This window comes from Deinococcus depolymerans (genome assembly GCF_039522025.1).
Taxonomy (GTDB): Bacteria; Deinococcota; Deinococci; order Deinococcales; family Deinococcaceae; genus Deinococcus; species Deinococcus depolymerans.
The window spans coordinates 1-40,823 of sequence record NZ_BAAADB010000013.1 but is presented as its reverse complement, the minus strand read 5'-3'; the positions used below and the strand labels follow the sequence as shown (position 1 = coordinate 40,823).

General features: G+C 68.6%; 46 protein-coding genes, 3 tRNA genes and 1 rRNA gene. 21 read left to right on the top strand and 29 right to left on the bottom strand.

Going from position 1 to position 40,823, the window contains the following annotated elements; genetic code table 11:
• The first annotated feature begins 151 nt into the window (after nt 1-151).
• Nucleotides 152-268 (top strand): 5S ribosomal RNA (gene rrf / locus ABDZ66_RS08765).
• 40 nt (nt 269-308) lie between these two features.
• A tRNA-Gly gene (locus tag ABDZ66_RS08760) sits at nt 309-384 on the top strand.
• Between the two features lie 155 nt (nt 385-539).
• Here ABDZ66_RS08760 and ABDZ66_RS08755 read toward each other — a convergent pair.
• The 5 genes from ABDZ66_RS08755 to ABDZ66_RS08735 form a co-directional block, all read right to left on the bottom strand.
• Nucleotides 540-623, bottom strand: a tRNA-Leu gene (locus tag ABDZ66_RS08755).
• A 93-nt stretch (nt 624-716) separates the two neighbouring features.
• Entirely contained in the window at nt 717-1,409 is a 693-nt protein-coding gene (locus tag ABDZ66_RS08750; protein ID WP_343757878.1) for a PHP-associated domain-containing protein, read from the bottom strand.
• A gap of 47 nt (nt 1,410-1,456) precedes the next feature.
• Complete coding sequence (locus ABDZ66_RS08745; RefSeq protein ID WP_343757876.1) at nt 1,457-2,395, bottom strand: diacylglycerol/lipid kinase family protein; 939 nt, start codon at nt 2,393-2,395, stop codon at nt 1,457-1,459.
• 87 nt (nt 2,396-2,482) lie between these two features.
• Nucleotides 2,483-2,821, bottom strand: coding sequence for a hypothetical protein (locus ABDZ66_RS08740; RefSeq protein WP_343757874.1), 339 nt, complete (start codon nt 2,819-2,821; stop codon nt 2,483-2,485).
• A gap of 61 nt (nt 2,822-2,882) precedes the next feature.
• Nucleotides 2,883-3,593 carry a hypothetical protein gene (locus ABDZ66_RS08735; RefSeq protein ID WP_343757872.1) on the bottom strand — a complete coding sequence of 237 codons (711 nt, stop codon included), beginning with the start codon at nt 3,591-3,593 and terminating at the stop codon, nt 2,883-2,885.
• A 388-nt stretch (nt 3,594-3,981) separates the two neighbouring features.
• Here ABDZ66_RS08735 and ABDZ66_RS08730 point away from each other — a divergent pair, with 388 nt between their 5' ends.
• The gene (locus ABDZ66_RS08730) at nt 3,982-4,398 is read left to right on the top strand and encodes a hypothetical protein (protein ID WP_343757870.1); all 417 of its coding nucleotides are present in this window, start codon (nt 3,982-3,984) and stop codon (nt 4,396-4,398) included.
• A gap of 38 nt (nt 4,399-4,436) precedes the next feature.
• Here the strand turns inward: ABDZ66_RS08730 and ABDZ66_RS08725 are convergent, their stop codons facing one another.
• The 4 genes from ABDZ66_RS08725 to ABDZ66_RS08710 form a co-directional block, all read right to left on the bottom strand.
• Entirely contained in the window at nt 4,437-5,120 is a 684-nt protein-coding gene (locus ABDZ66_RS08725) for a hypothetical protein (RefSeq protein WP_343757868.1), read from the bottom strand.
• 5 nt (nt 5,121-5,125) lie between these two features.
• Nucleotides 5,126-8,149: an adenosylcobalamin-dependent ribonucleoside-diphosphate reductase gene (locus ABDZ66_RS08720; protein WP_343757866.1), complete on the bottom strand. Its 3,024-nt coding sequence runs from the start codon at nt 8,147-8,149 to the stop codon at nt 5,126-5,128.
• A gap of 327 nt (nt 8,150-8,476) precedes the next feature.
• Nucleotides 8,477-9,463, bottom strand: a complete 987-nt coding sequence (locus ABDZ66_RS08715) for an NAD(P)H-dependent glycerol-3-phosphate dehydrogenase (protein ID WP_343757864.1) — start codon at nt 9,461-9,463, stop codon at nt 8,477-8,479.
• Complete coding sequence (locus ABDZ66_RS08710) at nt 9,460-10,212, bottom strand: class I SAM-dependent DNA methyltransferase (RefSeq protein WP_343757862.1); 753 nt, start codon at nt 10,210-10,212, stop codon at nt 9,460-9,462. Before ABDZ66_RS08710 ends, ABDZ66_RS08715 begins: the two co-directional genes overlap by 4 nt.
• 141 nt (nt 10,213-10,353) lie before the next feature.
• On the opposite strand from ABDZ66_RS08710, the gene ABDZ66_RS08705 reads away from it, so the two are divergent.
• A complete protein-coding gene (locus ABDZ66_RS08705; RefSeq protein WP_343757857.1) occupies nt 10,354-10,815 on the top strand; it encodes a hypothetical protein in 462 nt (153 codons plus the stop codon).
• 52 nt (nt 10,816-10,867) lie between these two features.
• Here ABDZ66_RS08705 and ABDZ66_RS08700 read toward each other — a convergent pair whose 3' ends face one another.
• The 4 genes from ABDZ66_RS08700 to ABDZ66_RS08685 form a co-directional block, all read right to left on the bottom strand.
• Complete coding sequence (locus ABDZ66_RS08700; RefSeq protein ID WP_343757855.1) at nt 10,868-11,413, bottom strand: DUF1802 family protein; 546 nt, start codon at nt 11,411-11,413, stop codon at nt 10,868-10,870.
• The gene (locus ABDZ66_RS08695) at nt 11,410-12,744 is read right to left on the bottom strand and encodes an O-antigen ligase family protein (protein WP_343757853.1); all 1,335 of its coding nucleotides are present in this window, start codon (nt 12,742-12,744) and stop codon (nt 11,410-11,412) included. Before ABDZ66_RS08695 ends, ABDZ66_RS08700 begins: the two co-directional genes overlap by 4 nt.
• Nucleotides 12,745-12,785: 41 nt before the next feature.
• On the bottom strand, nt 12,786-13,109 hold the full coding sequence (locus tag ABDZ66_RS08690; protein ID WP_425544414.1) for a type IV pilin protein: 324 nt from the start codon (nt 13,107-13,109) through the stop codon (nt 12,786-12,788).
• Nucleotides 13,110-13,193: 84 nt separating this feature from the next.
• Nucleotides 13,194-13,559, bottom strand: a complete 366-nt coding sequence (locus tag ABDZ66_RS08685; RefSeq protein ID WP_343757849.1) for a type IV pilin protein — start codon at nt 13,557-13,559, stop codon at nt 13,194-13,196.
• A gap of 701 nt (nt 13,560-14,260) precedes the next feature.
• Between ABDZ66_RS08685 and dnaB the strand changes: the two genes are divergently transcribed.
• From dnaB to nrdR, 5 genes are all read left to right on the top strand, one after another.
• On the top strand, nt 14,261-15,607 hold the full coding sequence (dnaB, locus tag ABDZ66_RS08680; protein WP_343757847.1) for a replicative DNA helicase: 1,347 nt from the start codon (nt 14,261-14,263) through the stop codon (nt 15,605-15,607).
• Nucleotides 15,607-16,284 carry an NUDIX hydrolase gene (locus tag ABDZ66_RS08675; protein WP_343757845.1) on the top strand — a complete coding sequence of 226 codons (678 nt, stop codon included), beginning with the start codon at nt 15,607-15,609 and terminating at the stop codon, nt 16,282-16,284. Before dnaB ends, ABDZ66_RS08675 begins: the two co-directional genes overlap by 1 nt.
• Nucleotides 16,285-16,685: 401 nt before the next feature.
• Complete coding sequence (locus tag ABDZ66_RS08670; protein WP_343757843.1) at nt 16,686-16,892, top strand: hypothetical protein; 207 nt, start codon at nt 16,686-16,688, stop codon at nt 16,890-16,892.
• Between the two features lie 44 nt (nt 16,893-16,936).
• Nucleotides 16,937-17,662 carry an SDR family NAD(P)-dependent oxidoreductase gene (locus ABDZ66_RS08665; RefSeq protein WP_343757841.1) on the top strand — a complete coding sequence of 242 codons (726 nt, stop codon included), beginning with the start codon at nt 16,937-16,939 and terminating at the stop codon, nt 17,660-17,662.
• The gene (gene nrdR / locus ABDZ66_RS08660) at nt 17,659-18,144 is read left to right on the top strand and encodes a transcriptional regulator NrdR (protein WP_343757839.1); all 486 of its coding nucleotides are present in this window, start codon (nt 17,659-17,661) and stop codon (nt 18,142-18,144) included. Before ABDZ66_RS08665 ends, nrdR begins: the two co-directional genes overlap by 4 nt.
• 3 nt (nt 18,145-18,147) lie before the next feature.
• Here the strand turns inward: nrdR and ABDZ66_RS08655 are convergent, their stop codons facing one another.
• The 4 genes from ABDZ66_RS08655 to ABDZ66_RS08640 all read right to left on the bottom strand — a co-directional run bounded on the left by ABDZ66_RS08655 (nt 18,148) and on the right by ABDZ66_RS08640 (nt 21,076).
• The gene (locus ABDZ66_RS08655; protein WP_343757837.1) at nt 18,148-18,768 is read right to left on the bottom strand and encodes a 1-acyl-sn-glycerol-3-phosphate acyltransferase; all 621 of its coding nucleotides are present in this window, start codon (nt 18,766-18,768) and stop codon (nt 18,148-18,150) included.
• A 350-nt stretch (nt 18,769-19,118) separates the two neighbouring features.
• Nucleotides 19,119-19,604 (bottom strand): EVE domain-containing protein, encoded by a 486-nt coding sequence (locus ABDZ66_RS08650; RefSeq protein WP_343757835.1) that lies wholly within the window; start codon nt 19,602-19,604, stop codon nt 19,119-19,121.
• 18 nt (nt 19,605-19,622) lie between these two features.
• Nucleotides 19,623-20,723, bottom strand: coding sequence for a permease prefix domain 1-containing protein (locus ABDZ66_RS08645; RefSeq protein ID WP_343757833.1), 1,101 nt, complete (start codon nt 20,721-20,723; stop codon nt 19,623-19,625).
• Complete coding sequence (locus ABDZ66_RS08640; protein WP_343757831.1) at nt 20,720-21,076, bottom strand: PadR family transcriptional regulator; 357 nt, start codon at nt 21,074-21,076, stop codon at nt 20,720-20,722. Before ABDZ66_RS08640 ends, ABDZ66_RS08645 begins: the two co-directional genes overlap by 4 nt.
• Nucleotides 21,077-21,222: 146 nt before the next feature.
• Here ABDZ66_RS08640 and ABDZ66_RS08635 point away from each other — a divergent pair, with 146 nt between their 5' ends.
• Both ABDZ66_RS08635 and ABDZ66_RS08630 read left to right on the top strand, forming a co-directional pair.
• Nucleotides 21,223-22,302, top strand: coding sequence for a S1C family serine protease (locus tag ABDZ66_RS08635; protein WP_343757829.1), 1,080 nt, complete (start codon nt 21,223-21,225; stop codon nt 22,300-22,302).
• An 82-nt stretch (nt 22,303-22,384) separates the two neighbouring features.
• The gene (locus ABDZ66_RS08630) at nt 22,385-22,597 is read left to right on the top strand and encodes a hypothetical protein (RefSeq protein WP_343757827.1); all 213 of its coding nucleotides are present in this window, start codon (nt 22,385-22,387) and stop codon (nt 22,595-22,597) included.
• 10 nt (nt 22,598-22,607) lie between these two features.
• Here ABDZ66_RS08630 and ABDZ66_RS08625 read toward each other — a convergent pair whose 3' ends face one another.
• From ABDZ66_RS08625 to ABDZ66_RS08605, 5 genes are all read right to left on the bottom strand, one after another.
• Complete coding sequence (locus ABDZ66_RS08625) at nt 22,608-23,504, bottom strand: aldose 1-epimerase (protein ID WP_343757825.1); 897 nt, start codon at nt 23,502-23,504, stop codon at nt 22,608-22,610.
• Nucleotides 23,501-24,211, bottom strand: a complete 711-nt coding sequence (rlmB, locus tag ABDZ66_RS08620) for a 23S rRNA (guanosine(2251)-2'-O)-methyltransferase RlmB (protein ID WP_343757821.1) — start codon at nt 24,209-24,211, stop codon at nt 23,501-23,503. Before rlmB ends, ABDZ66_RS08625 begins: the two co-directional genes overlap by 4 nt.
• Before the next feature lie 55 nt (nt 24,212-24,266).
• Nucleotides 24,267-24,665, bottom strand: coding sequence for a nuclear transport factor 2 family protein (locus tag ABDZ66_RS08615; RefSeq protein WP_343757819.1), 399 nt, complete (start codon nt 24,663-24,665; stop codon nt 24,267-24,269).
• Between the two features lie 151 nt (nt 24,666-24,816).
• Nucleotides 24,817-24,892, bottom strand: a tRNA-Lys gene (locus ABDZ66_RS08610).
• A 37-nt stretch (nt 24,893-24,929) separates the two neighbouring features.
• Entirely contained in the window at nt 24,930-26,141 is a 1,212-nt protein-coding gene (locus ABDZ66_RS08605; RefSeq protein ID WP_343757817.1) for a glutamate ligase domain-containing protein, read from the bottom strand.
• Nucleotides 26,142-26,205: 64 nt separating this feature from the next.
• Here ABDZ66_RS08605 and purE point away from each other — a divergent pair, with 64 nt between their 5' ends.
• The 5 genes from purE (at nt 26,206) to ABDZ66_RS08580 (ending at nt 30,093) form a co-directional block, all read left to right on the top strand.
• Nucleotides 26,206-26,745, top strand: coding sequence for a 5-(carboxyamino)imidazole ribonucleotide mutase (purE, locus tag ABDZ66_RS08600; RefSeq protein ID WP_343757815.1), 540 nt, complete (start codon nt 26,206-26,208; stop codon nt 26,743-26,745).
• Complete coding sequence (gene purK / locus ABDZ66_RS08595) at nt 26,742-27,884, top strand: 5-(carboxyamino)imidazole ribonucleotide synthase (protein ID WP_343757812.1); 1,143 nt, start codon at nt 26,742-26,744, stop codon at nt 27,882-27,884. The genes purE and purK overlap by 4 nt, the downstream gene beginning before the upstream one ends.
• Before the next feature lie 78 nt (nt 27,885-27,962).
• The gene (locus tag ABDZ66_RS08590; RefSeq protein WP_343757810.1) at nt 27,963-29,111 is read left to right on the top strand and encodes a VanW family protein; all 1,149 of its coding nucleotides are present in this window, start codon (nt 27,963-27,965) and stop codon (nt 29,109-29,111) included.
• A 63-nt stretch (nt 29,112-29,174) separates the two neighbouring features.
• Nucleotides 29,175-29,480 carry a hypothetical protein gene (locus ABDZ66_RS08585; RefSeq protein WP_343757808.1) on the top strand — a complete coding sequence of 102 codons (306 nt, stop codon included), beginning with the start codon at nt 29,175-29,177 and terminating at the stop codon, nt 29,478-29,480.
• 43 nt (nt 29,481-29,523) lie between these two features.
• Nucleotides 29,524-30,093 (top strand): GNAT family N-acetyltransferase, encoded by a 570-nt coding sequence (locus ABDZ66_RS08580; RefSeq protein WP_343757806.1) that lies wholly within the window; start codon nt 29,524-29,526, stop codon nt 30,091-30,093.
• Between the two features lie 31 nt (nt 30,094-30,124).
• Here ABDZ66_RS08580 and argB read toward each other — a convergent pair whose 3' ends face one another.
• Nucleotides 30,125-30,874, bottom strand: a complete 750-nt coding sequence (argB, locus tag ABDZ66_RS08575; protein WP_343757804.1) for an acetylglutamate kinase — start codon at nt 30,872-30,874, stop codon at nt 30,125-30,127.
• A gap of 186 nt (nt 30,875-31,060) precedes the next feature.
• Nucleotides 31,061-31,567, bottom strand: coding sequence for a GNAT family N-acetyltransferase (locus ABDZ66_RS08570; RefSeq protein WP_343757801.1), 507 nt, complete (start codon nt 31,565-31,567; stop codon nt 31,061-31,063).
• A 161-nt stretch (nt 31,568-31,728) separates the two neighbouring features.
• Here ABDZ66_RS08570 and ABDZ66_RS08565 point away from each other — a divergent pair, with 161 nt between their 5' ends.
• Both ABDZ66_RS08565 and ABDZ66_RS08560 read left to right on the top strand, forming a co-directional pair.
• Nucleotides 31,729-32,718, top strand: coding sequence for a tRNA dihydrouridine synthase (locus tag ABDZ66_RS08565; protein WP_343757799.1), 990 nt, complete (start codon nt 31,729-31,731; stop codon nt 32,716-32,718).
• Nucleotides 32,719-32,752: 34 nt separating this feature from the next.
• The gene (locus ABDZ66_RS08560) at nt 32,753-33,352 is read left to right on the top strand and encodes a DinB family protein (RefSeq protein ID WP_343757797.1); all 600 of its coding nucleotides are present in this window, start codon (nt 32,753-32,755) and stop codon (nt 33,350-33,352) included.
• 22 nt (nt 33,353-33,374) lie between these two features.
• Here the strand turns inward: ABDZ66_RS08560 and rocF are convergent, their stop codons facing one another.
• Together rocF and ABDZ66_RS08550 are read right to left on the bottom strand one after the other, a co-directional pair.
• Nucleotides 33,375-34,274 (bottom strand): arginase, encoded by a 900-nt coding sequence (gene rocF, locus ABDZ66_RS08555; RefSeq protein ID WP_343757795.1) that lies wholly within the window; start codon nt 34,272-34,274, stop codon nt 33,375-33,377.
• 656 nt (nt 34,275-34,930) lie between these two features.
• Nucleotides 34,931-35,455 (bottom strand): GNAT family N-acetyltransferase, encoded by a 525-nt coding sequence (locus ABDZ66_RS08550; RefSeq protein ID WP_343757792.1) that lies wholly within the window; start codon nt 35,453-35,455, stop codon nt 34,931-34,933.
• A gap of 118 nt (nt 35,456-35,573) precedes the next feature.
• On the opposite strand from ABDZ66_RS08550, the gene ABDZ66_RS08545 reads away from it, so the two are divergent.
• The 3 genes from ABDZ66_RS08545 (at nt 35,574) to ABDZ66_RS08535 (ending at nt 37,907) form a co-directional block, all read left to right on the top strand.
• Nucleotides 35,574-36,224 carry a metallophosphoesterase family protein gene (locus tag ABDZ66_RS08545; protein ID WP_343757790.1) on the top strand — a complete coding sequence of 217 codons (651 nt, stop codon included), beginning with the start codon at nt 35,574-35,576 and terminating at the stop codon, nt 36,222-36,224.
• A 498-nt stretch (nt 36,225-36,722) separates the two neighbouring features.
• Nucleotides 36,723-37,214 carry a hypothetical protein gene (locus ABDZ66_RS08540; RefSeq protein ID WP_343757788.1) on the top strand — a complete coding sequence of 164 codons (492 nt, stop codon included), beginning with the start codon at nt 36,723-36,725 and terminating at the stop codon, nt 37,212-37,214.
• 216 nt (nt 37,215-37,430) lie between these two features.
• The gene (locus ABDZ66_RS08535) at nt 37,431-37,907 is read left to right on the top strand and encodes a dUTP diphosphatase (protein WP_343757786.1); all 477 of its coding nucleotides are present in this window, start codon (nt 37,431-37,433) and stop codon (nt 37,905-37,907) included.
• Nucleotides 37,908-37,955: 48 nt separating this feature from the next.
• Here the strand turns inward: ABDZ66_RS08535 and ABDZ66_RS08530 are convergent, their stop codons facing one another.
• The 3 genes from ABDZ66_RS08530 to menC all read right to left on the bottom strand — a co-directional run bounded on the left by ABDZ66_RS08530 (nt 37,956) and on the right by menC (nt 40,596).
• A complete protein-coding gene (locus tag ABDZ66_RS08530; RefSeq protein ID WP_343757784.1) occupies nt 37,956-38,528 on the bottom strand; it encodes a single-stranded DNA-binding protein in 573 nt (190 codons plus the stop codon).
• Between the two features lie 89 nt (nt 38,529-38,617).
• Entirely contained in the window at nt 38,618-39,487 is an 870-nt protein-coding gene (locus tag ABDZ66_RS08525) for an acyl-CoA acyltransferase (RefSeq protein ID WP_343757782.1), read from the bottom strand.
• The gene (gene menC / locus ABDZ66_RS08520; protein WP_343757780.1) at nt 39,487-40,596 is read right to left on the bottom strand and encodes an o-succinylbenzoate synthase; all 1,110 of its coding nucleotides are present in this window, start codon (nt 40,594-40,596) and stop codon (nt 39,487-39,489) included. Before menC ends, ABDZ66_RS08525 begins: the two co-directional genes overlap by 1 nt.
• Nucleotides 40,597-40,823 lie beyond the last annotated feature (227 nt).

The following is a 40,823-nucleotide window of genomic DNA, read 5'->3' as shown; positions in this document are numbered from 1 at the left end:
GTGCTCATCAGTCGAGGTCTTGACCATCACCCGCCATCATCCCGCAACCCCCCAGGGGGTTGCACACGAAGTACCCCGCTCCTTCACGCCTCGTCTTGCATCACTCTCCCCACCCCTTTCCCCGGGGAGAGCCCATGACAAACCAAGACACCCCCGTGCCCATAGCACTGCGGAACCACCCCACTCCATGCCGAACTGGGTCGTGAAACGCAGTCGCGCCAATGATACTCGGACCGCAGGGTCCCGGAAAAGTCGGTCAGCGCGGGGGTTTTTCTTATACACGCACCGCTGCCCACGGGCAGCGTCACGCGGGAGTAGCTCAGCTGGTAGAGCACTACCTTGCCAAGGTAGATGTCGCGAGTTCGAATCTCGTCTCCCGCTCCACACCCGCCCCCACCCTCACCGGTGGGGGCGTTTTCCTGTGCCCACCCCGGGGCACCGCCAACCGAACGTGCCAATCGGCAGGCACGACACAGCAGAAAAGAGAGAAGAGGAGGTCACCGCCGCTCGGGGGGTGACCTCCTCCTGTCCTGTCCGGGTGGTGCCGAGAGCGGGACTTGAACCCGCACGCCTTGCAGCGGCCGATTTTAAGTCGGATGCGTCTACCATTCCGCCATCCCGGCCCAACCACCCAGGGCGCGGCGCCAGAGGCAGACCGTTCCCAGGAACCCGCGCATTATAGATCAGAAACGACGCCGCGCATCCGCCTGGCCGGCTCAGCGGGGCGGCCCGTCACGGCGCAGGCGACCGTTCAGCATCCGCCACTGCTTGCGGCCGTACGCGTACACCGGATGGGTCCACTGCCCGCCCACCGTGCCCTCCCGCAGCGCTTCCAGCAGCTGCTGGGGCGTCTCAATGCGGCGGAACAGGGTTTCCACCCACGCCTCCCCGATGTCCTGCAGCGTGTGCGCGTCACTGCCGCCCGACATGGGGAGCCCCCGCGCCTGCGCCCAACTGGCCGCCACGCGGTTCCAGTGCGGCCGGGACAGCCGAGAGTTGAACGTCTCGACGATGTCCACCTCATGCGCGATCCGCGCAGTCGCCTCGGGCCGCAGACGGTACCGTTTGAACGGATCGAAGCCATGCTGCAGAAGCACCAGCCCCCCCTGCTCCCGGATGGCGCGCACCGTGTCCTCCGGGGACAGCTGCGGCGGAATGCGCTCCGAGAGGAACAACCCGATCAACTCGCCCTCGCGGGTCGTGACCTCCTCACCCGCAATGACACTCAGGCGATCCTCCAGGCCCAGGTCCCGCACCATGCCCTGCAATTCGGGACCGCCCCGCTGCTGGTCGTGGTCCGTCACGGCAATCACGCGGGTGTTCGTGCGGAGCATCCACCCCGGAATGTCCCGCAGCGGCGTGCGGCAGTCATGACTGACCTCCGTGTGCAGGTGCAGGTCCATGCGCATCACCTGCACGCCCTCGCGCCACACCACGTTGTTCGGCGCGGCCACCCTCAGGCCCCCGCCACCGGAACCAGCACCGACAGCGCCCCCGCCCACACCTCAATCCGGACCCGGCCCGACGCGCCCTGCACTGCCGGGCGCACCTCCGCATCCACGTGGAAGGCCTGCCCCACGTACGGAATCTCGACCACGCCCGCCCGGTCCACCTGCACGCTTTCCAGGGCCGTGAACTCATCACGCGCCAGCGCCGCCAGGTACGCCAGCAGCCCCTCACGCGCGCCCGCATCGATCCGCACCACGTCCAGCTGCCCGTCCCCCGGATCGGCGTGCGTTGCCAGCCGGAGCCTCGGCCCGGTCGCATTCGTGTTCATGACCTCCAGCAGCGCCAGCGGCACCTCCGGTTCCGGCACGCCATCCACGGACAGCGCCACGGGCGTCGGATCGAAGTTCGTCAGGGTGGCCGTGAGCGCCTGCACCGCCCGCAACGGACTCTTGCCGGCCTCCGGGTCGTACTCGGCCATCACGTCCGCGAACGCCCCGCACCCACACGCCTCCAGGAACAGGTCCTCACCCCACGGCCCCTGCACGCGCCCCAGATCGAACGGCCGCGCCCCCGCCCCCGCGTACCCGGCAATCACGTCCAGGGGCGCGCCCTGCACGCCCAGCGTCCTGGCCACATTGTTTGCCGTGCCCATGGGAATCACGCCCAGCGTCACGCCCTCACGCCCGGCCAGACGCACCGCCACGGCCCGGACCGTGCCGTCCCCGCCCGCCACGAACACTGCACCCTGCACGTCCGCGAGCGCCGCGTCCAGGTCATCCTCACACCCCGTGCTGCGGTACACCGGCGAGAACCCGATCCCCTCCAGCGCCGCCACCAGATCATCCGGCGTGCAGTGCTCACTGCCGCCCGCTCCCGCATTGAAAATCAGGGTCGCGCCCCGCCGCTCAGGCACTCCGGGGGCCGCCCCGGCATTCATGGCTGTCATGCGGCAACTGTACCGACTGGCACACCCCGACGCCTTGAACAAACCCGAACAAACCCGGACATCAAAAGGCCGGCGGGCCGCGCCGCGTCACCCGGCCCGCTCCTCCTGCTCCCGCAGGGCCGCCCAGTCCTCGAACGCCAGCGCCGGCAGCAGCGCGAAGCTCCCCACGAACAGGCTCGCCACTGCCGCCGGGACGCGCACGGGCGTCCGGCCATTCACCAGCAGGTACAGCGCGCCCAGCGTGCTGAGCGCCCCGATGTCCATGAACATCACGCGCGTGAACGAACTGCGGCGCAGGCTCTCGCGCGTGCCCAGTTCCCCCGGACGCCGCCGCCCCACCACCGCCGTCAGCACCAGCATCAGCAGCAGCGACAGGAACAGACGAATCCGGGCAGGGGAGGGGCGGGCGTAATCGGAGAGAGGCATGCAGGCAGCGTACCCACTCCAACCCGGCCACAGCGTACGCTTTCCCCCGAGTGCGCCAACGTCAGAACAGGTGACGCACCCGCCACGTCGTATCCGCACTGGTGGGCGCGTACCTGACGACCCCCACTGTAACGGTGGGAACAGCGCTCCGCTGGAACGTGGCATTGATGTCCCACTCCTTTCGGTTCAGGACACCGTAGAACTGCGGCACCTTGCCCTTCTGCACGTAGATTTTCACCTGCTCCTCGAAGGCAGTCGGCTCGGCCCCGAAGTACGATTCGACCGGAAAGGAACGCCAGAAAGCCCAGCGATCCTGCCCATACCGGAAGACGTTGAGTTCCCGACCGCCCCCCGGCCCATCGCCACAACCGACCGTGAACGCCACCTCGCGCAGACCGTTCTGATCCACGTCCCGCAGTGTGTAGCCCTGCTGCACCCCACAGACGTTCATGTTGATGGTGGGTTCCACAAGATCAGCCGTCAGGCCTTTCGCGCCGCTCAGGACGAACAGCAGCACGGGCGGCTCGGCCTCCGAGACACTGAACACCGTCAGGCGTTCCGGCGTGCCCGAACGGAACGGCGCGGAGATCGTGAACAACACCGTTTTCAGGCTGACCCCCTGACTGTACGGCCACTTCTGTTTTAGGCCCTGAATTTCGGGCCGGGCGTTCAGCGTGCGGGCCAGGGTGGTCACGGCCTGCTGATCAGCGGCGCTCAGTGCCGCTCTGGGCGTCTTGACCAGCGGATCATGCACCAGCGGCAGCTTCTGCACATCCGCCACCGTCTGCGCCGCCCCCGTGGACAGAACAAGGGGTAGCAGCAACCCACCAAGCAACCGGAACGGAGTCATACCCGGAAGGTAGCGTCACGGATACCGGGCGGGAGCCGCAACCTCGCTTGCAGGAAACGCCGGAACCGGGTCAGATCACACTGGGCCGCGCCAGATCGCAAAGCCGATTTCCTCTACCGATACTCATAAACGCCCCAATCAAATTCGTATATACAAATTTGGCTTTATGAGAAAAAAATCTGCGAGTAAGCTGGAAATTTCATCACCTGACGTGGCGGTCTAGCGTATCTTGACTTACCCAACACGCGGCTGAGGCCAGCGACGGCCAGCGGTCGTCGCCTGTAAATGCGGTAGAAGGGGGAGGAGCACCATGACGATTCAACGTCAGATAACTGCGCCGCTTAACTTTCATGTAGGCCCCATCTTTGAAAAGTTCGAGGATATACGTGTCGGTGCAGCGCAGAAATTGTTTGAAGTTAGAGAGGGCACAGTTGGCATCCTCAAACTTCGACAGAAACAGTATAGAATACTCGCAGAAGAGGATTACCAGCTCCTATATGGTATGGCCAAGGATGCTGAGCTGTTAAGCAAAGAAATAAGTTTAGTCCTTCAGGCGGCAGTCGTTGTTGGCGAGAGTGATACTGAAGCATCTAGGACTATGCTAAAGATGGCGGCACTTCAAGTCAAAGAAAAAATAAGACTAACCACTCTGGACGGCTCAGCTCCAGCGGACCCATTTGATTTTGATCTAGGTGATTTTGACGAAGATGATAGCTTAGATATGTAACTTTACGGGCCAAGTGGATGATCACTTGGCCCGCAAAGTTATGCGATTTTTTCTGTTTCTTCTCTCGCATCGTGATTAATTTGATTTCTAATTGCTATCTCTCCTGCGGCGGCTCGGTTGGTGATGAATGACATTACGCTGCTGAATAGTCGCCATCCGAGCAAGGTCATGGAATACATTCGGTGGCTATTGAACAAATCTTTTGACGAAATTGTGTGCGGTCTGGATAGATCTATCAGGTTATACTTAACTAGCTCATTTTGGTGTGGGAATCTCGGAACTATTATGATTTGAGTGCTTTTGAACTTTAGACCATTATTGACCAGTTGCTTATCATTATCCGAAAAAGGAGACCGAATCTCTTTGACTGGGTATAGAATAACGCAATCCCTTCTGCCTTCTGAAAGGTCGCAGGTCGATGTTCCTATGGCAAATACTGGTGAATTATCAACCCTAACGCCTATGTAGTATGCGGAATTACTAGATATGATGTCGCCTTGCAAAAAGCTGAACTTATCTCTTTCGGTGACGATACCCCTTGAGAGTAATTGCTGAAACTCAATTGGATATGAAAATATGTTTCCAAATACTCCAGTTACTTCAGATATCTTCTTGCTTGTAGCTTGTTCCTCTGCAAACTTCTTAAGAGTCTCTATTCCTTTGGTGGGATGAGAGTGATTTTTGAGATCGTCGCAGAGGATTGCTGCCAGTTCTTTAGACATCTATTTCACCCGCATTTGCTGTAGCCGCAGGCTTGGCATTTCAGGCAGCCTTCCTCGCGGATCACGGCGCGTTCCTCGCAGACGGGGCAGCGGTCGCGGCTCATGCCGTCCATGCCTTCCACGCTGACGCCGCTGGGCGCGGCGCTGGCGGGTGCGGGGGTGTCGGTGCTGCCTCCGGCGAGGGGGGGGAGCTGGGCGGCTTCCATGTCTTTCTGGAAGGTTTCGAGGGCGACGGCGATCAGGTCGGCCTTGCTGCCCACCAGGCGGCCGTTGTAGCTGCCGTACAGGCCGCCGTTGATGCCGCGCAGGGTTTTGATGATGGCCTGGGCGGGCACGCCGTGTTGCAGGGCGATGGACACGACGCGGCCGAGGGCTTCGCTGTCGGCGTTGGCTTCGTCGCCGGCGCGGCCGCTGATGACCATGACCTCGACGGGTTTGCGGTCGAGGTGGTTGACGGTGACGAGGAAGCTGCGGCGGTGGCCGCTGGTGGGGTCCGTGAGTTTGATCATGTCGGTGATGCCGCTGAGGCGGGTGGGGCGCTGGTACACGGCGCGGGGAGCGGGCTGGGTGGCCTGCGCGGCGGCGGGAGCGGCGACCGGGGTGGCCGTGGCGGCGACGGGGGCGGGTTCAGCGGTCGTTTCGGCGCTGGCGGCAGGGGCGGCGGGTTCTTCGGTCTTGTCTTTTTTCTTGCTGGTGCTCAGCACCTGGAATTGCCGGGAGCCGTCGCGGTACACGGTGATGCCCTTGCAGCCGGTGCGGTACGCCTCGCTGTAGGCGTCCTGCACGTCCTGCACGGTGGCGTTGTTGGGGAGGTTGATGGTCTTGCTGAGGCTGTTCGCGGCGAAGCCTTCGGCGTCGAAGGCGCACTGCACGACGCCCTGCATGCGGACGTGATCGACGGGTTTGATGTCGTGCGCGCAGACGAACACCTGCTGGAGCGCGTCGGGGATGAAGGGCAGGCCGACGACGCTGCCGTGGTTCTCGCTGACGGCCTCGGTGACCTTGTCCCAGTTCCAGTTGCCCTGCTGGTCCTGCATGCCGTCGGGCGCGGGGTACGTTTCGAGCAGTTCGACGAACAGCGGGGCGAGCAGGGCGCGGTACTCGCTGCCGATCTTGCGCCAGATGAACGGGCTGAACACGGGTTCGATGCCGCTGCTGACGCCCATGAGCATGCTGGTGGTGCCGGTGGGGGCGACGGTCAGCACGGCGACGTTGCGGCGGGGCGCGTGGGGGACCTTGTCGGCGTGGCGTTCGTACACGGGGTACACGCCGCGTTCCTGCCCGAGGTTCTCGCTCTCGGCGATGGCTTCTTCCCGCAGGGCGCTCATGATGTCGTAGATGACGCGGCGGCCGGTGTCGCTGTCGTAGCGCAGGCCGAGTTTGATCAGGGCGTCCGCGAGGCCCATGACGCCCAGGCCCAGGCGGCGCAGGTCCTGACTGGCCACGCGGTTGTCTTCCAGGGCGAACACGTTCACGTCGAGCACGTCGTCCAGGAAGCGGACGGCGGTGCGGACGTCGGCGCGGAAGGCGGTCTCGTCGAAGCGGCTGTCCTTGACGTACGCGGCGAGGTTGATGGCGCCCAGGTCGCAGGGTTCACCGACGGTCAGTGGGATCTCGCCGCAGGGGTTGGTGCTGCGGATCTCGTAGCGTTTGCCGAGGTTCTTCAGGGCGCTGTACTGGTTGATGCGGTCCACGAAGATCAGGCCGGGTTCGCCGGTGCTCCAGGCGTGCTGGGCGATCTGGTCCCACAGCCACCGGGCGGGGATGCCGGGGCGGGTGTCGGTCGGGTCGATCTTGCCGTTGCTGGCGGTGGTGTACACGGGGACGCCGCGTGCGCCGTCTTCCTCGCGGTCGGGGAGGGTGGGGAGCTGCCCGGTGTAGGGGGTGGTCTGGGGGTGCAGGGCGTACTTGCCGGGCACGTCCTGCACGTTGACGTGCCAGAGGGCGTCGCGTTGCAGGGTGTCCCAGAATTTCTCGGTGACGAGGATGCTGATGTTGAAGGTGCTGATGTCACCCTCGGCGGCCTCGCGGTCGAGGTCCTTGGCGGTCAGGAAGTCCAGGACGTCCGGGTGCTCGATGGAGATGGTGGCCATGCCCGCGCCGCGCCGGGTGCCGCCCTGACGGACGACGCGCAGGACGGGGGCGTACACGAAGCGCAGGGTGTTGATGGGGCCGCTCTGTTCCGCGCCACGGTTGGCCCATTCCAGGAAGTTGTCGAAGATCTCGAGCAGGAAGCTGACGGGGCCGCTGCTGGTGCCGCCCGATCCCTTGATGGGCGCACCTTCGGGGCGCATGCTGCTCAGGTCGATGCGGGGTTCCAGGCCGAGTTTGCCGTCGTCGGCGATCTTGCGGGCCGCGTCGATGATGCCGCCCATGTCGTCCGGGACGGCCTGTACGCCTTCGGGCATGGCTTTCACGACGGCGACGCCGTTGGCGCGGGCCAGGGCGACCAGTTCGGGTTTGATGACCTGCCCGTACACCACGCGCGTCCAGTTGCGCACGGCGACGGGTTGCTTGTCACCGTCGGGTTGCGTGGGGGGCCGCATGAGGCCCTCGATGAAGTCCGTCACGTCGGGGTGGGCGGCGCTCATGTACGCCCAGCCGCGCACGCCGGAGTCCGGGCGGCTGCCCTCGGCGCGGGGGGTGTACACGTCGAGGTTCACGCCGTTCCCGCCGCCGACCTTGGTGACCAGCGCGAGTTTCCGGGCGACTTCCATGACGCCGTCGAAGGTGCTGGGGTCGTGTTCGGTGGCGCCCTGCACGAAGCAGTTCAGGACGTTGCCGTGCGCGGTGCCCGCTCCGGCCAGGACGCGCCCGCCGGGGCAGAATTTCTTCTCGGCCATCAGGTCGTAGTACTTCTGCGCCCAGTGTTCGCGTACGCTCTCGCTTTCGGCCCCGGCGACCCAGGTGGCGATGCGGCGGAACATGCCGCTCAGGTCGCCGTCCCCGCTCTGCAGGTACTGCCGCCGGGCGATGTGATGGGCGTTGTCGTCGAAGTTGGTCAGGGGCTGGGCGCTGAGGGTGGTCACGGTGGTTCTCCTTGACGGGGGGCGGGCGGCGGGGCGGACGTGAGGACACACAGCATGAAACCGCCGCCGGCCCGCTGGGGCCGTGGGGTGAGCTGCTGTGCGTGGCCGGTGAAGTGGGCCGTTCCTTAGATGGCTGACTGTACCACCCGCCCGCAGGACGTACAAGCACTTGTACGTGGATTCGATTTGAAGTACAAGATACTGCGATTCCGGCCAGCATGAAGACCGGCTAAAGCCGCTGTGGGACGCAGGAAACCGCCCCCCGTCAACGCCCGCACCGGGCAAAGACCGTCCCCGCCTTCAGCCAGGCTGCGCCCGGCGAGACGGTCAGTCGAGACGTTCGGGTTTCGCGTCCCGCGTCATCAGTTCCGCCAGGGCCGCCTGCGGCGTCCACGCGCCCACCGCGACCTGCGCGACCGCCCGCACGATCGGCAGGTCCACCCCCTGCGCCTGCGCCCAGGCGTCCAGCAGGGCCGCCGTACGCAGCCCCTCCACGACCTTCCCCCCCTGACCGGGGTGCTCGCCCAGCGCGATCGCCTCGCCCGCCGCGCGGTTCCGGCTGTGGCGACTGGTGGCCGTGGTCACCAGGTCACCCAGGCCACTCAGGCCGTACACGGTGTCCTCCTGCCCACCCACGGCCCGCAGGTAGCGGTCCATCTCACGCAGGCCGCGCGTGATCAGCGCCGCCTTGGCGTTGTCGCCCAGACGCAGCCCGTCCACCATGCCCGCCGCGAGCGCCACCACGTTCTTCAGCACGCCGCCCAGTTCCACGCCCGTCTCGTCGGCACTGGTGTACACCCGCAGGGCCGGGGTCATCAGGGCCGCCTGCACCTCCTGCGCGAAGGCCGCGTCCCGGCTGGCGACGACCGTCGCGGCCGGCAGGCCCCGCCCGACCTCCTCGGCGTGATTCGGGCCGCTCAGGACCGCCACCCGCCCGAAACCCAGGCGGCGCGCCAGGACCGTCAACTGCCCCCCGTCCGGCCCCAGGCCCTTGGCGCACAGCACCACGCCCAGCTCCCGCGGCAGTTCGGCCAGCAGGTCCGGCACGCCCACGCTCGGCACGACCACCAGCGCGAACGCCGCCCCCGCCACCGCACCCGCGAGGTCCGGCGTGACCCGCAGGTTCACCGGCAACGTCACGCCCGGCAGGTACTCCGCGTTCACCCGCTCACGGTCCAGTTCCGCCGCGAACGCCTCGCGCCGCGCCCACAGCGTCACCGGGCCGTTGCGGGCCGCGTTCACCGCCAAGGCCGTGCCCCACCCGCCCGCGCCCAGCACCGGCAGGCCCTGTCCTGCCAGGCCCGGCCCGGTCACTGGTCGCTCCCCGCCCAGGCGAACACCCACACGCGCGGCGCGTCCGGTTCCGGCGGCGCGTAATCCGGGTACTCCACGATCTCCCACCGCGCAAAGCCCGCCGCCGCCAGCAGCGGCTCCAGGTCCGCCGGGTCGTACCCACGTTCCCGGTGCGTCTCCACGAACTCCAGTTCACCCACCCGGCAGAACGCCTGCACCACCCCCAGGTCCGCCTCCGCGTCATGATGATGCGACCAGTGGTAGTGCACCTCGCCGCCATCCGCCATGGGCGCCAGACCCTCGATCGCGTCCCCCTCCCACAACTCCCGCACGCCCACGCGCGTGTTCACGTCGAACGCGAACAACCCACCCGGCCGCAGGTGCGCCCGCGCCCGCCCCAGCGCCGCGCCCAGATCCTCCGGCGTCAGCAGGTTGTTCAGACTGTCGAACACGCACGTCACCAGCGAGAACCGCTCCGGGAGCGCGAACGACCGCAGGTCACCCTGCACGAACGGCACCCCCGGCAACCGTGAGCGCGCCTCGCGCAGCATCTCCTCACTGAAATCCAGGCCCGTCACCTCCAGACCCGCCGCACGCAACTCCCGCGTGAACCCGCCCGTCCCGCACGCCAGGTCCAGCGCCCCCCCCGACCCATCCAGGCCACCGTCCCGCGCGAACGTCAGCACGAAGTCCGCCCAGTGGTCGTACTCCACATCCGCCATGATCGCGTCGTACACGGCGGCCAACGCTGTAAACGGCTGCCTCTGCATGCCCGCGAGTATAGGCCCCCGCCGTCCCCGGCGCCCCACCCCTCCCCACCACCCATGAGAAAGGCCGCAAGGAAGCCCGCCTACCCGGCACCCACCCACCACGTTACCGTGCAGCCACTCACCGCCCCCGGAGGCCCCACCATGAGAACCCTGCTGACCGCCGCCGCCCTCGGCACCCTGACCCTCAGCGCCTGCACCCTCGCCGGCAACCCCGTCCGCAAGGACGTCACCGGCCAGCTGCGCGGCTTCACGCCCGACCAGAACCTCCGCCTCGCCATCGTCGGGTACAACGGCGGCCAGTACACCGCCGACGGCACCCAGGGCCAGATCATCGACCGCTTCCTCACGGGCGGGTACGCCCTCGACCTGCCCAGCAACGTCCCCTACGGCTACTACCGCGTGATCGTGTTCCGCGACGCCAACAGCAACGGCCGCTACGACGCCGGCGACACCGTCCTCAGCAAAGACAACGGCAAACGCCTCGTCCTCGCCCAGCGCGACAACCAGTTCCTCGCCGGAACGAAAACCGGCTGGAACCTCGCCGACGACCAGGGCGGCGTGCAGACCACCCTCCTGAACAACTACGACCTCGACGCCCAGTAACAGGGGCGCACCCGCAACAGCAGAGGGGAGGCCACGCGGCCTCCCCCTTCACTCATGCCAGTAGCTGCTCCAGCTCCAGCCGCCGCGCCTCCAGCACGTCCTCCGGCACCACCGGGTCCCCGGCCCGCACCGTCACGTCCCCCAGCGGCACCCAGCTCACGCAGCCCAGCATCCCCGCCGACTCCGGCAGCACCAGCGGCTCTACCAGCGGCCGCACCCGCAACAGCAACGCATGCACCCACGGCCGGTTCCGGTAGTGAAAGCGCCGCCCGATCGCCGCGCCCGTCAACGCCTGCAGAGGCTCCAGCCTGAGTGCCCTGTCCAGCGACTCGACCCTATGGACCGCCACCACCTCCGCCAGCGCCGGAAACCCGATCACGCCCGGCTGCGGATCATCACGCAGCAGCGACTGATACTGCGGCTGAAGCTCCGCCGGATTCTGGTGCAGAAAGGTGGGGTAGAGAAGGAACGACCGGTGCTCTACCTCAAACCCCTCATGCGTCTCCATGATCCCCCCCTTCCGGACGAGCAGCGACAGGGAACCAGCGGTCAGGAGGCGGGACTGGGTATCCCATTCTTTCAGGGCGGAGTAGGTCATGTCTCGACTGTAACGCCACGGCGCTGTGCCAGAGCGAGGCCAAGCAGGAACCACGCTATCGGTGCAAACCGGATCACCTCAGGCCAGGTCAACAAGTAGACGCCGTAAGCGACCAGACAGGCGGACAGAACCGGTGCTGTCGTCCATGCGTTCCAGATGCCATACCCCAGCAATAGGGTAAAAAGTACAGCCGCAGGAATGCCATAAGTCAAGGCATAGTCGAGATACTCGTTATGGACTTTATTCACGGAGAGAAAGAACCAATGTTTCTCGCCTGTCGGCAAGGTCAGAATGAAACTGGGAGGAGCATTTACACCGAAATCTCTCCGCTCTGCACGGACATGCGCAGGTGCCCCCCCCTCTGCGAGCAGCTCTTGATCAGAACGCTCTGCCATCACCTTCCATAGCGCATTCCCGCCCCAGCCCAACAGAGGGCGTTCGGTGATTCCTATAAGGGCTGATCGGTACAGGACTGTGCGTCCAGAGTTGTCAGTCAGGATAGCTGCGGGGGAACTGCCTGAAAAAGATCGTACGGGTGCGTCAGGCAGAAAAAAGGCTGCTGCTAGTGAGAGTGCTATCCCGGTAAACAGCATCAGGATGACCTTCAACGTAAGCTGACGGGTGATCCACAGAACACATACGCCCGCCAGTCCTGCAATCCATGCGCCTCGAGTCACTGTTGCGCTTAGACCCCAGGTCACAATGATCAGACCTGCATACGACCACAGACCTGGACGGTTTCTCGCCAGCCAGATACTGAGGGGCAGGAGTAGTGCAAGCGCTCCGCCCATATAACCCCGATTGCCCAGGGTGCCGCCTGCCACCGTGGCAGAAGTACCGGGAAGATCCATGCCCGGCACGCCCAGCAATCCGAGTTGCTGTGAAACAGCAAAAAGCGAAGCGGCAACTGCGGCGACGCTTAGATATCTGTAGTTTTGACGCGAAAGCTTCGTGTCGGAAGTGGCGACAAACAACCCAGCCAAGGCGACGGAAATATATATGAGGTGACTGAAAACGCCATCACGTCGATCGGATGGACCTATCCAAAGCTCTGAGGAAAATTTTGTAAGTATGAGTAGTAAAATGAGCCAAGTTCCAAGCAGAAGCAGTAGGCGCAGAGCTATTCCGGAAGGCATGGCTCTGCGCGTTAAGTATATGGCATAAACGCTAGATGGAAGAATTAGGTATTTTAATGTGATATCTTTGGGATCAAGATATATTGGATCCGTTTCGAGGTAAACTCCTGGATTTATGATAAGCAGCAGGGTAGCTAGACAGATTGTGAGAAGGTGTAGTGGATTCTTCAATTCTATGTTGGAATTTCTCGTCATACCAGGAGTATTCAAGCATAAAACGCGATGCTGGTCGGGAATCACTTGGCCGTCAAAAGCTCTTTGTTCGAAATTATATACATTTTTGAGCCGTTCTTATGCTGAGTGGATATCTCATAGCTCACAGAGCTTGGGGTACTTATCTCCTGCACGCTCACTTCTGCGACGCATCCTGGCTGGTATTGACCTGTCAGTTCGGCCAGGGTGGCGTACCTTCTCTCATCAATGAGAAACATAGCCTGTTTACTCTTGATCTCGTTAGCACAACCCAAAGCGGCGGTATCGTAACCACGACTCTGCGCACCCAGGATACTGGGAATAAGGACAGCTGCCAGAAGACCAATGATGGCGATGACGATCAGCAATTCTATTAGGGTAAATCCGTTCTGATGCATAAGTGCCTATGACAGAGCCCCCATCCGAGGACGGGGGCTCTGTGTATTGGAATTTTAGCTCTTCGCGGCGTTCGTCAGGGCGGTGTTGGTGATGGTGTAGGTCTTCGTGCCATCAGCGTGCGTGGTGGTGAACTGGAAGGCGGTAGCAGTAGGGGTTCCAACCTGCGTCCAGGTGACCTTGCTGTCGCAGTTGGGAGCGTAATCGCCAGTGAGTTCAGCTTTCGTGGCGTAGGTGTTTTTGTCGATCAGGTAGAGCGCTTCTTTGTTCTTGATCTCGTTGGCGCAGGCGCTGGCGGCAGTGTCGTACGCGCGTTTCTGGGCGCCGAGCAGGTTGGGGATCAGGACGGCGGCGAGGATGCCGATGATGGCGATGACGATGAGCAGCTCGATGAGGGTGAAGCCCTGGGTGCTGTTTTTCATGCTGTTCTCCTGGGTGCGGCGGGTCCGGTTGAGGTATGTATGGGGCCGGTCCTGCCTGCGTATGGCTGTGGCAGGTGCGGGTGTCTCCCGTCCTTGCTTGTATTCAAGGTACGGCTGGGTTTCTCACAGGAGTCTTACGGAATTGCGTTCTGTGTGACGTTCGGCGTGGCCGGGCGTGGTGGGGGATTTGATTGTGCTGGTGGTGTTTTTTTTGTGATCTTGAACTGTGTGTGGGGTGTGTAAGGTTGTGTCAGGCGGACGCGCGGAGCGGCGCCGCAGAGTGACTGGGAGCCCGGCGGACTGACGGGTGTGGCGTTGGCAGTTCGGCGCGTGGGCGGGTTGCCATGGGAACAGACAGCGGTCTGTGTCAGTGGCGGCCACTGTCGGGGTTGTGCTGGCGGTCAGGTGGGTGGGGACGTGCGCCGTGGGGTAGTGGTGTGGGGGGGCGGCCGGTTCCGGGCGTGGAATTGACGGACCGGAGCTGCGCGGATCCGGCAGGGACACAGGTGGAATCCGGCAGGCTGCCGTGCGGGGGAGCTGGGGTGCTATGCTGCTGGGCAGTTCAGCCGGGGTGTGTTGGTCTGCCCGGGCGAATGGGGCGCTTTCGTCCCCACACTTACTTGAATTTGTGGTCGCGTGCGCGGCGCTGGGTTTCCTGCGGGGGCCGTGGCGCGCGTCGCGTGCCGGAAGAGAGGCTTGTCTTGGAACTCACGCCGCGCGTTCCGCCGCACAGTAACGACGCTGAGATCAGCGTGCTGGGCAGCATTCTGCTCGACAACGACACCCTGAATCAGCTGGGGGATTCGGTCACTCCGGAGATGTTCTACCGCGAGGGGCACCGGAAGATCTTCACGGCCATGCGCACCCTGCAGGAGCGGGGTGAGCCGGTGGACCTCGTGACGCTCAGCGAGGACCTGCGCGTGAAGGGGCAGCTGGACGAGGTGGGTGGCCTGGCGTACCTGATCGGTCTGTCGGATCAGGTGCCCACGGCGGCGTACGCGGAGCATTACGCGCGGATCGTGCAGGAGAAGCACACGTTGCGGGCGCTGATCAGCGCGTCCGGGAAGGCCATGCAGCTGGCGTACGAGGGGCAGTTGCCGCTGGAGGACCTGCTGGACCGCGCAGAGAAGATGATCTTCGAGGTGGCCGAGCAGAAGAAGAAGGGCGAGGCGTACCAGGCGATGAACGAGGTCGTCACGGAGACCTTCGAGTACATCACGCTGCTGCACCAGAACAAGGGCATTCCGGACGGCGTGAGCAGCGGTTTCCGTGATCTGGACGAGCAGATCAGTGGCCTGCAGAAGGGCAGCCTGAACGTTCTGGCGGCCCGTCCGTCGATGGGGAAGACGGCGTTCGCGCTGTCCATCGCGCAGAACGTGGCGTTGCGGGGTGAGAAGGCGGTCGCGGTGTTCAGTCTGGAGATGCCGGCGGTGCAGCTGGCGCTGCGCATGCTGTGCAGTGAGGCGCGGGTGGACATGAACCGCATCCGGAGCGGGCAGCTGAACGAGCGTGATTTCGAGCGGCTGGCGCACGCGGCGGGTCGCCTGGCGGACGCGCCGATGATCATTGACGACGAGGCGGACCTGACGCTGAACGGCCTGCGCAGCAAGCTGCGGCGGATCGCGGCGCAGCACGGGCAGCTGGGGTTGGTGGTGATCGATTACCTGCAGCTCATGTCGGGCGGCAAGAGCAGTGGCGGCAGTGATAACCGGCAGCAGGAGATCAGTACCATTTCGCGTGGTCTGAAGGGTCTGGCGCGTGAGATGGAGGTGCCGATCATCGTGCTGTCGCAGCTGTCACGTGCGGTCGAGCAGCGGCCGAACCACCGGCCGATGCTGTCGGACCTGCGTGAGTCGGGAGCGATCGAGCAGGACGCGGACATCGTGATGTTCATCTACCGCGACGAGTACTACAACAAGGAAACGGATCAGCAGGGCATCGCGGAGATCATTATCGGGAAGCAGCGTAACGGGCCGGTCGGCACGGTGAAGTTGCAGTTTCACAGTTCGCACGTACGGTTCAATGATCTTGCGCCGGAGGGAGTGTAATGGCGGAGGATCAGGCGAAGACGGCAGGTCAGGCGGGCGGGCAGCGCAGGCGCAGGCGGCGGCGGGGCGGGAGTTCGCCCGCGCAGCCCCGGCCGGGTCAGGTGACGAACACCACGGCGGTGCCCACGCCGGCCGCGCCGAGCAAGCGCGGGCAGAAGCGGCCGCTGGCGGACCCGCGCATCGGGGTGGGGTGCATCGTGCTGCGCGGCGACGAGATCCTGCTGGTGCGGGAGCGGGGCCGCTGGTCGCTGCCCAAGGGTGGCCTGGAGTCCGGTGAGCTGGTGCAGGACGGTGCGCGCCGCGAGACCTTCGAGGAGACGGGGTTGGTCGTGGAGTTGCGGGACCTGGCGTTCATCGTGGAGTTCCAGGCGGTGACGTGGGGACATCACCTGCAGTTCTTCTATACCGGGCGTGAGGTGGGCGGGAAGCTGGAGCCGCGTGACCCGGACCGGGACGTGCAGGAGGCGCGCTTCGTGCCGATCCGGCAGTTGCGGGAGTTCATCCGGTTCCGGCCGCGGCTGGTGGCGCTGGAGACGTGGTTGCGGGAGCGTCGGCCGCGGCATTTCGTGTTCAATCTGGACAAGGAACCGGCGATGCTGCGCAAGCGGCGGCGGGTGGGGGATCCGGTCGCGGCGGTGCGGGGAGAACCCGAGTTCAGCGACGAGCCTGACCTGTAGGCCGGGTGGGCCGGGCGGCGTTCCCCGGGGAGTGGGGGGCGCCGCCTGCCTGTGGGGGCTGTGGGACCGGTATTTGATACGGACTCCGGTTGAATGGGTTGCAGACACGTTCAATCGGGGCGGAGGTGACTCGCAGAGCGGCCCCGCAGCGGAGGAGCGGAGCGGGCTGCCGGGCCTGGCGTTGGCAACCCGGTGGTGTTCCGGGTGGAGGGCGGAACGGACGGCGGGCCGTATGATACGGACTCCGTTTGTTTCGTTGACAGATCGGAACACCACCGATCTGCCAACTCCACGTCCGGAATCCGTTTCTCTCCTGCTCGCTCCGCTCGGATTGAACGGCTTTGTAAGCCATTCAATGCGAGTCCGCATGACACCCGACCGTGCTCTGTTATCATCGTAATATGAAGCGTCAATTTCGTAAGCAGGCTGATCCTTTGCCGTCCAGTGGACGCGGCCTGATGCACGTCTGTCCCCACTGCGCCGCGCCTCTGACCCTGCACGACCTGCGCGACGGTGACCAGGGCTACTGGTGCCATCCCTGCGGCCGCGGCCACCGGGCCAGCAACCCGCCCCTGGACGCACTCAAACCCCTGCCCCGGACCGGCTGACCCGCCGCGGCGACCCGGCGGGCCGATGCTCTATGCTGAAGGGTATGACGCAGCAGTTCACGCCCGCGACCGGACCCCAGGTGACCCTCGGGGAGGTGCTGAACGGTCAAGTGATCGCCGTCACCAGCGCCGACCAGGGCTACGGGCGCTCCATCAGCGCCGCCCTGGCACGCGCCGGGGCCAGCGTCGTCCTGATCGGTAACAACAGCGAGACCCTGGCCGCCGCCGCCAGTCAACTCGAACATGCCGGCGGACACGCCATCCCCATGAAGGCCGACGTGGGCGTGCCTCTCGACTGGATCAGCGCCTACACCCGCATCATGGAGATCTTCGGCGTGCTGCACGGCACCGTCCACCTGGCCGACAAACGCGCCCACACTGAATTCACGTCCCTGAGCGAGAACGAGTGGATGGACCTGTTCAACTGCAACGTGAAAAGCAGCGTCGCCATCACGCAGGTCATCCGCCGCCGCCAGCCCGGCTCGTGGCTCACCATCGTCGGCCCGCACCTCGACGAGCGCGGCCTGCAGGTCCACCCGCAACGCGGCGCGCTGCGCGGCCTCGTCGAGCAGGCCCACACCGAGGACCTGCGCCTGAACCTGCTGCTGCCGGGCCGCGCCAGCAGCGGCGACGACAGCCTCGACCGGCCCCTGAGCGCCGCCGTGCTGGCCCTCGCCACGCCCGGCATGACCCACCTGCGCGGCAACGTGATGGACGTCCCCATGCCGCCCATTCCGAAAATGCGCGCCCTGGACGCCTACCCGCTGTGAGATGCCCGTACTGTTCGGCGCCGGACAGCAAGGTCGTGAACTCCCGGCCCAGTGACGACGGGGCCAGCATCCGACGCCGCCGCGAATGCCTGAACTGCGCGCGGCGTTTCACCACGTACGAACGCGCGCAACTCGAACCGCTGATGGTCATCAAGCGCAGTGGCCCGCGCGAGGCCTTCAACCCGGACAAACTGCTGCGCGGCCTGACACTCGCCAGCGAGAAACGCCCGGTCGACCCGGCTGCCCTGCGCGCCTTCGCGTACGGATTCGAGGACGAGGTGCAGACCGCCGAGATTCCCGCCACCGAGATCGGCCGGCGCGCCATGACCTTCCTGCGTCCCCTGGACGACGTGGCGTACATCCGTTTCGCCTCCGTCTACCGGGATTTCGACAGCCTTGAACGCTTCATCGAGGAAATCCGCGGCCTGAAGGGCCACGAGGACGGCGCGCCCGACCCCGATCCTGACCTCCCCCCGGCCTGACCGTCAGGTGCGGCCCGGCCCGCCCGCGCTGGCAGGCCGCGGGAACGCCGGAATCTCGTTGGCGGGCGTGTGGCCCCGCACGTCACGCAGCATCTCGCGGATCACAGCGAAATCCGCCTCGATGTCCCCGGTCGGCATGACGTACCCGATGATGCCCACCCGCCGCCGCTTCCAGTCGAGGGCCGTCACGCCGATCGGCACCTTCGCCTCGAGCGCCATGTAGTAGAAGCCGGTCTTCCAGTACTGCCCGCCGCTGCGGGTGCCTTCCGGCGCGACGATCATCACGATCTCCCGCTCCCGCTCGATGATGTCCACCACGGCGTCCACGAAATTCCCGCCGCTGCGTCGCCGGTCCAGCGCGATGCCGCCCACCGCCCGCATGAACAGCCCCAGGGGAAACGTGAACAGTTCCCGTTTCGCCACGAAATGCACCGGGGTGCGGGTGGACCACTTCCAGAACAGACCCGGCCAGAAATCCGCGTTGTTGGTGTGCGGGGCCGCCGCCCCCACGCACTTCAGCCCGGGCGGGGGTTCCAGGACGGCCGTCCAGCCCGACAGGCGCAGGAGGAGGGCGGCGAGACGGGAACCAGGAGTGTGCTGTTGACCGGGCCAGAGAGGAGACATGAGTGTGCAGTATAGAAAGGGGCGCCCTCACGGAACTCTGACCGGGACTCGGTGCAGTGACCGGTCGTGACCGTGCTCACCCCGTGCGGGCCTGCCCTGCGCCGCCGGTCTCTCAGCGGCCGCGGCGTTCGCGGGCGGAAGGCCGCTCCTGCCACGCGGCGAGAAGCAGGGAAATCACGATGACCACTCCAGCCAGAAGTAATTCCATGGGGTATTCTCCTTTTCTTTATCTGACGTTAGGGTCACGCGCCGCGCCAGCGCTGTGAAAAACGTCTCAACACGCAGTGAACTGTGACTGAACGCCTGACTGTACCCCCGGCGTTCGCACAGTGTCAAAGCACACCCCCCACTCACCCCAGCACGCCGCCCACCTCCTCCAGGCTCAGGCCCGCCGCGTCCAGCGTCGCCCAGAACGCCCCGGCCTCCACCGGCAGCACGCTCAGGCGCGAGCCCTTGCGGGTCAGGGCCGACCCGTCCCACTCCGGCATCTCCCGCAAGGTATCCAGGGCCACCACCTGCGGGAACGCGATCAGCGGCTCCACGTCCACCATCCTCCAGCGCGGCGCGTCCACCGTGGACTTCGGATCGAAATACCGACTCCCGGGGTCGAACTGAAGGTCATCCGGGTACGCCGCGCGGCACACCCGCGCCACGCCCGCCACGCCCGCCGGTCGCGCGTTCGAATGGTAGAAGAGGCACAGGTCCCCCTCGCGCATCTCGCGCAGGAAATTCCGCGCCTGATAGTTCCGCACGCCATTCCACGGCTCCCGCCCCACCCGCACCAGATCCGCGAAGCCGAACACATCGGGCTCCGATTTCAACAGCCAGAAACGCATGACGCCCAGCCTAGGGCATCACCCGCCCGGCTGATCCGTCACCAGCGGCGGCAGCGGAATGGGTTCCTCACCCTTGAAGCCAACGGACATGCCACCCCAGCTGTACCCATCCGCATTGTTCGGGACGTGATCCAGTGGCATGACCGCCACATACATCCCGCGTGGCTGCGCCCCCTTCGGTTCGGTGGATGTTCCGCCAAACCAGGCGCTGTCACGTTCCGGGTCCACCCGCAGCCGGTACAGGACACTCCACTCGTTGAGTTTGAGGGGACGGTGAGCGGTCATGACGCCGTTTTCGCCGTCCGGCGGCACGACCCTGGAAACGTTGGTCGGCGGTTGCGTGCTCAGCCGGTCTCTGACCACGTGCAGGCGCACGCTGGGATTCGCGCAGGCGCCGACGATCATGCCGCCCGGCCCGCTGTAGCCACTCATGCCCGAGTTCTCGAAGGGTGAGGGCAGGCCGTACCCGGTCTTGTAGAGGCCACTGCGTTCCTGGCCGCCACAGGTCATGCGCCACGCGCTCAGCAGGACGCGTTCCTGATAGCGGTAACTGCCGGGAATGCGGCCCGTGAAGTTCTGCTCCTCGTCTTCCACGAGGTTCTTCGTGAACAGACTGACCTGTTCTGGACGGTACTTGTCTTCAGTGCTGCTGACGGTCACGTACAGCACGGCTTTCGTACCGCGTGGGTAAGTCAGGGTCACGCCCTGGTATGTGCCGCGCGGGGCGTCCTTGTCGCTGAACAGCGCGTTGATGTCCCGCTGGTTCATCGGGCCGAACTGCGCGCCCTCGCGTGGGGGCAGCCACTCGCGGTACGCGGTCCAGCCCAGGCCGCCCACGAGGAGGGCCGCCAGCGTGAGCCATCCGGCGCGGTGCGTGAAGGCGTGTCCGAGCAGGCCCCGGTTGACGGGTTGCGGGTCGCCCATGCCGCGCACGGCGAGGTACTCGGCTTCCTCGGGGGAGAAGCCGTGCGCCTGATGCTCCTGCATGCGTTCGGTCAGGTGCGCGCGGAGTTCGGCAGCGGCGTCCAGGCGTTCGGCTCTGGGCAGGCCGCGCGTGGCGTGGTGGATGTACGCGTCGGCACTCAGGGGCCGGCGGGGGCGGGGCAGACGGCGAGTCACGCGGACCGCCGGGGCAGGGCGCGACGTAGCAGGGCGCGGATCAGCAGGGCGTCGAGCGCGCCGCGCAGCGTCTGCCATTCCTGGCGTTTGGCGTGCAGGGCGGCGCGGCCCTCACTGGTCAGGTGATACACCTTGCGGGGCGCGCCGCCGCGGTCGCTGGGTTGCCAGTCGCTGTCGACCCACCCGGCCTTCACGAGGCGGTGCAGGGCGGGGTAGAGGCTGCCCTCGCGCAGGTCGAAGAGGCCGCCGCTGCGTTCGTTCACGTGCCTGAGGATGTCCAGGCCGTAGCGGGGCTGGTCCTGAAGGGCGGCGAGCAGGGCGAGGTCGAGGGTGCCGGATTTCAGTGGATTCACGGGGGGGCCTCCAGGCTGTGTCTTGTCAAGCAAGGTAATGAAGCTCCGGTATCTTGTCAAGCAAGAATGCGGGGCGGGTGGTCTGCCCCCGCCCTTCGGTTCCTTCGCCCACCGTCACCGCCGCGCGACCGCTCTACACTGGCGGCGTGCGCGCCTCGCCCTGGCTTCCGGTCCTGCTGATCCTCGCGCTGGCCGCGTACCTGCTGCCAGACGCCCGGCTGCCGGTCGAGCCGGCCCCCACGCCCCGCCCCGCCCCGCAGACCCCGGCGCTGCCCAACCAGCTGCCGGCCGCCACCCGAGACCTGTTCGACTCGGCCCGGCCCGCCACCGTGCGCGTCGAGAGCGTCAATCCGGCCACGCAGAACGCCGGGATCGGCACCGGCTTCTTCATCAGCGAGGACGGCCTGGTTCTCACGGCGTACCACGTGGTCAGCGGTGGCCGCCTGTTCCAGATCAGCACCCTGAGCGGCCGGTCGTACCCGGCGCGGGTCACGGCCTTCGACGCGCAGGCGGACGTGGCCCTGCTGAAAGTCAACGCCTCGGCCGGCGGATTCCCGTTCCTGCCGCTCGCCCCGCGCGCCCCCCGCGTGGGCGAGTCCGTGCTGGCCATCGGCAACAGCGGCGGCGACTACCTGCAGCCCCGCCGGGGCACCCTGCTGGGCCTGAACGCCCAGGCGGGCCGGGCCGACTTCCCGCAGGGCACCCTGGAAATGAGTGCGCCGCTCGCCCCGGGCGACAGCGGCGGCCCGATCCTCGACCCGACCGGGCAGGCCATCGGGGTCGTCAGCTACATCAGCCTGGACGGCAGCGGCCAGACGCGCCGCAGTTACGCCGTGCCGGTCGTCGAGGGCGGCCCCCTGATCACCGCCCTGCGCGCCGGAGAGAAACGGGACGTGCCGGTCGTGGGACTGCTGTTCGACCCGGTTCACAGCGGTCAGGCGGGCCTGGACGGCGCGGTCATCAGTGGCGTCGCGCGCCGCAGTCCCGCCGAACGCGCCGGTCTGCGCGGCAGCACCTTCGACGACCAGGGCAGCCTGACCGGCCTGGGGGACATCGTGACCAGCGTGAACGGCCAGCGCACCCGCGACGCCGATGAGGTCATCAGCGCCATCCGCCGCGCCAGGATCGGGGATACCATCACCCTCGGGTACACCCGGGGCGGGCAGGCCCGGACGGCCCAGATCACCCTGGTCCCCAGGGCCAGCGTGCCCGACCTGCAGGAGTGACCGCGCTGACCGGCGCGGGGGCATGAAGCTGCCTGAACGTCCGCCCCACCCGCGCGTCATGCCCGGCGCGCAGACTGGAAGGATGTCGAGAGCATTCGTGAAAGAGGACGAGGGGGAACGCTGGGTGCCCCCCGCCACGCGGCGCACCTACCGGGTCGTGTGGACCGGGTACGCCGAGCCGGAAGTCATGAAGGAAACCGACGACCTGCTCGAGGCGCTCACCTGGATGGGCAGCCGTGACCGCCGGGAATTCGAACTCCGGGACGCCCAGGGCGTGCTGCTCGCCACCGGCTGAAGGGGGGGGGCTACCAGTCGCCTTCGAGGGTCACGCGGACCGTTCCGGCCAGACTCTGCCCGGGCACCAGCACCCGCGCGTCCACGCCCGCCACGCCCTGCGCCGCGAGATTGAACGCGTCCGTGGCGTGAGACACGGGTTCCAGCGCCAGCGTGCCGTCCGGCGCGGTGAACACCACCGCGTGCGAGTACACGTTGTCGGCCGTGACCGTCAGCGCCCGCACCCCCCAGTCCAGGCGGGTCAGGCCGTCCCAGGCGGTGTACGTCCCGTCAATGAAACGCCCCCCGACCGGGCTGGGCGTCCGGTAGTCCTCGTCGGCCCGGACGGGCCGCGCGCCACCCACCGTCAGCAGGCGTTCGTCCGTGTCGTACTTCAGGTCCGCGCCGAGCTGCAACGCCGCGTCCACGCCGTCCTGCACGCGCACGTAGTAGGGGTGCAGGCCCATCCCGGCCGGCATGTCCCGGGTGTCGGCGTTCGTGAGGGTCAGGGTCGTGTCGAAGTGCGGGCCGTGCAGGCGGTACTCGACCTGCGCCGTGAACGCCCACGGCCAGTTGATGTCCGCGAAGGACCGGCTGTCGAAGGCGTACCGCAGGTGGCGGTCGGAACGTTCCTCCAGCTGCCAGGGGCGGTTACGGACGTCCCCGTGCTGCGCGAGTCCGTCTTTCGTGTTCACCCGCAGCGGCACCTCGCGTTCCGCGAACGTGAAGCGCGCGTCCCGGATGCGGTTACTGAACGGCAGCAGCGTGAAACTCGCGCACTGGCTGCTGGTCTGAACGTCCGACAGGTTCACGGGCCGCATCACCGGACGGCCCGACGCGGCCCGCAGGTTCAGGACGCTGGCGCCCATCTCCGGCAGGACCTCCAGCTCGAAGGCCCCGCTGGTCACCCTCTCGACGCGCAGGGTCACGCCCGGCCCCGCGTCGCCTCGAACAGCAGGATGCCCGCCGCGACCGACGCGTTCAGGCTCTGCACCCGCCCCCGCACCGGAATGCTGACCAGCGCGTCGCACTTCTCACGCACCAGCCGGCGCATCCCCTCGCCCTCCGCGCCGATCACCAGCGCCACCTTCCCGCTGAAATCCACGCGGCGCACGTCCTCGGCCGCCTCGCCCGCCGCGCCGTACACCCACACGTTCTCCTGCTTGAGCTGCTCGATCAGGCGCGGCAGGTTCTTCGTCTGCGCGACCGGCAGGTAGCTCGTGGCGCCGGCCGCCGTCTTCGCCACGACCGGCGACAGCGGCGCACTCCTGCGCTCCTCGACGACCACGCCGTGCGCGCCCAGCACCTCCGCGCTGCGGATGATCGCCCCGAAATTCCGGGGGTCCGTGATGCCGTCCAGCAGCACGATCAGCAGGTCCTCGCCGCGCTCCTCGGCCAGCGCCAGGATGTCGTCCACCTGCGCCCAGGCCAGGTCCTCGACCTCGGCCATGACCCCCTGGTGCTGCGTGGTGCCCGCCAGCTGGTCCAGCTCGATGCGGGGCGCGAAGCGCAGACGCACGCCCGTTGCCTTGAGCTGCGCCACGAACGCTTCCTCGACGCCGCGCGCCACCAGCACCTCGGACACGCGCCCGTCCTGAAGCGCCTCTAAAACCGGATTCCGACCGTACAGCAACATGACGGCAGTGTACCTGCCCCGCCCGCCGTCAGGCCGGACCGGTGCCTGCCGGCGCTCAGGCGGGAGTCACCACGAACGCCGCGCTGTCGTAGTACGTGCGGAACGCCGCGACCTGCCCGCCGCTCAGGTCGATCAGGCTGACGCCCCGGTACTCCACCGGGTGCCCGCCCCGCAGCCGGCCGGACGCCGTCCACTCCATGACCCCCAGCCCGCCTGCCTCGTGGCTGCGCGTGAACTCGCTGCGGATCTCCTTGAAGTTCCCCAGGTACGTCTCCCAGAACGCCCGCGCGCCCGCCTCGCCCTCCCAGGTCTGCTGCGTCAGGTTGCGCAGCGTCACGTCCGGCGCGTGCAGCGCCAGCAGGGCCGACACGTCCCCCGTCGCCTCCGCCTGCTGCAACGCCGCCATGAACGCCCCTGTGGTGGTCCGCCCGCCGGTCCGCTGATCGTTCGTCATGCACCCAGCACACCACCCTGGCCCACCGCGCCCCGTAACAGGACCCACCGAGCCAACGCCCGGTGAACACGGTCCGGCCTGCATGAGAACGGCCACAGGCGACGCTGAATTCCGGCAAGCAGAAACCCCCACGCGGGGTGGGGGTCTGGTCTGGTGGATCGTGTAGGAATCGAACCTACAACCCGCTGATTAAGAGTCAGCTGCTCTGCCAATTGAGCTAACGATCCAGAGCGAGGGGAAGTATACGGGCCGTTCCGTTACCTGTCAAGTGGGGTGGCTGTCCGGGGCGAGCACTCGCGCGCGGACGTGCCCGGCGAGGTACAGGCTGCCGGTCACGAGCAGGGTGCCGCCGGGCGGGGTGAGGGCCAGGGCGCGGGCCAGGGCGGCCGTCATGTCGGCAGTGGCCTCGCCGCCGTGCGCCGCCGCGAGTTCCTGCGGGGGGGTGGCGAGGTCGCCGGGCGCGGTGAACACCCGCTGCCGGGTCAGGGGGAGCAGCGGGGCCAGGGTGGCGGCGGTGTCCTTGCGGGCCAGGTTCCCGAACAGCAGCGTGTGGACCGGCGTGCCGCGCAGCGCGGCGGCCAGGGCGTGGGTGGCGTGCGGGTTGTGCGCGCCGTCGATCAGGACCGCGCGGCCGTCCACCTGAAAGCGTTCCAGGCGGGCGGGATGCGTGGCGTTCAGGGCGGCGTCCACGCCCGGCCCGTACCCCAGGGTGCGCAGGGTCGCGGCGGCCAGCGCGGCGTTGCGGTGCTGGTGCGGTCCTTCCAGGCGGGGCGGGCGCGGCAGCGCGAACAGGGCGGGGTGGGTGTCCGGGGTGTGCAGCGGCGCCCCGGCCTGCGCGGCGGCGGCGGCGATCACGTCCAGCGCCGCGCCGGTCGCGGTGGTCAGCAGCGGCACGCCGGCCTGCGCCGCGCCGGCCTTGTCGGCGGCGATGGCCTCCACGGTGCCGCCCAGCACGCCCACGTGGTCCAGGTCCACGTTCGTGATGACGGTCGCCGCCACGCGCGTCAGGGTCTGGGTGGCGTCGCTGCGGCCGCCCACCCCGGCCTCCATCACGGCGACTTCCACGCCGGCCCGCGCGAATTCCTGGCAGGCGAGGGCCAGCGTCAGGTCGAAGAACGCCGTGTCCGGCGCGTGCGTCTGCGCCCAGCGGATGAAGGCGTCCGTGCGGGCGGGGGAGAGGTCCGCGCCGTCCACCCGGACCCGTTCCTCGAAGTGCGTCAGGTGCGGGCTGGTGAACCGCCCGGCCCGGACGCCCGAGGCGATCAGGCCGGCCTCCAGCATCGCGCAGGTGCTGCCCTTGCCGTTCGTGCCGATCACCCGCACGCTCCGGAAGGCCTGCTGCGGGTCGCCCAGCCGCGCGAGCAGCGCCGCCGCGCCGCCCGGCCCGCGTGCCCGGCCCGCGCGGGTGCGCGAGTACAGCCAGTCGTAGTCCGGGCGTGCGGGGGTGCGGGCGGGATCGGCGTGCTCGGCGTTCACCCGCGCAGGCTAGCGCGGCCCCGCCCGGACAGGGCGACGCGCGGACCCGGCCGGGCCGGGTAGGATGCGGGCCGTGAACGATCTTGCAGTCCAGGCCGCCCCCCGGGTGGGCGTCGTGATGGGAAGCCGCAGCGATTTCGAGACCATGGGGGGCGCGCTGGACGTCCTGCGGGACCTGGGCGTGCCGTACGAGGTGCGGGTGCTGTCCGCGCACCGCACCCCGGCGCTGCTGCCCACCTACGGCGCGCGGGCCGAGCGGCTGAATTTTGCGTGCATCATTGCGGGCGCGGGCGGCGCGGCGCACCTGCCGGGCATGCTGGCGGCGTTCACGCGCGTGCCGGTGCTGGGCGTGCCCGTGCAGTCCCGCGCCCTGTCGGGGCAGGACAGCCTGCTGAGCATCGTGCAGATGCCCGCCGGGGTTCCCGTGGCGACCTTCGCGATCGGCGCGGCGGGCGCGAAGAACGCCGCGCTGTTCGCCGCCGCGATGCTCGCCACGACCGACGCGGCGGTGGGCGCCCGCCTGGACGCCTTCCGTGCCGCGCAGACGCAGGGCGTGCTGGACGATCCGTTCTTCGACGGGCACCCGCAGGCGGGCGAGGCATGACCACGCCAGGCACCACGCTGGGCCGCGACCTGACGCTGGGCATCCTGGGCGGCGGGCAGCTGGCGCAGATGCTCGCGCTGGCCGCGCTGCCGCTGGGCGTGCGCGTGACCGTGCTGGAACCCGACCCGCAGGCCCCGGCGCGGCTGTGCGCCCGGCACCTGCACGCCCCGTACACCGACCCGGCCGGGCTGGACGAACTGGCCGCGTGCGACGCCGTGACGCTGGAATTCGAGAACATTCCCGTCGAGGCGCTCGCCGCGCTGGAGGGCCGCGTGCCGGTGCGCCCGGCAGGGTCGCTGCTGGCCCGCAGCAAGCACCGCGCCCGCGAGAAACGGGCCCTGCGGGACGCCGGGGCGACCACCGCGCCCTTCGAGGTCATCGAGGCCGAGGGAGACCTGGACGGTGCGCTGGCGCGGGTCGGGGGCCGGGGCATCCTGAAGACCAGCGAACTCGGGTACGACGGCAAGGGACAGGCCCGCGTGGGCAGCGACGCCGAGCTGCGGGCCGCCTGGGACGCCCTGGGCCGCGTACCGTGCGTGCTGGAGGGCTTCGTGACCTTCGAGCGTGAGGTGAGCCTCGCGGTGGCACGCACGCCGTCCGGGCAGGTGGCCTTCGGGCCGCTCGTCGAGAATGTTCACCGGGACGGCATCCTGCGCACCAGCGTGTACCCCGCCCAGGTCCCGGACGGCACCGGGGCCCGCGCCCGCGAGCTGGCCCGCGCCGTCGCGGACGCCTGGGCGCTGGAGGGCCTGATCACCCTGGAGTTCTTCGTGCTGCCCGGCGGCGACCTGCTGGTCAACGAGGTGGCGCCGCGCGTGCACAACAGCGGGCACCTCACGCAGGACGGCGGCGGCCTCAGCCAGTTCGAGGCGCAGGTGCGCGCCGTGCTGGACCTGCCGCTGGCCGACTGGGCGCCGCTGCATCCCACCGCCATGCTGAACGTGGTCGGCGTGGACGGCCCGGACGGGCAGCCCCTGGAACCCGACTGGGCCGCCATCGACGCCATGAGCGGCACGCGCGTGCACCTGTACCACAAGGCGCACCGCCACGGGCGCAAGGTGGGGCACGTGAACCTCGTCGCGCCGGATGCGGCCACCCTGCGCGGACGGCTCGCGGCGCTGGCCCCCCTGGTTCCCTAAGCGCGCCGTAAAGGCAGGTCAGGGTTCGCGCAACCTCGCCTCACAGCCCGTCAGGCGGCGCTGCCTACGCTGAGGACCGTGAAGCGTCTCCTGACCACCCTGACCCTCGCCCTGGTCGCCTCGGCGCACGCGGCCGACTTCAAACTGATCCTGAAAGATGAGGTCAGCACCATCCGCAAGGGGGAGCTGAAGACCACGCCCATCGTGAAGTCCTGGCCGGTGCCGACCGCCGGGGTGCAGGCGTCCCGCAAGGTGGGGCGCCTGAGTACCACCATCACGCCCATCCTCGACCGGATGGAGAAGGACATCAACGCCCGCAAGCCCAAACCCGCCGTGTTCCGCAACGTGAAGGGCAGCTGGGTCGCCACCGACCAGACCGGCTGGACCCTGGACCGCGCCGCCACCAAGGCCAACCTCCTGAAAGCCATCCTGGCGGGCAAGGACACCGCGCAGGTCGAGGTCAGGCGCGCCGTGCCCGACCGCAACGTGAAGCTCCTCGCGCAGCGGGGCGTGCTGTGGCACGTCGCGACCGGCACGAGCAGCTACGCGGGCAGTCCCGACTTCCGCGAGAAGAACATCCTCGTCGGCGCGGGCAAACTGGACAACTTCTTCATCGCGCCCGGCCACGAATTCAACTTCAACGAGGAGATCGGTCAGGTCGACGCCAGCACCGGCTTCGTGAAGGGCTTCGTGATCAGCGGCGGCACCCTGAGCAAGGAGGACGGCGGCGGCATCTGCCAGGTCAGCACGACTGTCTTCCGCGCGCTGTACCAGGCGGGCCTGCCCATCACCGAACGCCACGAGCACAGCCACCGCGTGAAGTACTACGACCCTGTCGGCTACGAGGCCACCGTGTACGCCCCGAGCAAGAACCTGCGCATGAAGAACGACACCGGCCAGCACCTGTTCATCCAGGCGGGCTGGGACACCCGCGCCCAGACCCTGCGCTTCGACGTGTTCGGCGCGAACACCGGCCGCACCGTGACCGTCAGCCGACCCGTCATCACCGACTTCAGGGCCCCCGCCAACCCCAGCTACACCCCCGACGACCGCGTCGCGCCCGGTGGCCGCCGCCTGCTCGACCAGCCCATGCAGGGCATGACCAGCGTCATCACCCGCACGGTCAAGGTGAAGGGCAAGGTCGTCAGCAGGGACACCCTCAGGAGCGTCTACAAACCCTGGGGCGCCGTGTACGGCGTGAGGCCCGGCGACCCCCGACTGAAATAGACCGGCCCCGGACTGTGCGAAATTCGTTGTCGGTCGTCCGGACCGGTCAGGTAGGCTGGGCGGGTGATCCTCACAACTCTGGGACTGGGACTGGTGGGCGGCGCGGCGGTGCTCGCGCTGGCAGGGCAGGTGTTCGGCGGGGAAGCGGCCTCACGCCGGCCGGCGGTCGCGTCGGGCGCCACCCGGCGGGACGGCGCACAGGAGGTGTACTGGGAAGCGCGGCTGCTGGCCGCCTGCCACGGGAACCGCGCGGCCCTGGAACGCCGCGTGAGCGGCAAGGCCCGGCAGTTCCCGGGCATGAAACGCTGGCAGCTGATGCGACTGGCGTACCTGGACGTCACCGCGCGCCGTCCCGCCCCCACCCGCTGAAGGGTCCGGGGCGGGCGGGGCGCGGCCCGCTACACTGCCGGGCATGGTCACTGCCGACGCCCTGAACGCCGTTCCCGATGAAGTGCGCACCGGGCGCCTGCTGCTGCGCCGCCCCGACCCGGCCGACGCCCGCGCCCTGGTCGGAGCGGTGAACGCCTCGCTGCCCGAGTTGCAGCGCTGGATGCACTGGGCGCAGCACCCCATGACCGAGGACGCCTCACGCGAGAACCTGCGTGCAGCCGCCGAGAAGTTCGACACGCGCGAGAACCTGCGCTACCACGTCTGGAACGCCAGCGGCACCGAACTGATCGGCAGCAGCGGCTACCACGCCCTGAACTGGCTGGTTCCCCGCGGCGAGATCGGGTACTGGATCGCCACGCCCCACACCGGGCGCGGGTACGCCCGCGAGGTCGCGCAGGTCCTGACGGACCTCGCCCTGAACACCCTGCGCCTGCGCCGCCTGGAGATCCGCTGCGATCCCGCCAATGAACGCAGCGCCCGCATTCCCGCCGCGCTGGGCTACACCCTCGACGCGCACCTCGTGAATGACGACGTGGACCCCCGCGACCACACGCGCCTGCGCGACACGCTGATCTTCTCGAAGGTGCAGTAGCGCAGGGGTGCGGTAACGCAGGGGGGGAGGATCAGGGCGTGATGCGCGTGCCGGCCTCGCCGCGCGCGGCGGCGGCCAGCACCCCGGCCTGCATGCCGCTGGCGATCACCGCGAACGGCGCGCCCCGGTCCAGCGCGTCGAGCGCGGCCCGCACCTTGGGAATCATGCCGCCCGCGATCCAGCCCTGCGCGACGCCCTGGTCGACCTCGGCGCGGGTCAGGGTCGCGGCGCGGCTGGCCGGGTCGGGGTAGGCGCGGTACACGCCGTCCACGTCCGTCAGGAACACCACGCCGTCGTTCAGGGCGCCCGCCACGGCCCCGGCGGCGGTGTCGGCGTTCACGTTCAGGGCGTCCCCGTCCGGGCCGACCGCCACGCAGCCCAGCACGGGCGTGATCCCGGCCCCCAGCAGGGTGCGCAGCAGGGCGGCGTTCACGTCCGTCACGCGGCCCACCCGGCCCAGCCCGGGGTCCAGGACCTCGGCGCGCAGCAGGCCGCTGTCGCGGCCCATCAGGCCCACGGCGCCGCCCACGTCCTGCGAGAGCTGCTTGTTCAGCTGGCACAGGGCCATCTCGACCACGTCCATGGCGTCCGGGGTCGTCACGCGCAGCCCGCCGCGGAATTCGCTGGGCACGCCGCGCGCCGCGAGTTCCCGCTCGATGACCGGGCCGCCCCCGTGGACCACCACGACCGGGTACTCGGCGCGCAGGGCCGCGATCTCGGCGGCGACCGCGCGCCGCAACTCCAGGCTCTTCATGGCATTCCCGCCGTACTTGACGATCACGTCCCGAGTGTACGGCGTGCGCGGCCTGCGCAGGCGTCCGGAGTGCGGATCATACGGATTCCGTTTATTTCGTTGACAGATCGGAACACCACCGATCGGCCAACTCCACGTCCGGAATCCGTTTCTCTCCTACTCGCATCCGCTCGGATTGAATGGGATGCAAAGACCATTCAATCCGAGTCCGTATCAGTCGCTCGCGACCGTCAGGGGTGCGCCGGGGCCGGTCAGCGGGGGGCGGCTCAGGGGTCTGGCGTACCAGCTCATGACGGGCCGGGCGTCCAGCGTGAACGAGTACCCCAGCCGCTCCCAGAAGCGCGCGCCGCGCGGGTTGTCGCCCAGCACGCTCGCCAGGATGCGGGTCGTGCCGGGCGGCGCGTGCGTCTCCAGGTGCCGCACCGCCTGTTCCCCGAGGCCCTGCGACTGCCGGTCCTCGCGGATCAGCAGCAGGTTGATGGTCAGGTCGCCGGGTTCCGGGTAATCGCGTTTGCAGTCCAGGCTGCCGACCAGTTCGCCGTGATCGTCGTACACCAGTTCCAGCGAGCGGCGCGGGTCGAGCAGGGCGATCTCCACGTCCCGCTGCACCTCGCTGGCCGAGGGCACGCGCGTGCTGATCAGGGCGAAGTAACCGGGGGCGGACGAGTACAGCGTGTGAAGCAGCGGCGCGTGATGCAGCGCCAGCGGCGTTACGTTCAAGGTGAAGCCTCCCATCCGGCAGGGTGGGCGCGGAGCAGTTGCAGGAATGCCGGACTGAGGGCAGCATACCGCGCGCCCGTCAGGGCGCGGTGAATGCCGCCGCCGGGGGAATTCAGGCTCGGTTCACCCTGTGGGGCGGGGGGGTGCGCTACCCTCGCCGGATGAGCGCTCCCGGTTTCTACGCTTCCCGACTCGCCCGTCCCGGCGCGGTCCTGGCTCCCATGGCGGGTTACAGTGACGCGCCCATGCGTCAACTCGCGGCCGAGCAGGGCGCCCTGTGGACCGTCAGCGAGATGATCAGCGCGCGCGGCCTGATGGGCGGCGGCGACACCGAGAAACTCAACCTGGGCCGCCCGTACCCGGGCGAGCAGGAGCGCGTGGTGCAGCTGTTCGGTGCGGAAAGTGACGTGCTGGCCGGCGCGGTCGCGCGCGCCGAGGCGTGGTTCCAGCCGGCCGCCATCGACCTGAACATGGGCTGCCCCGTCCCGAAGATCCGCGGCAAGGGCGGCGCGTGCCTGCTGCAGACGCCGGAAGTGGCCTATGAACTGGTGAGCGCCATGCGGCAGGCCACCCGCCTGGACGTGAGCGCCAAGATCCGCCTCGGGTGGGACCACGACCGCAGCGTGGAGGTCGCGCAGGGCCTGGAGGCCGCCGGGGCCGCGCTGATCACCGTGCACGGCCGCACCAGCGCCCAGCGGTACACCGGTCAGGCCGACTGGGAGGCCATCGCGCGCGTGGCGGCCAGCGTGCGCGTGCCCGTGGTGGGCAGCGGCGACATCCTGACGCCCGCCCAGGCCCGCGAGCGGCAGCGCTGCGGGGTGGCGGCCGTCATGATCGGGCGCGGCGCGGTCGGGAACCCCTGGATCTTCCGGTCACTTGCCAGCGGTCAGGACGACCTGCCGGACGCCCGCACCCGCGCCCTCACGGCGCTGCGGCACGCCGAGCTGCAGACGCAGTTCTACAACGACGACTCGGGCCGCCTGACGCTGCGGCCGCTGCGCAAGGTGCTGCCGCAGTACCTGCCGGACTACCCGCACCTGCGCGACGAGCTGGTGCAGGTGGTGACGGTCGAGGACGTGCGGCGCGTCCTGAGTCCGCTGCTGTCACGCCCGGACACCGGTCGGGCGGCGCCGCTGAACCTGCCGGCCTGACAGGCCTCCCGAACGGGTATACTGTGAGTCATTCATGAATGTACGCGAGTACTACTCCTACCTGTCTGCCGCACGAGCCCAGCTGTGGAACTTCCTGCGGGCGCTGCCGCCGGCCGACCTTGACCGCGACCTGATCGAAAGCGGCGACCGCTTTCACAGCATCAAGGATCTGCTGCTGCACGTCACGGACGTCGAGGACCACTGGGTCCACGGCATCGTGCTGGGCGACAGTGTGCAGGGGCAGTACCCGCACGACTGGGTGCGCCCTCAGGCGCAGCAGTACGACCTGAACTGGATCCTGGAGTATGGCCGCGAGGTCAACGGCCGCACCACCGCGTTCCTGGCGAGCGAACCCGACCTGCACCGCAGCGTGAAACTCGTGCAGGACGACCCCGCCAGCGACACCGTGACCCTGGACCAGCTGCTGTGGAACGTCATGACCCATGAGGTCCGCCACACCGCGCAGATCAGCCTGATGATCCGCCAGCTGGGCCACACCCCCCCGTGGCTGGACTACATGCGCTTCGCGCGGCCGCAGGCCACGCCCGGCCAGGCCGGCGCGCCGGACGCCGACCTGGCCAGCGACGGGCCGGGCAGCGAGGACCTGGGCCTGGAAGACCCGGCCGACCTGTAGGCCGCCGGGCCGTCCCTGCGGGTCAGAGGATGCGCTGGCCGAGCAGGCTGGCGGCCATGCCCACCATGACCTCGGCCGTCTGGTTGCGGGTGTCCAGGATCGGGTTGACCTCCACGATGTCCATGCTGGTCACGCGGCCCGATTCGCTCAGCAGTTCCATCAGCAGGTGCCCCTCGCGGTAGGTCAGGCCGCCGGGGACGGGCGTGCCCACGCCGGGGCACACGCCGGGGTCCAGGGCGTCCGCGTCGAAGGAGACGTGCAGGCGCTTCAGGTGCCCCAGGCGCTCCATCGTCTCCTCGTGGATGCGGGTGATCCCCAGCTGGTCCACCTCCTTCATGGTGTACGCCTTGATGCCCGCCTCGCGCAGCAGGTCACGCTCGAAGGTGTCCACGCTGCGGATGCCGATCATGACGATGTCCTCGGGACGCATGTGCCACCCGCCGCCCAGTGCGCTCAGGCGCCCGTCTCCCAGACCGGTCAGGTGCGCGACGGGCATGCCGTGAATGTTCCCGCTGGGGCTGCTCTGGGGGGTGTTGTAGTCGGTGTGGGCGTCCACCCAGATCAGGCCCGTGCGTTCACCGGCCGGGTTGCCGCGCAGGGCGTTGCCGGTCACGGTCCCCATGCTGACGCTGTGGTCGCCGCCCAGCGTGAGCGGGAAGGTCCCTTCCGGCAGCGCGGCGACCTGCTCGGCAGCCGCCCGGCAGGCCTCCAGGATCGGATCGAGGAACACCAGGCCGCCCTCCTCGTGCTTGTCGACGCTCTCGGGCAGCGCCACGCGCACGTCCCCGAGGTCATGGACCGTGTGCCCCAGGTCGCGCAGCGCGCGGCTCAGGTGGGCGTTGCGCAGGGCGCTGGGGCCCATGTCCACGCCGCGCCGACCCGCACCGAGATCCATGGGAATACCGAGAATCGAGATGTTCATGCACCCAGCTTAAGGGCCGCTGGGGCGTATGCCTTGCGGCTGCAACATTATTTCCGGTCTGCGTGACCCAGCCGCGCCGCGCGAGTATTCAGGTGAATATTCATGCTGCCGGCCCATGCCGCCCGCCCCCGCCGCAGGGCTCCCACTCGCTCTGCGTCGCAGCTGTGCGAGGCCGCCCGGATGGAACGGTCTGCCAACACCATTCCACCGGCGTGCGTAGCACACGGACTCCGACTGAACGGGTGACCAGAACCGTTCAATCAAGAGTTTCCGCGCGGCACAAGATGCGCGCCAGGACGCTGCCCGCCACTCCCATGCGCAGGTTTTTATCGGTCAGCACAGCGTTCTGCGAGTTTCTGTTCCCTGCACTCCGCGCCACACGACATCCGATGCTTCTCGCTTTCTCGTTGTTCGATCGCCAGACGCTCGGTTTCGGGCTGTTCAGGCAGAGAAGAGCAGGTCACGGCCAAAAATTCCCTCCAGGACGCAACGGGGAAAATGACGTGCTGACCGACATTTCTCTTCCTCTGCACCCTCATGACGTCGTGTGGCACACGCCTCCAAGGGACGCGGAAACTCTTGTTCAATTCAATCCGAGCGGATGCGAGAAGGAGAGGAACGGGTTCCGGATTGTCGGCGAAACAGACGGAATCCCATCAGGTGTGCGCCCAGAGATTCAGCGGGCCGTCCTGTTCGCTGTGGGCCGTGCCGACCAGCCGGAACCCGGTCCGTTGCAGGACCCGGCCGCTGGCCGGATTCGTGATCGCCGTCTGCGCCGTCACGGTCGTCACGCCTGTCCCGTGCAGGTGCGTCACGAGCGCCCCCACCCCCTCGGTGGCGTAGCCGCGCCCGCGCGCCTCGGGCGTCAGGCCGTACCCGATCTCCTGCTCGCCCTGCCCGTTCACGCCGCCCTTCACGCCCAGCTGCCCCAGCGCACTCAGGTGGCCCCGGTGCACCAGGACGAACGTGCCGTCCACCTCGTCCTGCGCGCCGACCAGTTCCGCCAGCAGCACCGGGAACAGCGGCAGCGGATCACCCGGCCATTCCGGCGGAAAGTACACGCTCTGCGGGCCGCCGGGCGTGGGCAGCGGCAGGGAGAACCCGGCGCCCGACAGGCGGCGTTCCAGCACCGCACGGCGCAGGGGCAGCAGAAGTAAACGGGGGCTCAAGAGCGCAGGCACCCGACCAGCGTACTCTGGCCAACGGACTCTGACCGGCGCCGGCCCGGACGGCCCGGACAGCTGGACCGGCGCCGGGCTAGACTCGGGGCCTCACCCCCTCCCGCTTCACCCCGCTGTCATGACCCACGCCCCCGACCCCCACCCCCACGCCCCTGAACCCGCGGGCAGACGCCTCATGCTGCTGGCGGACTTCGTGCATCCCTTCGTGTACCGCGAGGGTTTCCCGCAGGGTGTCCCGCCGGTGGATCTGGTGCTGGCCGCCGGGGACCTGCCCGGCTACTACCTGGAGTTCCTGGCCACCAAGATGACCGTGCCGGTCGTGTACGTGCACGGCAACCACGAGAACGAGTTCGTGACCGAGGGAGAGCGGCGCGTGCCGCCGCGCGGCGTGATCGCCGCGCACGGCCGCGTGGTCGAGGAGGCCGGCCTGCGCGTCGCCGGCTGGGGCGGCGCCCCCCGCTACCGGGACACGGGGCACGGGCAGTACACGGACGCCCAGGCGCGCCTGGGCCTGGCGCGGCTGGCGTGGCTGGCGCGGCGTGGCGTGGACATCCTGCTGACGCACGCCCCACCGACCGGTCCGCACGCGGGCACGGACTACGCCCACCGCGGCTGTCAGAGCATCACGCGGTTCATGGCCCGCCGGCACCCCCGGCTGGTCGTGCACGGCCACATCCACGAGTACGAGGGCCGCAAGCTGGAGTACCGCGACCCGGTCAGCGGCGCGCGGGTCGTGAACGCCTACGGCTACCGCCTGCTGGACCTCTGAACGGGGGCAGGCCAGCGGGGCGCCGCGCCGGTGGCTCCAGGGGTGCCGGGGACTCCACCTGGCCCCCCCCGCGCATGAAGCGCGGGGCCGTGCGGACCGGCGGCCGGGCCACAGGTCCTGTGTGGGCGTGACTGGCTCACAAGGTGAGGGGGGTCACGCTGAATGAACGCTGGCACGCTCTTTCGCTTAAGGGCGGGTGTGCATTCGGCACATGTGCGCCTGACATCCGACGGGCATACTCGGCCTCGGCCTGGTGAGGTCGTGACCGGCACGCACAGCCCCCCCGCGGGGTTGGCCCGTGCTTCAGCGATCAGGCCAGAGGGAGACGCCCACCTCTTCACCAACGGGCGCGCGAGCGGGCCAATGGCAGGCAACAGGCGGGTTCGAGTCCCACCACCCGCACCCAGCAGGGCGGCACCCACAACAACGCACACCACTGAACGGCCGGCACCCTTGTTCCGGCCGTTCTCCCTGGCGGGGGCCGCTATGCTGCCGGACATGACCGGAACGCACACTCCCCGGGCGCCCCGCCTGACCGCGGCGGTCCTGTTGACCGTGGCGGGCCTGACCGGCACGGCGGGCAGCCAGCCGGCCCGCCCGGCCGCCCAGGCCGCGGCCCTCCTGACGGTCGAGTTCCCGCTGCGGGCGTTCCTGATCAACGCGGCCGCTCCCAACCGCCTGACCCTGACCACCCCCTGGGAGGAGGTGAGCGCCGCGCCGCAGGGCCGGCCCCACCCGGCGCGGCGCGGGTACTACGCGCAGGTCGCGCCCCTGCTGTTGCCGCTGCGGGTGCCCGGGGGCACGCCGGCCGGCCGCTACGCCGCGCAGCTGCGGGCGCTGCTGTTCAGCTGCGGCGTGGCCCTGCAGACCTGCGCGGCCCGCACCGTGACCCTGCCCGTCACGCTGGACGTGCAGACTGGCGGCCGGGTGTGGGCGGCGCCGCTGCGCATCACGGACGCGGGGTTGCGCGGCGGGTCGCTGCGGCCCTGATACGGACTGCCGTTTGTTTCGCCGACCATCCGGAACTTCACCGGATGGCCGGCTCCACGTCCGGCAGCCCGCTGTTGCTCCTCCTCTGCGGGGCAGCTCTCCGAGTCGCATCCGCTCGGACCCAGCGGGCTTTGCAGCCCATTCAATCGGAATCCGTATGAGACCTCCCGGTGTGACCGGGGGGTGGGGCGCGGCCGGACTGGGTAGTCTGGGTGGATGACGCCTGCCGCTCCGGATCCCGCACCCGTCCACCCTGCCGAGCCGGTCTCGAACGCCCGGCGCCTGCGGGCCTTTCATGACGCGATCGGTGAGGTGCCGCCGGCCGGGCCGACCGTGCCGGACGGGCGGCTGCTGGCGCTGCGCCGCGCCCTGATCCGCGAGGAGTTCGGGGAGGCCGAGGCCGAGTTCGAGGCCCTGGACCGCCGGGTGCGCCAGGGCGAACCGGTGCCGCCCGAGGACCTGACGCCGCTGGCGCATGAACTGGTGGACCTGCTGTACGTGACGTACGGCGCGCTGGACCGGCTGGGCGTGGACGCGGACGCCGTGTTCGCCGAGGTTCACCGCGCGAACATGACCAAGGTGTCCGGTCCGGTCCGCGCGGACGGCAAGCTGCTCAAGCCGCCGGGCTGGCAGCCCGCGAACGTGCGCGCCGTCCTGAGCCGGCAGCGGGCGGCCCTGGAAGGCGGCGGGTAACGCTGCCGGGGCAGGTTCCCGCCCGGAGCGCTGCTCTCCGGGTCGGGATCAGAAGGGGGGTTCGTCTTCGGGGGTGACCGGGGTGGGGCGCGCGGCGGGCCGGGTGACCGGGGCCGGCTGGGGCGCGGGGGTCCGGGTGGCGCCGGGGTGTGGGGCCGGGCGGGACGGGGCGGGCTGGCCCTGTCCCGGGCGGGGGGTGGCGTAGCGGTCCTGGCGTTTTCCGCCGCGGAAGATGGCGAGGGTCACGTACTCGAATTCGCCGTCGGATTTTTCCCGGACGTGTTCGGGGTCGGTGCTTTTCGCGCCGCGTGAGTACTTCACGGCGGCCGGGAGTTTCATCTTGCGGCTGTCCACGGCCTCGAGTTCCCGGCGGCGGTAGGCGTGACCTCGGTGGATGACGAGCTCCTCGCCGTCGGGGCTGGTCCATTTGCGGGCGCCGATCAGGTGCCAGTCGAAGTCGCTCTCGTTCTCGAGGGGGAACTGGTAGCCGCCGCTGGGGACGTCGCCGCTGGTCCAGCCGAGGCGGCCGTAGTGGCGCTGGGTGTCGAGGAGTTGCGCGGGGGTCTCGACGTCGACCGTGACGCGCGCTCCGAGATCGGTGGTAAATTCGATGTGCAGCATGGGGCCTCCTGTGGCGTGGTGGGGGAGGGCAACCCCCTCCGGTTCTTACGTAAATAACATAACACGGTGGGGCGAGTCCCGGCTACCCCTCAACCCGGCTGTTCCATCCCCGACCCGCCACCGGCCCCCTCCCGCGTCAGCACGTAGTACGCCCGCTCCCCCGAACGGGCCAGATCGGTCACCACGTACCCGCGCGACAGGTAACAGCCCAGCACCTCCCGCAGCGCCCCACGCCACGCACGGCGCACCGGCTCATCCAGCGACTCCAGGCGGGTCGGCACCTCGGCCAGCACCTGCGCCGCCACCAGCTCCAGCGCCGCCGGCCCCGGCGCCACCCCCCCGGCCAGGGCCGCCAGCGCTGCCGGTCCGCCGGGACGCGGGGCAGGCCGCGCGACGTGCGGCCGCGTCAGGTCCCACTCGATCATCAGCCGGTCCGCCGGGAAGGCCGCCGCGCGGTCCCCGTCCAGCGCGTACCAGTCCGGCAGGTACGTACGCGCCACGGCCCCCAGCTTCCCCAGGTTCAGCCGCGCGTTCCGCGCCACCAGCGGATCGAAGGTCCAGGTCATGCGCGTCAACCCCTGCGCCTGCGCCCGCGCCCGCTGCGCCAGCTTCAGCGCGACTGCCATCCCCGTCCCCCGCCACGCCGGATGCACTGCCAGCAGGTGAGAGTGATGCCAGAGCTCCGTTCCGCGCAGCGCCGGGAAGCCGAAGGCCAGCCCCACCGGTTCCTGCGTCTCGGGTTCCTGTGCGGCCGGGTCCGGCGCCGGGTACGCACCCAGCACGACGCCGCCCGTCACGGCACTGATCCGGAACATGGTGCCGGGCAGCACCTCCCGGTCCACGTACCCCCAGGCGCTCACCTGCACCTGCTCCAGCGCCCGGAAGGCCCAGGGGTCCGTCACGTCACGGATCACGAACGGACGGGCGTCCCGGCGGGCCTGCGCGTTCGGGTGGTCCATCAGTCGCGCCGCTCCTCGTGCAGTTCCGCCACGCCCGCCAGGAACTCCCGGTTCAGGGTGACCCCGGTGCCCGCCCCGGCCGGGACCGGCATCAGGCCCCCGGCAGCCTCCAGCGGCTCATGGATCAGGTCCGTCTGCCAGTAACGGCTGGCGCTGCTGGTATCGCCGGGCAGCGCGAAGTTCGGCAGGGTGGACAGGTGGATGTTGTGCGCCCGGCCGATCCCGCTTTCGAGCATCCCGCCGCACCAGACCGGCGCGCCGAACGCCTGCGCGACGTCATGGACCCGGCGCGCCTCGGCGTGCCCACCGACCCGCGCGACCTTCACGTTGATCACGCCGCCCGCGCCCAGCGCGAGCCCCTTGCGGGCGTCCTGCGCACTCGTCACGCTCTCGTCCAGGCACAGCGGCGTCCTGAGGCGGCGCTGCAGCTCGGCGTGGTCCACCAGGTCGTCCCACGCGAGCGGCTGCTCGATGTACGTCAGGTCGAAGTCGTCCAGGGCGCGGAGCCGGGCGGTGTCGGCCAGGGTGTACGCGCTGTTGGCATCCACCGTCAGGCGGATGTCCGGGAAGGCCTCCCGCACGGCCCGGACCGGCTGCACGTCCCAGCCGGGCTTGATCTTCAGTTTGATCCGCCGGTAGCCCTGTTCCACGTGACGGCGCACCACGTCCACGGTGGCGGCCGCGTCCGGCTGGATGCCCAGACTCACGCCCACCTCCACCTCTGTCCTGCGGCCACCCAGCAGGGTGCCCAGCGGCACGTCCAGCTGCCGCGCCCACAGGTCCCAGGCGGCCATCTCGACCATGGCGCGCGCCATGCGGTTGCCCCGGAAGGTGCCCAACGCGTCGTTCAGCGCCTCGGGGTTCGCAAAGGTCCGGCCCAGGACGCGCGGCAGGAACACCTCGCGCAGCAGGTTCAGCGCCCCGGCAATGGTCTCCTCGCGGTACATCGGCGCGAATTCCATGGTCCCTTCCGAGACGCCCTGAAGGCCGTCGCCGTGCAGGACGAGCAGCGGAATGACCTTCTCGGTCTGCACGCCGAAACTCGTCTCGAAGCGGAACTTCAGGGGAAGGCGGGCGACGATCAGCTCGGCGGCTTCGATTCTCAGCATGCCGTTCAGTATGTGCCCCGCCGCCCGGCGCGGACCCGGCAGTGGTGCAGACCGCGCGCCGGGGGGAGACGCGCGGGTGCTGGGAGCGCGTCCGGCGGCCGCTGCGGAAGGCTCAAGCGAGTCTCTGGAGTGGGGTGTTGACAGATTCAGCTGGGGCCTGTATCTTTTCTGAGCCTCAAGCGAGGCGGGAAGCATGACAGGCGAAGAGATGTGAGAACAGGCCAGTC

Coding starts and splice junctions, on each gene's coding strand:
- ABDZ66_RS08750 (WP_343757878.1), bottom strand. CDS start 1,409: ATGCGCATGGACCTGCACCTGCACACGGAGGTCAGTCATGACTGCCGC.
- ABDZ66_RS08745 (WP_343757876.1), bottom strand. CDS start 2,395: ATGACAGCCATGAATGCCGGGGCGGCCCCCGGAGTGCCTGAGCGGCGG.
- ABDZ66_RS08740 (WP_343757874.1), bottom strand. CDS start 2,821: ATGCCTCTCTCCGATTACGCCCGCCCCTCCCCTGCCCGGATTCGTCTG.
- ABDZ66_RS08730 (WP_343757870.1), top strand. CDS start 3,982: ATGACGATTCAACGTCAGATAACTGCGCCGCTTAACTTTCATGTAGGC.
- ABDZ66_RS08725 (WP_343757868.1), bottom strand. CDS start 5,120: ATGTCTAAAGAACTGGCAGCAATCCTCTGCGACGATCTCAAAAATCAC.
- ABDZ66_RS08710 (WP_343757862.1), bottom strand. CDS start 10,212: ATGCAGAGGCAGCCGTTTACAGCGTTGGCCGCCGTGTACGACGCGATC.
- ABDZ66_RS08705 (WP_343757857.1), top strand. CDS start 10,354: ATGAGAACCCTGCTGACCGCCGCCGCCCTCGGCACCCTGACCCTCAGC.
- ABDZ66_RS08700 (WP_343757855.1), bottom strand. CDS start 11,413: ATGACCTACTCCGCCCTGAAAGAATGGGATACCCAGTCCCGCCTCCTG.
- ABDZ66_RS08695 (WP_343757853.1), bottom strand. CDS start 12,744: ATGACGAGAAATTCCAACATAGAATTGAAGAATCCACTACACCTTCTC.
- ABDZ66_RS08685 (WP_343757849.1), bottom strand. CDS start 13,559: ATGAAAAACAGCACCCAGGGCTTCACCCTCATCGAGCTGCTCATCGTC.
- ABDZ66_RS08675 (WP_343757845.1), top strand. CDS start 15,607: ATGGCGGAGGATCAGGCGAAGACGGCAGGTCAGGCGGGCGGGCAGCGC.
- ABDZ66_RS08670 (WP_343757843.1), top strand. CDS start 16,686: ATGAAGCGTCAATTTCGTAAGCAGGCTGATCCTTTGCCGTCCAGTGGA.
- ABDZ66_RS08665 (WP_343757841.1), top strand. CDS start 16,937: ATGACGCAGCAGTTCACGCCCGCGACCGGACCCCAGGTGACCCTCGGG.
- ABDZ66_RS08655 (WP_343757837.1), bottom strand. CDS start 18,768: ATGTCTCCTCTCTGGCCCGGTCAACAGCACACTCCTGGTTCCCGTCTC.
- ABDZ66_RS08650 (WP_343757835.1), bottom strand. CDS start 19,604: ATGCGTTTCTGGCTGTTGAAATCGGAGCCCGATGTGTTCGGCTTCGCG.
- ABDZ66_RS08630 (WP_343757827.1), top strand. CDS start 22,385: ATGTCGAGAGCATTCGTGAAAGAGGACGAGGGGGAACGCTGGGTGCCC.
- rlmB (WP_343757821.1), bottom strand. CDS start 24,211: ATGTTGCTGTACGGTCGGAATCCGGTTTTAGAGGCGCTTCAGGACGGG.
- ABDZ66_RS08615 (WP_343757819.1), bottom strand. CDS start 24,665: ATGACGAACGATCAGCGGACCGGCGGGCGGACCACCACAGGGGCGTTC.
- purE (WP_343757815.1), top strand. CDS start 26,206: ATGCGGGCCGTGAACGATCTTGCAGTCCAGGCCGCCCCCCGGGTGGGC.
- purK (WP_343757812.1), top strand. CDS start 26,742: ATGACCACGCCAGGCACCACGCTGGGCCGCGACCTGACGCTGGGCATC.
- ABDZ66_RS08580 (WP_343757806.1), top strand. CDS start 29,524: ATGGTCACTGCCGACGCCCTGAACGCCGTTCCCGATGAAGTGCGCACC.
- ABDZ66_RS08565 (WP_343757799.1), top strand. CDS start 31,729: ATGAGCGCTCCCGGTTTCTACGCTTCCCGACTCGCCCGTCCCGGCGCG.
- ABDZ66_RS08560 (WP_343757797.1), top strand. CDS start 32,753: ATGAATGTACGCGAGTACTACTCCTACCTGTCTGCCGCACGAGCCCAG.
- rocF (WP_343757795.1), bottom strand. CDS start 34,274: ATGAACATCTCGATTCTCGGTATTCCCATGGATCTCGGTGCGGGTCGG.
- ABDZ66_RS08545 (WP_343757790.1), top strand. CDS start 35,574: ATGACCCACGCCCCCGACCCCCACCCCCACGCCCCTGAACCCGCGGGC.
- ABDZ66_RS08540 (WP_343757788.1), top strand. CDS start 36,723: ATGACCGGAACGCACACTCCCCGGGCGCCCCGCCTGACCGCGGCGGTC.
- ABDZ66_RS08535 (WP_343757786.1), top strand. CDS start 37,431: ATGACGCCTGCCGCTCCGGATCCCGCACCCGTCCACCCTGCCGAGCCG.
- ABDZ66_RS08530 (WP_343757784.1), bottom strand. CDS start 38,528: ATGCTGCACATCGAATTTACCACCGATCTCGGAGCGCGCGTCACGGTC.
- ABDZ66_RS08525 (WP_343757782.1), bottom strand. CDS start 39,487: ATGGACCACCCGAACGCGCAGGCCCGCCGGGACGCCCGTCCGTTCGTG.
- menC (WP_343757780.1), bottom strand. CDS start 40,596: ATGCTGAGAATCGAAGCCGCCGAGCTGATCGTCGCCCGCCTTCCCCTG.